The sequence below is a fragment of the Trueperella sp. HMSC08H06 genome (assembly GCF_001808465.1).
Lineage (GTDB): Bacteria > Actinomycetota > Actinomycetes > Actinomycetales > Actinomycetaceae > Trueperella > Trueperella bernardiae.
In genome coordinates this window covers 1-57,671 of the sequence record NZ_KV793355.1, presented here as the reverse complement: position 1 = coordinate 57,671, position 57,671 = coordinate 1, and the positions used below count along the sequence as shown (strand labels likewise).

The 57,671-nt window shown below is 66.9% G+C and carries 48 protein-coding genes, 2 tRNA genes and 1 other RNA gene; 33 read left to right on the top strand and 18 right to left on the bottom strand.

Annotated features, from left to right (window positions below; genetic code table 11):
* Positions 1-165 precede the first annotated feature (165 nt).
* From HMPREF3174_RS05415 to HMPREF3174_RS05405, 3 genes are read left to right on the top strand one after another with little or no spacing between them, the layout of a single operon-like run.
* A complete protein-coding gene (locus HMPREF3174_RS05415; protein ID WP_062614181.1) occupies positions 166-1,110 on the top strand; it encodes an ABC transporter permease in 945 nt (314 codons plus the stop codon).
* Entirely contained in the window at positions 1,110-2,234 is a 1,125-nt protein-coding gene (locus HMPREF3174_RS05410) for an iron chelate uptake ABC transporter family permease subunit (RefSeq protein WP_236698699.1), read from the top strand. The genes HMPREF3174_RS05415 and HMPREF3174_RS05410 overlap by 1 nt, the downstream gene beginning before the upstream one ends.
* On the top strand, positions 2,231-2,989 hold the full coding sequence (locus HMPREF3174_RS05405) for an iron ABC transporter ATP-binding protein (RefSeq protein WP_062614180.1): 759 nt from the start codon (positions 2,231-2,233) through the stop codon (positions 2,987-2,989). Before HMPREF3174_RS05410 ends, HMPREF3174_RS05405 begins: the two co-directional genes overlap by 4 nt.
* Before the next feature lie 155 nt (positions 2,990-3,144).
* On the opposite strand, the gene pgm is transcribed toward HMPREF3174_RS05405, so the two are convergent.
* On the bottom strand, positions 3,145-4,824 hold the full coding sequence (gene pgm, locus HMPREF3174_RS05400; RefSeq protein ID WP_062614179.1) for a phosphoglucomutase (alpha-D-glucose-1,6-bisphosphate-dependent): 1,680 nt from the start codon (positions 4,822-4,824) through the stop codon (positions 3,145-3,147).
* Positions 4,825-5,172: 348 nt separating this feature from the next.
* On the opposite strand from pgm, the gene HMPREF3174_RS05395 reads away from it, so the two are divergent.
* Positions 5,173-7,131 (top strand): Rib/alpha-like domain-containing protein, encoded by a 1,959-nt coding sequence (locus HMPREF3174_RS05395; RefSeq protein WP_148132177.1) that lies wholly within the window; start codon positions 5,173-5,175, stop codon positions 7,129-7,131.
* Between the two features lie 231 nt (positions 7,132-7,362).
* Here HMPREF3174_RS05395 and HMPREF3174_RS05390 read toward each other — a convergent pair whose 3' ends face one another.
* The 8 genes from HMPREF3174_RS05390 to HMPREF3174_RS05355 form a co-directional block, all read right to left on the bottom strand.
* A complete protein-coding gene (locus HMPREF3174_RS05390) occupies positions 7,363-10,020 on the bottom strand; it encodes a lysylphosphatidylglycerol synthase transmembrane domain-containing protein (RefSeq protein WP_070448164.1) in 2,658 nt (885 codons plus the stop codon).
* Between the two features lie 156 nt (positions 10,021-10,176).
* Positions 10,177-12,519 (bottom strand): heavy metal translocating P-type ATPase, encoded by a 2,343-nt coding sequence (locus HMPREF3174_RS05385; RefSeq protein ID WP_068538870.1) that lies wholly within the window; start codon positions 12,517-12,519, stop codon positions 10,177-10,179.
* Positions 12,516-12,743 (bottom strand): heavy-metal-associated domain-containing protein, encoded by a 228-nt coding sequence (locus tag HMPREF3174_RS05380; RefSeq protein WP_062614175.1) that lies wholly within the window; start codon positions 12,741-12,743, stop codon positions 12,516-12,518. Before HMPREF3174_RS05380 ends, HMPREF3174_RS05385 begins: the two co-directional genes overlap by 4 nt.
* A gap of 409 nt (positions 12,744-13,152) precedes the next feature.
* On the bottom strand, positions 13,153-14,652 hold the full coding sequence (locus HMPREF3174_RS05375) for a hypothetical protein (RefSeq protein WP_070448163.1): 1,500 nt from the start codon (positions 14,650-14,652) through the stop codon (positions 13,153-13,155).
* Between the two features lie 154 nt (positions 14,653-14,806).
* Positions 14,807-15,472: a DedA family protein gene (locus tag HMPREF3174_RS05370; protein WP_062614173.1), complete on the bottom strand. Its 666-nt coding sequence runs from the start codon at positions 15,470-15,472 to the stop codon at positions 14,807-14,809.
* Between the two features lie 5 nt (positions 15,473-15,477).
* Positions 15,478-16,878, bottom strand: a complete 1,401-nt coding sequence (gene purB, locus HMPREF3174_RS05365; protein ID WP_070448162.1) for an adenylosuccinate lyase — start codon at positions 16,876-16,878, stop codon at positions 15,478-15,480.
* 140 nt (positions 16,879-17,018) lie between these two features.
* A complete protein-coding gene (locus HMPREF3174_RS05360) occupies positions 17,019-17,855 on the bottom strand; it encodes a fructosamine kinase family protein (protein WP_062614171.1) in 837 nt (278 codons plus the stop codon).
* A 1-nt stretch (position 17,856) separates the two neighbouring features.
* Positions 17,857-18,255, bottom strand: coding sequence for a phage holin family protein (locus HMPREF3174_RS05355; RefSeq protein ID WP_062614170.1), 399 nt, complete (start codon positions 18,253-18,255; stop codon positions 17,857-17,859).
* A 74-nt stretch (positions 18,256-18,329) separates the two neighbouring features.
* Between HMPREF3174_RS05355 and HMPREF3174_RS05350 the strand changes: the two genes are divergently transcribed.
* On the top strand, positions 18,330-19,385 hold the full coding sequence (locus tag HMPREF3174_RS05350; RefSeq protein WP_070446304.1) for a histidinol-phosphate transaminase: 1,056 nt from the start codon (positions 18,330-18,332) through the stop codon (positions 19,383-19,385).
* A gap of 125 nt (positions 19,386-19,510) precedes the next feature.
* Here the strand turns inward: HMPREF3174_RS05350 and HMPREF3174_RS05345 are convergent, their stop codons facing one another.
* Positions 19,511-20,344: a YwiC-like family protein gene (locus HMPREF3174_RS05345; RefSeq protein ID WP_062614168.1), complete on the bottom strand. Its 834-nt coding sequence runs from the start codon at positions 20,342-20,344 to the stop codon at positions 19,511-19,513.
* A gap of 3 nt (positions 20,345-20,347) precedes the next feature.
* Entirely contained in the window at positions 20,348-20,950 is a 603-nt protein-coding gene (locus tag HMPREF3174_RS05340) for a hypothetical protein (protein ID WP_062614167.1), read from the bottom strand.
* Positions 20,951-21,053: 103 nt separating this feature from the next.
* Between HMPREF3174_RS05340 and HMPREF3174_RS05335 the strand changes: the two genes are divergently transcribed.
* From HMPREF3174_RS05335 to aroD, 7 genes are read left to right on the top strand one after another with little or no spacing between them, the layout of a single operon-like run.
* Positions 21,054-22,049: an AAA family ATPase gene (locus HMPREF3174_RS05335; protein ID WP_244899262.1), complete on the top strand. Its 996-nt coding sequence runs from the start codon at positions 21,054-21,056 to the stop codon at positions 22,047-22,049.
* 8 nt (positions 22,050-22,057) lie between these two features.
* On the top strand, positions 22,058-22,936 hold the full coding sequence (locus HMPREF3174_RS05330; RefSeq protein WP_160326888.1) for a DUF58 domain-containing protein: 879 nt from the start codon (positions 22,058-22,060) through the stop codon (positions 22,934-22,936).
* Positions 22,929-23,384, top strand: coding sequence for a hypothetical protein (locus HMPREF3174_RS05325; RefSeq protein ID WP_062614165.1), 456 nt, complete (start codon positions 22,929-22,931; stop codon positions 23,382-23,384). Before HMPREF3174_RS05330 ends, HMPREF3174_RS05325 begins: the two co-directional genes overlap by 8 nt.
* The gene (locus HMPREF3174_RS05320; RefSeq protein WP_083297691.1) at positions 23,378-24,352 is read left to right on the top strand and encodes a vWA domain-containing protein; all 975 of its coding nucleotides are present in this window, start codon (positions 23,378-23,380) and stop codon (positions 24,350-24,352) included. Before HMPREF3174_RS05325 ends, HMPREF3174_RS05320 begins: the two co-directional genes overlap by 7 nt.
* On the top strand, positions 24,349-25,359 hold the full coding sequence (locus tag HMPREF3174_RS05315; RefSeq protein ID WP_062614163.1) for a vWA domain-containing protein: 1,011 nt from the start codon (positions 24,349-24,351) through the stop codon (positions 25,357-25,359). The genes HMPREF3174_RS05320 and HMPREF3174_RS05315 overlap by 4 nt, the downstream gene beginning before the upstream one ends.
* A gap of 11 nt (positions 25,360-25,370) precedes the next feature.
* A complete protein-coding gene (locus HMPREF3174_RS05310; RefSeq protein WP_143602056.1) occupies positions 25,371-26,243 on the top strand; it encodes a tetratricopeptide repeat protein in 873 nt (290 codons plus the stop codon).
* Positions 26,240-27,004, top strand: coding sequence for a type I 3-dehydroquinate dehydratase (gene aroD / locus HMPREF3174_RS05305; protein WP_070448160.1), 765 nt, complete (start codon positions 26,240-26,242; stop codon positions 27,002-27,004). The genes HMPREF3174_RS05310 and aroD overlap by 4 nt, the downstream gene beginning before the upstream one ends.
* A 28-nt stretch (positions 27,005-27,032) precedes the next feature.
* Here aroD and HMPREF3174_RS05300 read toward each other — a convergent pair whose 3' ends face one another.
* Positions 27,033-27,461 (bottom strand): membrane lipoprotein lipid attachment site-containing protein, encoded by a 429-nt coding sequence (locus HMPREF3174_RS05300; protein WP_062614160.1) that lies wholly within the window; start codon positions 27,459-27,461, stop codon positions 27,033-27,035.
* Positions 27,462-27,773: 312 nt separating this feature from the next.
* On the opposite strand from HMPREF3174_RS05300, the gene HMPREF3174_RS05295 reads away from it, so the two are divergent.
* From HMPREF3174_RS05295 to HMPREF3174_RS05285, 3 genes are all read left to right on the top strand, one after another.
* The gene (locus tag HMPREF3174_RS05295) at positions 27,774-28,745 is read left to right on the top strand and encodes an aldo/keto reductase (protein ID WP_210382931.1); all 972 of its coding nucleotides are present in this window, start codon (positions 27,774-27,776) and stop codon (positions 28,743-28,745) included.
* A 186-nt stretch (positions 28,746-28,931) separates the two neighbouring features.
* Entirely contained in the window at positions 28,932-29,936 is a 1,005-nt protein-coding gene (gene hemH / locus HMPREF3174_RS05290; RefSeq protein WP_068538861.1) for a ferrochelatase, read from the top strand.
* 44 nt (positions 29,937-29,980) lie between these two features.
* Positions 29,981-30,769 (top strand): CDP-alcohol phosphatidyltransferase family protein, encoded by a 789-nt coding sequence (locus HMPREF3174_RS05285; RefSeq protein ID WP_068538860.1) that lies wholly within the window; start codon positions 29,981-29,983, stop codon positions 30,767-30,769.
* A 53-nt stretch (positions 30,770-30,822) separates the two neighbouring features.
* On the opposite strand, the gene HMPREF3174_RS05280 is transcribed toward HMPREF3174_RS05285, so the two are convergent.
* Together HMPREF3174_RS05280 and HMPREF3174_RS05275 are read right to left on the bottom strand one after the other, a co-directional pair.
* Entirely contained in the window at positions 30,823-31,875 is a 1,053-nt protein-coding gene (locus tag HMPREF3174_RS05280; protein WP_062614156.1) for a hypothetical protein, read from the bottom strand.
* A gap of 130 nt (positions 31,876-32,005) precedes the next feature.
* Complete coding sequence (locus HMPREF3174_RS05275; RefSeq protein WP_070446294.1) at positions 32,006-33,400, bottom strand: MATE family efflux transporter; 1,395 nt, start codon at positions 33,398-33,400, stop codon at positions 32,006-32,008.
* 281 nt (positions 33,401-33,681) lie between these two features.
* On the opposite strand from HMPREF3174_RS05275, the gene ppk2 reads away from it, so the two are divergent.
* Positions 33,682-34,614, top strand: a complete 933-nt coding sequence (gene ppk2, locus HMPREF3174_RS05270) for a polyphosphate kinase 2 (RefSeq protein ID WP_070448158.1) — start codon at positions 33,682-33,684, stop codon at positions 34,612-34,614.
* Positions 34,615-34,678: 64 nt separating this feature from the next.
* Here the strand turns inward: ppk2 and ffs are convergent.
* Positions 34,679-34,775: signal recognition particle sRNA small type (ffs, locus tag HMPREF3174_RS05265), an RNA gene on the bottom strand.
* Between the two features lie 132 nt (positions 34,776-34,907).
* Here ffs and HMPREF3174_RS05260 point away from each other — a divergent pair.
* The 8 genes from HMPREF3174_RS05260 (at position 34,908) to HMPREF3174_RS05225 (ending at position 44,476) form a co-directional block, all read left to right on the top strand.
* Positions 34,908-34,992: transfer RNA gene (locus HMPREF3174_RS05260), tRNA-Ser, on the top strand.
* A 521-nt stretch (positions 34,993-35,513) separates the two neighbouring features.
* Complete coding sequence (locus tag HMPREF3174_RS09625) at positions 35,514-38,618, top strand: DNA polymerase III subunit gamma and tau (RefSeq protein ID WP_070448157.1); 3,105 nt, start codon at positions 35,514-35,516, stop codon at positions 38,616-38,618.
* 2 nt (positions 38,619-38,620) lie between these two features.
* Positions 38,621-39,238 (top strand): recombination mediator RecR, encoded by a 618-nt coding sequence (recR, locus tag HMPREF3174_RS05250; RefSeq protein ID WP_179853720.1) that lies wholly within the window; start codon positions 38,621-38,623, stop codon positions 39,236-39,238.
* Positions 39,239-39,296: 58 nt separating this feature from the next.
* On the top strand, positions 39,297-40,571 hold the full coding sequence (locus HMPREF3174_RS05245; protein ID WP_062614152.1) for an aspartate kinase: 1,275 nt from the start codon (positions 39,297-39,299) through the stop codon (positions 40,569-40,571).
* The gene (locus tag HMPREF3174_RS05240) at positions 40,568-41,623 is read left to right on the top strand and encodes an aspartate-semialdehyde dehydrogenase (protein WP_062614151.1); all 1,056 of its coding nucleotides are present in this window, start codon (positions 40,568-40,570) and stop codon (positions 41,621-41,623) included. Before HMPREF3174_RS05245 ends, HMPREF3174_RS05240 begins: the two co-directional genes overlap by 4 nt.
* A 536-nt stretch (positions 41,624-42,159) precedes the next feature.
* Entirely contained in the window at positions 42,160-42,792 is a 633-nt protein-coding gene (locus HMPREF3174_RS05235; protein ID WP_070448156.1) for an endonuclease domain-containing protein, read from the top strand.
* Positions 42,793-42,899: 107 nt separating this feature from the next.
* Positions 42,900-43,355 carry a hypothetical protein gene (locus HMPREF3174_RS05230; protein ID WP_062614149.1) on the top strand — a complete coding sequence of 152 codons (456 nt, stop codon included), beginning with the start codon at positions 42,900-42,902 and terminating at the stop codon, positions 43,353-43,355.
* 29 nt (positions 43,356-43,384) lie between these two features.
* Complete coding sequence (locus tag HMPREF3174_RS05225; protein ID WP_062614148.1) at positions 43,385-44,476, top strand: Gfo/Idh/MocA family protein; 1,092 nt, start codon at positions 43,385-43,387, stop codon at positions 44,474-44,476.
* A 72-nt stretch (positions 44,477-44,548) separates the two neighbouring features.
* Here HMPREF3174_RS05225 and HMPREF3174_RS05220 read toward each other — a convergent pair whose 3' ends face one another.
* Together HMPREF3174_RS05220 and HMPREF3174_RS05215 are read right to left on the bottom strand one after the other, a co-directional pair.
* Positions 44,549-45,820, bottom strand: a complete 1,272-nt coding sequence (locus HMPREF3174_RS05220; RefSeq protein WP_062614147.1) for a DUF4032 domain-containing protein — start codon at positions 45,818-45,820, stop codon at positions 44,549-44,551.
* Positions 45,821-45,929: 109 nt separating this feature from the next.
* Positions 45,930-47,111, bottom strand: a complete 1,182-nt coding sequence (locus HMPREF3174_RS05215) for an ABC transporter ATP-binding protein (protein WP_083200622.1) — start codon at positions 47,109-47,111, stop codon at positions 45,930-45,932.
* A 395-nt stretch (positions 47,112-47,506) separates the two neighbouring features.
* Between HMPREF3174_RS05215 and HMPREF3174_RS05210 the strand changes: the two genes are divergently transcribed.
* From HMPREF3174_RS05210 to HMPREF3174_RS05200, 3 genes are all read left to right on the top strand, one after another.
* Entirely contained in the window at positions 47,507-49,354 is a 1,848-nt protein-coding gene (locus HMPREF3174_RS05210) for a serine/threonine protein kinase (protein ID WP_083297688.1), read from the top strand.
* A gap of 64 nt (positions 49,355-49,418) precedes the next feature.
* Positions 49,419-50,246 carry a DsbA family protein gene (locus tag HMPREF3174_RS05205; protein WP_168160564.1) on the top strand — a complete coding sequence of 276 codons (828 nt, stop codon included), beginning with the start codon at positions 49,419-49,421 and terminating at the stop codon, positions 50,244-50,246.
* A 151-nt stretch (positions 50,247-50,397) separates the two neighbouring features.
* A tRNA-Thr gene (locus HMPREF3174_RS05200) sits at positions 50,398-50,470 on the top strand.
* A 141-nt stretch (positions 50,471-50,611) separates the two neighbouring features.
* On the opposite strand, the gene HMPREF3174_RS05195 is transcribed toward HMPREF3174_RS05200, so the two are convergent.
* Positions 50,612-51,280, bottom strand: coding sequence for a uracil-DNA glycosylase (locus tag HMPREF3174_RS05195; protein WP_062614144.1), 669 nt, complete (start codon positions 51,278-51,280; stop codon positions 50,612-50,614).
* Between the two features lie 151 nt (positions 51,281-51,431).
* Here HMPREF3174_RS05195 and HMPREF3174_RS05190 point away from each other — a divergent pair, with 151 nt between their 5' ends.
* From HMPREF3174_RS05190 to groL, 6 genes are all read left to right on the top strand, one after another.
* Positions 51,432-52,094 carry an ABC transporter ATP-binding protein gene (locus HMPREF3174_RS05190; protein WP_210382930.1) on the top strand — a complete coding sequence of 221 codons (663 nt, stop codon included), beginning with the start codon at positions 51,432-51,434 and terminating at the stop codon, positions 52,092-52,094.
* A gap of 10 nt (positions 52,095-52,104) precedes the next feature.
* A complete protein-coding gene (locus tag HMPREF3174_RS05185) occupies positions 52,105-53,121 on the top strand; it encodes a COG1361 S-layer family protein (RefSeq protein ID WP_068539094.1) in 1,017 nt (338 codons plus the stop codon).
* Positions 53,122-54,495, top strand: coding sequence for an ABC transporter permease (locus HMPREF3174_RS05180; RefSeq protein ID WP_062614141.1), 1,374 nt, complete (start codon positions 53,122-53,124; stop codon positions 54,493-54,495).
* Between the two features lie 135 nt (positions 54,496-54,630).
* Positions 54,631-55,026, top strand: coding sequence for a DUF3263 domain-containing protein (locus tag HMPREF3174_RS05175; protein ID WP_068539096.1), 396 nt, complete (start codon positions 54,631-54,633; stop codon positions 55,024-55,026).
* A 106-nt stretch (positions 55,027-55,132) separates the two neighbouring features.
* Complete coding sequence (locus tag HMPREF3174_RS05170; protein WP_068539098.1) at positions 55,133-55,723, top strand: LytR C-terminal domain-containing protein; 591 nt, start codon at positions 55,133-55,135, stop codon at positions 55,721-55,723.
* 272 nt (positions 55,724-55,995) lie between these two features.
* Entirely contained in the window at positions 55,996-57,621 is a 1,626-nt protein-coding gene (gene groL, locus HMPREF3174_RS05165) for a chaperonin GroEL (RefSeq protein ID WP_062614186.1), read from the top strand.
* Positions 57,622-57,671 lie beyond the last annotated feature (50 nt).

The window sequence follows — 57,671 nt, the reverse complement described above, 5'->3', positions numbered from 1 at the left end:
GCGGACGCCCCCGGGCAGGGCGCTAAGTCTCATCAGCAGGACGCCCGTTACCGGCGCCCACTCCAACCCCTCAAGCTGGAGGAATCCCGCGGCTGCCGCCACTCCGAATGCGGGGAATCTGCCACCTGTCGTCGCTCCGCGCGCCGGGGCCACTTCCTACGTTCGATGGGGGCGCTGGCCGGCCTCGTCGTCGTGCTCGGAGTCGTCTCCACGCTAATAGGCGGGGCGAACATGTCGATCGGCGCGATCCTCACCGGTTCCGCCTCCGCCGACGACCTGCAAATCCTCTTCGGCTCCCGCCTCCCGCGCACGCTCGCCGTCATCCTCGCCGGCGCCGCGATGGCCGTGGCCGGCCTCGTCATGCAGCTGCTAGTGCGCAACCGGTTCGTCGAGCCATCCACCACCGGCGTCACCGAATCCGCCGGCCTCGGCATCCTCGTCGCCACCCTCTTCCTCCCCACCCTCTCGCTCCCCGGCAAGATGCTCATCGCGTGCGCATTCGCGCTCGCCGGCACCGCCCTGCTGACCCTCATCCTGCGCAGCCTCAACCACCGCGACATCATCATCGTCCCCCTCGTCGGCCTCATTCTCTCCGGCGTCATCGGCTCGGCCTCCATGTTCCTCGCCTGGGAATTCCAACTCCAAGGCACCCTCAACGCCTGGATGACCGGCGACTTTTCCGGCATCATCCGCGGCCGCTACGAACTCCTCTGGATCGTCGCCGCCGTCGCCGCCCTCGCCTACCTCTTCGCTGACCGCTTCACCATCGCCGGCCTCGGTGAAGACCTCGCCCGCAACCTCGGCCTCAACTTCGCCGCCGTCCAAACCGTGGGCCTCACCATCGTCGCCATTGTCACCGGCATCACCACCGTGGTCGCCGGGCCGCTGCCCTTCCTCGGACTTGTGGTGCCCAACCTCGTCTCCATCCTCCACGGCGACGACATCCGCCGCTCCCTTCCCCTCGTCGCCCTCATGGGCTCCACATTCGTACTCATCGCCGACATCATCGGCCGCGTCCTCATCGCCCCCGCCGAAGTCCCCGTCGGCGTCGTCATGGGCATCCTCGGCGCCGGAATCTTCCTCACTATCCTGATCCGGAGGGTAAAATAGTGACCATCCGTATTCACGACGCGCGGGCCGCCGCGCCCGCCTCCGCCTCGGCTCCTGCGCCCGCTGCTACCGCCTGGGAAGTCGGGCAGGCGCCCGTCGTCCGAGCCCACGGGGCTGAGCCCGCGACCGGCGTCGTGAACCTACCCACTATCGAAAGCATCCTGCACGCCCGCCGCACCCAAACCCGCAGGCGGCTCGCACTCATCGCGCTACTTGCGCTCGCCGCCTGCGCCCTCTTCCTCCTCTACGACGCCCTCGACGCCTGGGCCATCATCGGCAAACTGCGAGCGACGCGGCTGGGGGCGCTCGTCGTCGTCGCCGTCTCGCTCACCACCGCGACCGCCGTCTTCCAAGCCGTCACCCGCAACCGGATCCTTTCCCCCTCGGTCATGGGCTTTGACTCCATGTTCCAACTCATGGCCACCGCCTCCATCTTCTTCTTCGGCTCGGCGCGCGTAAGCGCCGTGCCCAACGCGGTCATGTTCCTCATCAACACGGTCCTCATGACAGGCCTCGCCGTGTCCATGTTCTTGACGGTCCTGCGCGGGCGGCGCTCGAACGTCTATCTACTCGTACTCGTCGGGATCGTCGTGGGAACCTTCCTGCGTTCCATCACCTCACTGCTCTCTACTGTGATGGATCCCGGCGAGTACCTCACTGTCGCCGACGTCGGCACCGCGTCCTTCGCCGTCGTCAACACCGAATCCCTGGGGATCTCCGTGATCGTGGCCGTTGCGGCGATCGCCTACATCGTGGCGCGCAGTCGCGTGTGGGACATCCTCTCGCTCGGGCCGGAGGTCGCCATCGCGCTGGGGCTCGACTACCGGCGGGAGGCGAAACTGGCGCTGACGGCGTCGTCACTGCTGGTAGCCTGCGCGACCGCGCTGGTGGGGCCGCTCATGTTCTTCGGGCTGCTCGTGGTGAACATTGCCCACTATGTTGGCACGTCCACCCGGCTGCGGGAGCTGATCGGGGTGTCCGCGGGGGTCGGCGTGGTGGTGCTCGTAGGCGGGCAGGCTCTTTTGGAACACGTGCTACACCAGGCCACGATCCTGCCCGTAGTGCTTGAACTGGTGGGTGGGCTGTTGCTGCTCGCGATGATTGTGAAGGGAACGCGCCGATGATCGAACTGACCAATGTGACCATGGCCTACGACGCCGACCCCGTCGTCCGCGACGTCACCCTCACCCTGCCCGACTCCGGCGTGACTGCGCTGATCGGCCCGAACGGGGCGGGCAAGTCCACGCTTCTGTCCGGGATCGGGCGGCTACACCCGCTCATCGGCGGCTCGGTGCGGATCGACGGGCGCGAACTGGGTGAATGGGACACCGACGCGCTGGCCCGCACGATTGCGATCTTGCGGCAGGAGAACCACCTGGCCATCCGGCTCACCGTGGCCGAACTCGTCATGCTCGGACGGCACCCCCACTCCAAGGGCCGGCGCACCCGCGAAGACTACGCGCACGTGGCCGACGCCCTCCAATGCGTGAACATGCGCGACCTTGCCGACCGCTTCATCGACGAACTCTCCGGCGGGCAGCGCCAACGCGCCTTCATCGCCATGGCCCTCGCGCAGGATACCAAATACTTGTTGTTGGATGAGCCGCTCTCCGCCCTGGACATGCGCCACGGCCGTGACATGATGCGGCACCTGAAGGGCGTGTGCGCCGAGCGCGGGATCTCCGTGGTCATCGTTATCCACGACGTCAACACCGCCGCCGCCTACGCCGACCGCATGGTCGCCATGAAAGACGGGTATCTGGCCTGCAGCGGCACGCCCCCTGAAGTCATGCGCGAAGACGTACTGGGCGAGATCTTCGACGTCGAGGTCAACGTGGCCGAGCTGGGCGGGCGCCTGGTTGCGATGCCGGTGGCGTAGCCGCGGGCGCGGGCGGCCGCCCCTATCCTGGTTTCTCGTCACGCAAAGTGTTTTTTCGTCACTCAAATTGTCGATTTAGGTGACGAAAAAACACTTTGCGTGTGCCGAACCGGCGGGGTGCCCCGCGCTGGCGTAGGGCCAGCGCCCGCGTGTCCCTACGCCAGCGCGGCGCTCACCACGTCCTTCGCCTCGGCCTGCACCTGGGCCAGGTGCTCGGCGCCCAGGAAGGATTCGGCGTAGATCTTATACACGTCCTCCGTGCCTGACGGCCGGGCCGCAAACCACGCGTTCTTCGTGGTCACCTTCAGCCCGCCGATCGGGGCGCCGTTGCCCGGCGCCTCGACCAGCCGTGCGGTGATCTCCTCGCCCGCCAGGGTGGTCGCGGCCACGTCTGCCGGCGAAAGCGCCTTCAGTTTAGCCTTCTCCTCCTTGGTGGCCGCCGCGTCGATCCGCGCGTAGGCGGACTCGCCGTAGGCCTCGGTCAGCTCGCGGTGCAGCACCGACGGCGACTTCCCCGTCACCGCCAAGATCTCCGAGGCGAGCAGGTCAAGGATGATGCCGTCCTTGTCCGTGGTCCACACGATCCCGTTCTTGCGCAGGAACGACGCCCCCGCGGACTCCTCACCACCAAAGCCCAGCGACCCGCTGACCAGCCCCGGCACGAACCACTTGAACCCGACTGGCACTTCCACCATTGGCTTGCCCATCCCGGCAACCACGCGGTCAATCAATGACGACGACACCAGCGTCTTCCCCACACCCACCGTGGGCCCCCACTCGGGCCGGTTCTCAAACAGGTACTTGATGGCAACGGCCAGGTAGTGGTTGGGGTTCATGAGCCCCGCGTCCGGGGTGACGATCCCGTGGCGGTCGGAGTCGGCGTCGTTACCCGTGGCGATGTCGAACGGGACCGCGCCGTCCGCGCCCGGCTTCATCCGCCCAAGCAGCGAGGCCATCGCGTAGGGCGAGGAGCAGTCCATGCGGATCTTGCCGTCCCAATCCAGTGTCATGAACGGCCACGCCGGGTCGACCACCGGGTTCACCACGGTCAGATCCAGCCCGTAGCGCTCGCCGATCGCGCCCCAGTACTCGGCCGACGCCCCGCCCATCGGGTCGGCGCCAATGCGCACGCCCGCCGTGCGGATCGCCTCAAGGTTGATGATCGACTGCAGGTCGTCCACGTAGGCCGACAGGTAGTCGTGCCCGCGCGTCGTCTCCGCGTTCCGGGCCTGTTCGTACGGCACGCGCTTGACGTTCTTCCAGCCCTGCCGCAGGATCTCGTTCGCGCGCGCGGCGATTACCTCGGTGGCGTCGGTGTCAGCCGGGCCGCCGTGCGGCGGGTTGTACTTGAAGCCGCCATCGCGCGGCGGGTTGTGCGACGGCGTGATCACGATACCGTCTGCCAGCCCTGGCCCCTCGGTGCGCACGCCCGCCGCCGTGTCCGCACCATTCGCCGTGAGAATCGCCAGCGACACCGCCGGGGTGGGCGTCCAGGACCCGCGGGCGTCAAGCCGCACCTCGACGTCGTTGGCAGCCAGCACCTCAAGCGCCGTGCGCTCGGCCGGCTCGGACAGCGCGTGCGTGTCGCGGCCGATGTACAGCGGACCGTCGATCCCCTTCGACGCGCGGTACTCCACAATCGCCTGCGTGGTGGCCACGATGTGGGCTTCGTTGAAAGCGCCATCGAAGGCGGAGCCGCGATGGCCCGAGGTCCCGAACACGACCTGCTGAGCCGGGTTGTCCGGGTCCGGCTCGATGTCGTAGTAGGCGGAGATCAGGGCATCGACGTCGATGAGGTCTTCCTTTTGGGCAAGCATGCCAGCACGTTCGTTCATGCTCCTATCGTCTCACTTTTCCGCCCCACCTTCTATGGTCAAACACGACTCAACGCTGCCGCCCGGCCGGGTTTGCGCGTGGGGCATTTGAATTTCCTGGACGATTTCGGGGCGTTCTTCGTATATGAGTAGATCGCCCCGGATTCGTCCAAAACTCTTCAATCGGTCCGACGCCCCGACGACCCCCGGCCCGCGGGCGTTCGAACTCGCCAACAACCACTTTGTATCAGAGGATTGTCTGACATGCCGTGTGCTGATACGCTCGATAATGCACAATAATCGCTTCCATATGCGTGGGATCGTGCAACCCATGCGCCGGAGCGTCGGCATTTTTCAAAGGGGAAAGAAATGACAGGAATTCGGCGCCTTATCGGCGTTGGCCTGGTAACCTGCCTTTCGGTGGCAGGCTTGCTAGCTGTGCCGCCCGCGCCCGCGGCGCTTGCGGACAGGGGTCCGGTCGGGGAGATGGTCACCATTGCTAAATGGTATGATAATATCCCAGAGGGTATTAAGTATCGGATCCCGGCGCTGACCCAGACGCCCAACGGCGACCTCCTCGCCGTCTACGACATGCGCCCCAATCAGGACGCCCTGGCGAGTAACATCGGCGTCGTGAAGCGCACAGCCTCCCAGACCGCGCCGGCGATCGCGGACTCGATCGTGGAGGGCGCGGCGGTTCCGAGCTACGAAATCCCGGACAATGGGATCGGCTACGAGCTGGATGGCAAGCTGGTCGAGCCCGGCGTGTACCGGGCCCAGCCGGGCGAGCGCATCGACCTGAAGCTGCATGGCCTGGCCGAGCACGGCTACACGCTACCCGCGGACACCCCGGTCGCTTGGACACACACCTTCCTTAAGGTCACCGCCGGCCCGATCGTGGTGCACGCGGGTGAGGTGATCACGGCCACACCGGTTGACGTGGTCGGCAATGGCGGCGCGCTGAGCTTCGAGCTCGGTGATGGGGCACCGGCGTGGCTGGAGCTCTCCGACTACGGCGTGCTGACCGGCACCGCGCCCGCCGATGCGCCCGAGGGCACCGTGACATTCCCGGTCCTCGTCACCGAGCAGGTGGACGCGGAACACGCGGCCATCCCAGCGAGCATCCCGGGCACGTACACCGCGCAGGCGATGGTCACGCTGACCGTCGTGCCGGCGGGAGTCAACCCGGATGACCTTCCGCAGCTGAGCGTGGTGCTGGCGGGCAACCCGTACGACTCCACGGTGGGTGAGCCGGCCACTAGCCTCGCGCCCGACGCGGTAGATGCTACCGGCATGCCGGTAGCGTGGCCTGAGGGCACCACGTTTGCGTTGGCGGACGGCGCACCGGAGGGCGCGACCATCGACTCCGTCGGCGCGGTGACCTTCACGCCGGGCGAGGCCGACACAGGTGAGGACGTGGACATCACGGTCAACATCACCTACCCGCCGCTCACGGCCCACGCGGATTCCGAGGCGTCGTTTGTGCTGACCTTCCGGGTGGCTGAGGGCGAGTCGGGACCGGACCAGCCGGGCGTAACCTGCCAGCCTGAGAACTTCACCGGGCGGGCACCGTACGCGACCAACCGCTTTGGTGAAGCCACCGGTGATCGTCTGGCCGATCTGTGGTCGCTCGACGCCGAGGGCAAGATCCACTTCTACGAGAATGTCGGATCCGCGTTCGTCCACAAATATGTCGCGCACTGCCCGGGTGCGGAGGTCACGGCGATGACGGCGATCATGGATGCCAACGGGGATCGGCGCGCCGACCTCCTCATCCGCCACGCTGACGGCGACCTGTACTTCTACTACTCGCTCGGGCGCGGCCAGCTGGTCCAGGGGATTAAGGCTGGGCACGGCTGGAACGGGATGGACAACATCACCTACATGGGCAGGCTGGGGACGAAGGAGTACGTCGTCGCGCGGCAGGTCGCAACCGGCGACCTCTACCGCTACGACCTCACCCGCAACGGCCTGGCGAACGGCACGAAGATCGGCCACGGCTGGCAGGAGATGACCAACATCGTGGGCATCGGCCAGTTCGTCGGCGATTCGTACCCGGACGTCGTCGCCACGAGGTCGGACGGCAAGCTGTTCGTGTACGCCGGCACCAATAGGGGCGTGCTGGTGGGCAAGGGGCAGATCGGACACGGTTGGTCGAACTTCGGGATGCTCTCCTCTCCCGGGGACGTCGACGGTGGTGGCACCTTCGACCTCATTGGCATCCGCAATGACGGTACGCTGTTCCTTTACAAGAACCTGCTGGGTGGGCGCTTCGGTGGTGCTACCCAGATCGGCCACGGCTGGGGTTCGATGAAGGCAGCTAGCTAGGCGCTTGCGATCAGGGGGGGGCGAGCGTCACGCCCGGCCCCCCCTGTGCAGGTGGGATTTGAATTTCCTGGACGAATTCGGGGTGATCTTCGTATATGAGGAGAGCGGCCCGGATTCGTCCAGAATTTTACAATCGTCCCGCGGGATGCCGGCTCAACGACGCTCGGCTGACTCCGAGCCCAACGACGCCGTGGCTCGACTTTCCCGCCGGCCGGCGCCCAGCCAGCCCGGCTAGACGATGTTGCGCTTCTGCGCGATCTGCAGCGCCACCCAGCCGATCGGCACGCGGCCCCAGAAGGTGAAGAGTCGGTAGAGCACGGCGGTGGAGAACGCGATCGAGGAGGGCACGCCGGCGATCACGAGGCCACCGGTGAGGGCCGCCTCCACGGGGCCAATGCCGCCGGGGGAGGGCACCACGGAGCCCACCGAGTTGGAGATCAGGTAGGTGACGGCGAGGGTGATGATCGGCAGCTCGTAGCCGAACGACTTGAGCGCAAACCCGAAGCAGGCGATGAACGCCACCGACATGAGCACCGACCCCAGCGCGCCCAGCAGGAGCCGGGTGGGGTGGGTGAAGAGCCACACGAGGCGGGGCCACACCTGGCTGATCGTGGGCCGGATCTTCGCCATGACCCAGCGGCGCAGCTGCGGCACGCCGCCCACAATCCCGCCGACTACCACCACGATCGCGATCGCTATCTGGATCGTGCCGGACGGCAGGGAGAGGTTGCCGAAGTCACCGGTAAACAGGGACAGCATCACGAGCAGCGCGATCGTCACCACGAACTGGCCCACCTGCACCACGGACACGGTGGCGATCGCGGCGGGAGTTGCCACGTTCTTCTTTTGCAGGAAGCGCAGGTTGATGGCGGCGGGCCCGATGCCGGCGGGTGCCACGAGCGTGATGACCGACGCCGCCACCTGCACCAGCAGCGCCTCACGGTAGGGCACGGCTTCCTTCGAGAACGCCACGAGCGTGAGCGCCACGCCCGCATACGTGCCGAGCCCGAAGAGGAACGCCACCACCATCCACCACGGGTTGGCGCCGAGGATGGCGGTGCGCAGGTCGTCGAAGTTGAGCGAGCCAAACAGGATGATGAGCGCGATGACGCCGATTGCCACCGTGGCGATCGTCTTGAGGGAGAACCGCTTATACTCCACGGTTTGCAGGTTGGAGGCCTCGGGCACTTCGGCGGCGAGGGCGTCGCGCAGCGCCTGCAGTTCCTTCTTTTCCAGGGCGTCGCGCGTGGCCTGCGGGAGGATGGGGGTCTGGAGGAAGGGCGCGATGGAGGCGACGGTCGTCGTGGTCAGGTTCCGGTTCGCCGACGCCACGGCCCGCTCCACGCCGACGACGCCGGCCAGCATCGCCACCGTCTGCGCGAGGTCGACCTGCCGGGCCGTGTCCGTGGAAAGTACGGCGGCGTGCTGCCAGTTCGCCACGTGGAGGCCGGCCGGGGTGATCTTGACGTACTTGGCGTGCATGTTGCCGTGCGACATGCCGTGGCGGTGGGCGCGGGTGAGTTCGTCCCACAGGTGGTCGAGGTCGTCGTCGGAAAGCGCGCCGGGATCGGCGTCGATCAGTAGCGGGTCCTCGGTGGCGAGCTCGGCCACGAGGATCGAGGAGTCGAGGCGGGCGATCGTGGCGCAGGCCGGCTCGGCCACCCCAATCTGCTCGGCCCGCATCTGCACCAGCAGCATCTGTTCGGCGGTGGCCTCGAGCGTGCGGCGGGTTTGGCGGATGACGGTGCGCAGGGAGATTCGCGCCCACACGTCGTCCAGGAAGGACAGGATCTGGCGGTCGTTGTCGAGCACCTTGAGGTGGAAGGCCCGCCCGTGAATGTCGGTTGCAATGTAGTTGCGCGACACCGCCGACGGCCGAGTGGCCGGGTAGCGCGCCATGGTCTCGTCGCGGAGGGCGTAGGAGTCGACGTCGGTGAGCTCACGTTCGTCGCTGGGGCGAGTGAGGTTGTCGATCTCGTCGATGAGGTTGGCGGTGTCGGTATCGGGCACGTTGTCGGCGGGGTCGAGGATCTTGCGGATCTGCTCGAGCGCCGCAAGGTTCGTGTGCCCGATGGGGGAGGAGGTGGTGACGTCGGTGGCGTGCAGCATCTCGTCGCCAGTCAGGGAGTCGATGCGGACGGCGGTCACGACGTCGATCCCCGCCCTGCGTATCAACGCTACGAAGCGCGCGCCGGTGGTGCGGTCCGGCGCGCCGCCAACAATGTAGCGGGTGAGTAGGCCGGACAGCCCGCCGATGAGGACGGTGAAGAGCGCGCCGGAAAGATTCTGGTTGCCGCGCAGGATCGACAGGACGAGCGCGATGCCGAGTAGCCACCAGCCCACGCGCGTGATCCAGGATCCCTTCGACGATCCGGACACGGTGAGGAGCGTGGCGAGAAGCGCCACGTAGGGCAGGGCCGCGATGAGCGACTGGTCCTGGATCGAGTCTGAGACCTGGTCAAACAGGTCCGAGTTCGGCCACCACTTCGTGCCCAGCCACACCACGAGCGCCGACATCCCCACGGCCGCCGCCGACCCGACGAAAGCCGTGGCGAGGGCGCGCCAGCGTTTGCGAATCACCATCTCGCCCAGGATGAGGATCGGAAGGAAGAAGGACATGAGGCCCTCGAGGGCGTTGATCGGCAGGGCCAGGATCGTCTCGAGGATGCCGGAGGTGGCCTGCCGCACGTCCTGAGTGACCGCGATCGTGGTGGACTTGGCGTAGACCGACACCAGGATGACGAACGCGATCCCCACCACGCACAGCGCGGCGCCGAATAGGTCGGCGGGGTTGCGCACCCAGCGCTGCTGGGAGTCGATCAGGACCACCTCCCGCTCGGGGGTTTGATCCCTCGCGGCGCGGCTATCTGAATCATGGCGGGGTTTCACATGCCCGATCCTACTCACCCGCGGGGCGTTGACTCCACTTTGCCGGCCCGCGGGCGGGGTCACGGGGGCGCGGCCGTCAAAAATCAGGACTCTGAGAGTTTTCGTTGCCGAAATCGGGCGTTTTGCTCTCAGAGTCCTGACGTTTGACGGAGATTGCTAGGCATTGCGCAGGCGCAGCGAGTTCCCGACCACAATCACCGACGAGCTCGCCATCGCGAACGCCGCGATCCCCGGCACGATCACACCGAATACGGCCAGCGGGATCGCGATGAGGTTGTAGGCGAAGGCCCAGGCCAGGTTCTCCTTGATGATCTGCAGGGTGCGGGCCGAGACCCGCAGCGAGTTCGGGATAGCGCGGATGTCGGAGTTGACGATCGTGATGTCGGCGGCGGCCTTGGCCACGTCGGTGCCGGAGCCCATTGCGATCGACAGGTCGGCGCCGGCGAGGGCCGCGGCGTCGTTGACCCCGTCGCCCACCATCGCCACCTTCTTCCCCGCGGCCTGCAGCTCTTTGAGCACCTCGAGCTTCTGCTCGGGCAAGACGTCGGCGCGCACATCCTCGATGCCGAGCTCGGCGGCCACGGTGGTGGCTGCCGGGGCGTTATCGCCGGTGACGAGCACTGGGGTGAGGCCCCGATCGCGCAGGGCGGCGAGAGTGTCGGCGGCCTCGGGGCGGACCGTGTCGCGCACGGCGATCAGCCCCAGTGCGGTGTTGCCCCTGGTCACGACGACGACGCTCGCGCCCTCGCGCGCGAGGTCCTCGGCACGCTCGGCCAGATCCGAGGGGACGTTGGCCGCAAGCCAGGTGAGGCGGCCGGCGGCGACCCTCTCGCCGCCGGCCGTACCCGCCACGCCCATCCCCGCATGGTTGGCAAAGTCAGAAACAGGGGCGGGTGTAATGCCGCGCTCGCGAGCCGACCGCACAATTGCCTGGGCGATCGGGTGCTCGGAGTGGGACTCCAGCCCGGCGGCAAACGCCAGGACGGCGTCTGCCGCCCGCGTGCCAGCCGTGCCGCTATCGGCGCCCGAGGCTGCCGACTCGGCGTCTGCAGCGTCGGCGCCGGTGCCAATACGCCCAAACCCGGCTCCAGCCGCGGCCTCAACCTCGCTGACCGACATGACGCCGCTGGTCAGGGTCCCGGTTTTGTCGAGCATGATGGTGTCCACGGCGTGGGCGCCCTCGAGCACCTCGGGGCCGCGGATGAGCGCGCCCAGGCGGGAGAGCCGACCCGAGCCGACCAGCAGGGCCGTAGGAGTTGCGAGCCCCAGCGCGCACGGGCACGCCACCACCAGCACGGTGATCGCGGAGGCCAGTGCCATCTCGGCGTTATCGGTAAACATCCGCACGCCGAACGTCGCCAGCGCGATGAGGATCACCACGGGCACGAACACGGCCGATATCTGGTCGGCGATGCGCTGCACGGGCGCCTTGCCCGTCTGGGCCTCGGCGAGGAGACGGCCCATCTGGGCCAGGGTCGTGTCCTTGCCCACGCGCGTGGCGCGCACCTCGATCGACCCGTGCGTGTTGAGCGTGGCGCCGGTGACCTCGTCGCCCTCGCCCACGTCCACCGGCAACGATTCGCCGGTCACGAGCGAAGCGTCAATTGACGACGAACCGGCCACGATCACCCCGTCCGTGGCCACGGTCTGTCCGGGCCGCACCCGGAAAACATCTCCCACGCGAAGCTGCGCCACGGGGACAACCTGCTCCACGGTGTCGTCGGAACCGGCCCTCCGAACAAGGAGCGCCTCGGACGCGCCGAGCTCGAGGAGGGAGCGCAGGGCGTCACCGGCACTGCGGCGCGAGCGGGCCTCCAGCCAGCGGCCGATGAGCAGGAACGTGACGATCATCGCGCTGGTCTCGAAGTAGAGGTGCGGCTCGGCGGCATGCCCCAGGCCGTGGACGCCGGTCATGTGCATCGTGTAGCCGATGCGCCCGGCGCCGCCCAGGGTCAGCGCCCACAGGGACCAGCCCATCGACGCCAGCACACCCAGCGAGACCAGCGTGTCCATGGTGGAGGACCCGTACCGGGCCGCGCGGAACGCCGCCCGATGGAACGGCCACCCGCACCAGAACGCCACCACCAGCGACACCGCGCCGATCACCCACTGCCAGCCCGGGAACTGCAAGGCCGGGACCATCGACAGGCCTACCACCGGCACCGACAACACAGCAGAAACGACGAAGCGCCGCCACAGGTCCGCCACCCGCGCCTGGGCGGACGCCTCCGCGGCAGCCTCGGCGGCCTGGATCATGTCCGCGTCGGGGGCGTCGCCCGTGCGGCTGATCACCGAGGCGTCGTAGCCGGCCTTGACCACGGTGCCCACGAGCTCCTCGTTGGACAGCTCCGCGGCCGAGTCATCCAGCTCGATGTGAGCGCGCTCGGTGGCGAGGTTAACTACCGCCGTCACCCCGGGGACCTTGTTCAGCTTCTTTTCAACGCGCGCCACGCAGGAAGCGCAGGTCATCCCGCGGACGGCGAGGTCAACTTCGATCATGAGCGGACGATCTCGACGACGCTGTAGTTACCCGCCTCATCGACAGCGCCGCGCAGGGCCTCATCCGACACCTCGGCCGACGTGGTCACGCGGACCTCGGACGTGCCCTTCGGATCCAGGGTGACATCCACGGCATCCACGCCGGGCAGCTCCATGAGCTCCTCGGTCACGTGGGCGACGCAGTGATTGCAGGTCATTCCGTTGACCTTGACAGTGGTGGACATGGCAAGCCTTTCGCTCGGTTTTCGTTGGTATCTGGGCCAACGACGCCGCCTGCCGATTTATTCCTGCCCCGCCCGGTTCACCGGATTATCGGCGCTTTGGACAGAGCCTCGGGTGTCATGGCCGACAGAAGTCGTGAACATACCGGCTGACTATTGCGATCGGGCCCTGGTCGGTCTCAGGTTCACGAGTTGTGTCGGGGGTAGCCGGTGCCGGGCGGAAACTGGGGTGTTGGCACGTATTATCGGCGTCCGGCTCAGTGGGTTAGCGGCCCGGCCCACGTTATCGGCGCGCGCCTCGCCGGCTCACCCCATCGGGCATGCGCAACGCTAATTTTCCATGTGCAACGGTAAAAAGCGGTTAATTGTTGTTGCATGCTGCGGATTAGCGTTGCACATCCGGGAGGGTGGGTCAGGCCTGCTGGAGGTCGCCGATCCACTGGATCCCGGCCGTGAGGTCCGCCGAATAGGGCGAACCCTCGCGGGGCGCGGGCGCGCCGCCGGCCTGGGCGCCGCCGGCAAGCTCGGCCTCCCCGGCATCCCCGGCGGGGTCATTCGCGAGCCGGGTGAGGAGCCAGTCGGGCATGGTGTCGCCGGTGCGGGGGAAGGCGTCGGCCTCGTTGCGCCATTCTTCCACCGGCACGAGGTCGGCCCACACGGGTTCCTGCACAGCGTTGACGTTGAGTTTGCCCTGCCCGGCCTTCGTGAGGTTGATGACCGCCACGAAGAAGGGCGCCTCCCCGGCGATTGCCAGGTTTTGCTTGAGGCGGCGCAGGTGGTGGATGACCGCGGTGGGAAGCACGCGCAGCTGGGCGTTCGTGTCCCCCTCGAGCTTCGCGTACCCTTCGTAGATCGCGGATTGGCCCACCAGCTGGACGCGCACGGTCTCCTCGATCCAGTCCGGCGGGGCGGTCTGGGATAGGAGGGAGAGGCACTCGCGCAGGAGGGCGTTCGTGTCGGAGAAGTCGATCGCGGCTGAGCGCGCGGCGATAGCGGGCCGGTCGGAGACGTCCCAGATCACGGGGCGGGCCTCCTGGCGCTTCTGGTTGGTGAGGTTCGCGGGGTCGACCAGGGCGGTGTACACGCCCGTCGACCAGCGCTGGAACTTGGCCCGCTCCAGGTAGTGGGCGTCGTTGATGAGGGCTGCCACCTGGAAGAGGAGCCTGTCGCCGTCGCGAACCGAGCGCACCACCCGCACGGGGATGCCGGACACCTCGCCCGTCACCAGGTCCGCGTAGATGTCCGCGCCCTCGCCCACTGCAATCCGCTTCGCCCACATGCCCGACTCCAGCTGAGTGAAACCGTCCTCCGCCTGCGGGTTCGTGGGGCTGACCATCGTCACCGCCGCCGGGCGCCCGTCCTCCAGCTCAACGTCGCACGGCACCCCGCCCCACGCGCGCTTGATGACCGGGCCGATGAACGGGGAGGGCACCGTGGCCGTGAACGTGCCGGTCTCGACATTCTCCCAGCCGTAAGCCAGTCCGTGGTAGACGCCGCGTAGCTCCGGCTCCGGGTTGCCCGGGTGGAAGCGCCACAGGCGGCTACCCGCCGTGAGCCGCGCCGGCTCGATGAGCAGCAGGTCGGTCTCCACCCCGCCGCCGCGCGCCACACCCGAGCCGTCGTACGGCGGGTATTCCACGACGCCGCCCCGGAACGCCTCCGCACTCAGAGGGCCCACCGCGTGACGGTCGAACACGAACGGGTCCACCGGCACGTGCAGGATGTCGAGCGGTTCGTCCTCCGCATACGGCGCGCCGGGGAAACGCAGGCAGAGCAGGTCCATGAGGTCGCCGACGTCTGTGACGGAAGCCGCGGCGGCGGCGTCGACAGCGAAGCCAGAAAAGAGGTCGTAGCCCGTGTCGAGGAAGGACTGGGCCTGCTGTGCGGAGACGGCAAGTTGGAAGGTGAGCATGAGGGTCTTTCGTCGGGGGCGTTGCCCTACTACTCTACTGGCTCGCGGCCGGCGCGGGAATCGGGCGCGGCTAGCCGGATCGTGGCGGGCGGGTCTGCCGGCTGGGCTGCGGGGAGGTCGGCCCGCGCCGCCGGCCGCCAGCGGGCAGGTCGGGTTACGCCGCCCGGTTTGCGCGCAGGCGCTTCACTACCCACCACCCCAGGAGCACGACGACGAGCGCCGCCACCACGTACGACAGGAGCCCCACGTACTGCTCCACCAGGTGCCAGTTCTCACCCAGGATGTACCCTGCGCCGACGAGGGCCGTGTTCCAGATGGCCGCGCCCGCCGTCGTGAGCAGGGTGAACCACAGGAAGTTCATCTTGATGACGCCGGCCGGCAGGGAGATGAGCGAGCGGAAGATCGGCAGCATGCGGCCGAAGAAGACCGTGGACTGGTCGTGCTTGTGGAACCACGCCTCAGTCTTGTCCACGTCCGACATCTTCACCAGCGGCAGCCAGTTGAAGATTGCGCGGGTGCGCTCGCGGCCGATGAGGCGCGCGATCCCGTACAGTGCCCACGCGCCCACGAGCGAGCCCACCGTGGCCCAGACGATCGCCTCGACCAGGCCGAACGACGTGCCCTGCGACGCCGTGAAGCCCGCGAGCGGCAGAACGATCTCCGAGGGTAGTGGCGGGAACAGGTTCTCAAGCGCGATGAGGAACGCGACGCCGAGCCCGCCCAGGGACTCCATGATCGTCACGGCCCAGGCGGCGATGCCGGTCAGCTGGTCGGCGCCAGCGGTGGCGGTGGCGGCGGTTGCGAGGGTCAGTAGGCTCATGTTCCCTAGCGTACGAGCTTCGGCGCCAGGCCCACGTAGGTGGCCGGGGTGAGATTGGCCAAGCGGGCCGCGACGTCGTCGGGCAGCCCGAGCGAGCCGATGAAGGCGCGCATCTCCTCAGCCCCCACCTGGTGGCCGCGCGTGAGCTCCTTGAGGCGCTCGTACGGGTCCTGCATGCCCGTGGCGCCGGCGATCGCGGCGGCGCGCATCGCCTGCTGGATCGGCTCGCCGAGGACTTCCCAGTGGGCTTCGAGGTCGGCGTTGAGGGCGGCGCGGTTAGCCTCCACGCCGGCGACGCCGCGGCGCAAGTTCGTGATCGCCAGCAGCGAATGACCGAAGGCGACCCCCACGTTGCGCAGGGTGGAGGAGTCGGTGAGGTCGCGCTGGAGGCGCGAGGTGACGAGGGTGGCGCCGAGCGTGTCGAGCAAAGCGCAGGAGATTTCCAGGTTTGCCTCCGCGTTCTCGAAGCGGATCGGGTTGACCTTGTGCGGCATCGTGGACGAGCCCGTGGAGCCCTGCGCCGCGAGGTTCTGGGCGAGGTAGCCGAGCGAGATGTACGTCCAGAAGTCGGTGGCGAGGTTGTGGGCGATGCGGTTGAAGCGGGCGACGTCGGCAAAAAGCTCGCTCATCCAGTCATGGGACTCGATCTGGGTGGTGAGCGGGTTGAAGGTCAGCCCCAGGCCCTCCACGAACTGGCGGGCGAGCGCCGGCCAATCCGCGCCCGGCACCGACACCGAGTGCGCGCCATACGTGCCCGTGGCGCCGTTGAACTTGCCCAGGAACTCGGCGGCCTCGATCCGGCGGACCTGGCGCGCGAGGCGGTGGGCCAGCACCGCGACCTCCTTGCCCAACGTGGTGGGCGAGGCCGGCTGGCCGTGCGTGTGCGAGAGCATCGGGGTGGCGGCGTCCGTGGCGGCCATCTGCTCGAGGTCGGCCACGAGGGCGCGGGCGGCCGGCAGCCACACCTGGGTGAGCGCGTCCTTGATGATGAGCGCGTAGGAGAGGTTGTTGATGTCCTCGGAGGTGGCGAAAATGTGGACGATCTCGTGCATCTGCGGCAGGGTCGTGTCGCCGAGGGCGGCCGGGGCGGCGTCCATCTTCTCCTTGAGAAAGTACTCCACTGCCTTCACGTCGTGGCGGGTCTCGGCCTCGATCACTGCGAGGCGGGCGATGTCGGCGTCGTCCATGTCCGTAGGGATCGCACGCAGGTAGGCGATGTCGGCGTCGGTCAGCACGGGCGCGCCCGGGAGGACCCTGTTGGTGGACAGGAAGATCAGCCACTCGACCTCCACATGTGCGCGGGCCCGGTTGAGGGCCTGCTCGGAGAGGTGGTCGATGAGCGGGGCGACCTCCGGCCGGTAGCGACCATCGAGGGGGCCCAGGGCATACACGTCAGAGAACTTCATGCTCCCATGGTGGCATATTCGGCGTTTGCGCCGCCCGGCATCCACGATGAGGACTCGGCGCGCAGGTTCTGGCTCACTCTCTGAGACGGCGAGCGTGTGCGGGCGCGCTGGCGGCGGGCCGGAAGCGGGCCGACGGCAAGTCAGAGGTAGGGGCCCGCCGCCGCGACCGTCTCCCGCCCATAGCCCCCGCCGAACAGCGCGGCGTGGATGATGAGCATGTGCAGCCGATGCAGTCCCACCCGCTCCTGCCAGCCCTCCGCCAGCGGCGAGGTCTCGTTGTACCCGGCGTAGATGTCCTCCACGAACGGCGCCCCGAACACGGTCAGCTGCGCCAGGTCCGATTCGGCGTGCCCGCCCTGGCACGCGGGGTCGATGAGTACGCCCACGACGCCGTCGCCACCGGTTGCGCCCGTGCCCTCCATGGGCGAGTCGGGCTGGGACCACAGGAGGTTGCCGGACCAGAGGTCACCGTGGAGGAGTGCCGCATCCGTGCGGACGAGGGCGGGTTGGGGTGAGTCGAAGAGGCCATCGCGGAGGCGTTCGGCCAGGCGCTCCATGAGGGCCGCGTCGGCCGGGGTGAAGGAGCCGTTAGCGAGGGCGTCGCCGACGTAGGGCAGGAGGCGGTCGGCGGCGTAGAACTCCCCGAAGCGCCGGGCCGGCGAGCCCGCCGCGACCAGCGGCAACGGCGCCATCCCCATCGCGCCCACGGAATCGGAAAAGCCGTCGGGTGCCTGGCCGAACACGCGCGGGCCCTCTGAATAGGCGTGGGTGCGGGCAAGCCGGGCGCCGAACTCCCGTGCGGCGCCCGCCGACGCCGGGGCAGGCCGCAGAGTGTACGTGGACAGCGAGCCGGCGTCACTGGAGGAGACCCGCGCGACTGGAGCGCCGGCGTCGTGGGCGGCCTTGGCAAGCGCGGTGAGGCCGCAACGCTCGTGGGCGATGGCTCGCCGCGGCCCGCGCTTGGTGTGAACGGACACGCTAGTCGCGGCCGGTGGCCAGGCTCAGCGCCCAGTTCACCAGGCCCACCACCATGCCGCCGAGCACTGCCCAACCGAAGCCGTCAATCACCAGGGCCAGGGCGAAGTGGCCGGTAATCCAGGCGGTCAGCATGAGCATGAGCGCGTTGACCACCACAAAGAACAGGCCGAGCGTCAGCACGTAGAACGGGAAGGACAGCACCTTGACAATCGGGCGCACCACCATATTCACCAGCGCGAGCACCGCGCCGGCCAGCAGGAAGTACACCGCCGCCTGGCCCGCCGGGCCGAGACCGGCGAAAGCCGCCTCGCCCGCGCCCTCGAGCCGGATGCCCGGGAAAATCAGGGTGGCAACCCACAGAGCAATGGCGTTAAAAGCCGCACCAATGAAGAAATTCATGCCCCCATCCTACGGGCAAAGCCGAGCGGTGATCCGCCAATGCGCGGCCCGCGAAATAGGGGCAAGATAGAGGCATGAGTTTCTTCCGCCCCGAGATCGATCAGTTGCCCGCTTACGTCGCCGGTCGAAACCCGGCCGTCCCGGACGTCATCAAGGTGGCCTCCAACGAGATGCCCTTCCCCACCCTGCCCGGCGTGGCGGCGGCGCTGGGGCTGAGGCTCGGGGACTTGGGGCGGTACCCGGACATGGGCGCGGCCGCCCTCAAGCAGGCGATCGCCGCCTTCCACGAAATATCGTTGGACAACGTGGCCGTGGGCAACGGCTCCGTGGCGCTGATCGAGAAGTTCCTCCAGGCCGTGTGCTCACCAGGGGCTGAGGTGGTGCTGCCGTGGCGCAGCTTCGAGGCCTACCCGATCGCGATCCAGGCCGCCGGCGGCACGGCTGTGCGCGTGGCACTGCGTGGCGGGGCGATCGACCTTCCCGCCATGCTCGACGCCATCACCCCGCGCACCCGCGCCATCATGGTCTGCACGCCGAACAACCCGACGTCGGCGGCCCTCACCCACGACCAGCTCCACCGCTTCCTTCGCTCCGTCCCCGCCGACATCCCCGTACTCATCGATGAAGCCTATGTGGACTTCGTGGAGATGGACGATCCCGTGCGCGGGGTGGAGCTGGCCCGCGAGTTCCCGAACGCGGTGTCGCTGCGGACGTTTTCCAAGGCCTACGGGCTGGCTGGGTTGCGGGTGGGGTACGCGCTCGGGATGGCGGACGTGGTGGCCGGGCTGGACAAGGTGGCCACCCCGTTCGGCGTGAACGAGCTGGCGCAGGCCGCGGCGGTGGCCGCGCTCCAGGAGCACGGCGAGGTGGTGCGGCGCGTGGGGATGATCAAGGCCGAGCGCGCCAAGCTCGTCGCGGCGCTGCGGGCGCTCGATTGGGACGGCGCCGCCCCGCAGGGCAACTTCCTCTGGTTCGACCTCGGCGAGGACTCCGAGCGCTTCGCCGCCCTGTGCGAGCGCGCGGGCATCGTGGTGCGGGCTTTTCCCGACGACGGCGTGCGCGTCACTGTGGCCAGCCCCGAGGCATCACTTCGGCTGGTGCGGGCATATCGGACATTCCGCGCTGCGTAACCGGCTTGGGCCCGCCGGTCGACAGCGGCGCCGGCCTTGCTAACAGGTGAGTTTGGGGCAGGAATGAGCGTTTTTCGCGATGAGATTTCAGATTCACCAGTTAGCCACGCCGGGAGCAGCCAAGATCAGATGAAGGCCAGGAACAGGGCCGCCGAGATCGCCACTTCGCCTAGGCCAATCGGCAGCGGCGGCAGCCAGCCGTGGTGGTAGCCCCAGGCGGGGACGGCCGCCGCGCGTGCCACGATGACCACCCACAGCGAGGGCAGCACCCACGGCTCCCCGACCAGCGCGGCCAGCACCACCACCCCGACCAGCCCCACCGCGTGGAAGGCGATGGATGCGAGGAACCAGGGGCGGTTGCCGCGCTCGCGGATGTTGGTCTTGACGTAGAAGATTGTGCCGAGGAAGTACCACCCGACGATGGCGGTGACGATCCAGATCCAGCCCCAGCCGGTCACGGACCCGTTGCCGGAGGCGCCGGGGAGGGTGGCCAGCCCGTGGGTGGCGAGGTCGTAGGCGACGGGCAGGGTGAGGGTAGCGGCGGTGACGGTCGCGGCATCGTTGAGGAAGGAGCGTTCCTTGCGCCGGGAGTAGCACCAGGCTGAGATCACGACGAGCGGTGCGAAGGCCAGCGTCCAGCGCACTAGGAATGGGGCGGTCACCAGGAGGGCGACGCCGAGGGGTGCCGCGATCGCGGAGTAGGTCAGCGCCGGCGCGACAAAGCGGGAGCGCCTGGAGCGTCGGCCATCCCGCCCAGCCCGGCCAATGCGCGCCGGCCCCGCTCGCAGCCACTGCCCGATGGCGTAGAAGGCGAAGTATCCCACCCACCACGTGCCAAGAAGTAGGAGGTGCTGCCAGACGAATCCGCCGAGCACGATCCCCAGCAGCACGGGCACGGTGACCATCGCCCACGCCCCGTGATAGCGCGGAATCCAGCCGGGAGGAAGCTTGCGTCCCACGGGTTAGAAGATCCGGTCGTTGGCGCGCTTGAGCTCGTAGCCGTGGCCGGACATGACCGACCAGCAGGTCACCCCGTCTTGTTCGAGCGTGCAGGCGAAGCCGTTGAGGGCGACTGCGGTGCCGTAGTCGTACACGTCGGCGACGGACACGGAGTGCTGGCAGTCGGCGTCGACCGCCCCCTCGGCCCCGACCACGTACGTGGCGGTGAGGCCCTCGCACTGTTTGGGGGAGGGGTAGTCGTAGGTGTAGATGGAGCACTCGACGTTGTCAGAGTTGATGCGGCAGTGAATGTTCTTGGCCGGCGTGGTGAAGGAGGCCGCCTCGATGGCGCCCTCAGGCGCGGGCCGCTCCGGCGTGGGCTCAGGCTCTGGTTCGGCGGTCTCAGATGGGGAGGGACTGGAGCTCGGCGCGGGTGAGGAGGTCGGGGAGGGCGGGGGCGTCGTCGTTGGGCTGGTGCCGATCTCGCGGCCGTTGGAGATGAGCTGTTGGAAGACGAGGGCGAGGACCACCAGGAACAGGAGGGAGGCGGAGCCGATGAGGAAGTATAGCGGGCCGCGGTTGGTGGCGGGCTGTGGTGGGCCGGCGTCGGGTAGCTGGTGGCTCATGATTCCTCCTTGAGTATCACGCCCATACTAAGGGATGTCGGAGGTGCTGTGTAGGCTGGAACTGTGCGCGCAGGAGCGGACCTGTGCGCTGATGGGAGGGCTCATGGCACTGGCAACGGGGCAGATTAACGACGCCGATCTGGCGCGTACTGAGGATCTGATCGGGCGCGTCCGGGGTATTTTTCGTGGGAGCGTGGTGGGTCAGCAGGATCTGGCGAGGGCGCTGGTCACGGCGTTGATGGCGCGCGGACACGTGCTGCTCGAGTCGGTGCCGGGATTGGCGAAGACCACGGCGGCGCTGACGCTGGCGGACTCGATTTCGGGCACGTTTTCCCGGATCCAGTGCACGCCTGACCTCATGCCGAATGACATCGTGGGTACGCAGATTTACTCGTATGAGACGGGCAGTTTTTCCACGCAGCTGGGGCCGGTGCACGCAAACATGGTGTTGCTCGATGAGATTAATAGGAGCTCGGCGAAAACTCAGTCGGCGATGTTGGAGGCGATGCAGGAGCGCCAGACGTCGATCGGGGGCACGATCTACAAGCTGCCCGATCCGTTCCTGGTGATGGCCACCCAGAATCCGATCGAAGAGGAAGGCACGTACGTGTTGCCGGAGGCGCAGATGGACCGCTTCCTGCTCAAGGAGGTGCTCACGTACCCGGAGCCGGAGGAGGAGGTGGAGATCCTCACGAAGTCGGCGGAGGGCAGCTTCGGGCGTGGTGACGTGGAGCCGATTACTGCTGACGACGTGCTGTTTTTGCAGGCCACGGCTCGGCAAGTGTACGTGGATGAATCGATCAAGCGTTATATCGTGGCGCTCATTAATACCACGCGCGGGCGGGGGCCGCGGCCGTTGCCGGAGTTGGAGCGGCACTTGCGGGTGGGCTCGTCGCCGCGCGGTGGGTTGGCGCTCATGCAGGTGGGGCAGGCGCTGGCGTTGCAGGCGGGGCGCAACTACGTGACGCCGGAGGACATCACGGCGATGCGCTACCAGGTGCTGCGCCACCGGCTTGTGCGCACGTATGACGCGTTGGCGGGCGGGGTGAGCCCGGAGTCGTTGATCGACGCGGTGTTTGAGACGGTGCCCACGCCATGAGTCGGAGGGTGAGGTCTACGGGAACGCGGTCGGCGCTGGTGCGCGCCAAGGTCTCGTTGCCGGTGATCCGCCGCGCGTCGGGGGTGTTCGAGGGCCAGCACAGCTCGATGCTGACCGGCCAGGGGCACGATTTTGACGACCTCACGGACTACGTTCACGGGGATGATGTGGCGGATATTGATTGGAAGACGTCGGCGCGGGCCGGCCGCCCGATCATCCGCCGCTTCGAGCGGGAGACCGACATGTTCACCCAGCTGGTGGTGGACACGGGCGCGGAGATGAGGGCGGCGGCGCCGTCGGGGGAATCAAAGGAGCAGGTGGCGATGTTCGCCGCGGACGTGCTCGGTTACCTGGCGATTCAGCGCGGGGACCGGCTGTCGGTGGTGTACGGGGATAGTGCGGGGGTGTCGCGGATCCCGGCGCGCAATGGCAACTCGCACCTGGACTTTGCGCTCGATGCGGTGCAGGAGCGGATGGAGGCCGGCGCGGGGGAGTCGGCGGTGTCGGACATGCTGGAGGAGCGGCTGCGCGTGCCGCAGCCGCGGGCGTTGTTGGTGCTGGTCACGGACGAATACTGGCCGGGCCTTGCCGACGGGCACACGCTCCGCCGCATCCGCACCCGGCACGAGGTAGTGGTGTTGCGGGTGGCGGACATGTCGGTGGCTGCGCAGGGCGTGGAGCACATGGTCGACCACGCCACGGGCTCCCTCATCCCGGAGTTCTTGCGTGACGACGCCGCGCTGCGGGCCGACCTTGAGGAGGAACGACGCCGTGCTCACGCCTTCGCCGCGGAGTTGCTGCGCGCGAACGGGGTGCGGCACGTGACCGTGGGGTCTACCGAGGAGGTCCCGAGGGCGATTATTGAGTTGTTGAGGCGCCATGCTTGACCAAGTGATCGATCCGTTTGGCACGCCCGCCGTGTGGTGGGTGATTTTTGGAGGGGTGCTGGTGGGGTGTGCCGGCGTCGTGGTGGCGGCGCTTAGGTATTGGAGGCGCGAGCCGGCCGCGCAGGCGGCGGCGCCGGAGCCGGTTCGGACGCGGCGGGTTTCGGGTGCGGTGGCGCGGATTGATGCGGTGGTGGCGCGGCACGCGGCGGACACGCCGGAGGACGTGCGGGCGCTGCACCTGGAGTTGGCGGCGGAGCTACGGGCGATCATGGGGGAGCTCGTGGGCAAGGACCTGTCGGCGTGGCAGGTGGCGCAGTTGCGCGAGGTGGCGGCCTTTAGCGCGGCGGCGGACGCGATCGAGGAGTGGGAAGAGCCCTCGTTTTCGGCCGAGCCGCACGCGAGCGCCCAGGCGGCCCGTGATCGGGCGGTAAGGGCGGTGTCATGGTAAATCCGCTCCTGGGAATTGGGTTGGGCTTCGTGCTGGTGATCGCGGCGGGGCTTGGCTGGTTGCGCCGGCGCCGGGCGGCGGAGGGCGTGCGCGTGGCACATACGCGCGCGGCGCTCCAGCACCCGCGGCTGCGCAAGAGGTTGGCGATGTTGCGCGTGGGAGTCGGGGCCGTGGTGGTGCTGGCCGTCGTCGTTGGCGGAGGAAGCGCATACCTGGCGGCGCGCCCGGCGGGGGCGGACTCGTTGCGGCGGGAGCTCGCCAGCCGCGACATCATGCTGTGCCTCGACGTGTCCGGCTCGGTGCTGACCTACGACGCGGAGGTGCTGCGGTCGTTCGCCAAGCTCGTGGAGAGCTTCGAGGGTGAGCGCGTGGGGCTGAGCATTTTCAACTCGGCCTCGCGGCTGGTCTTCCCGCTGACCAGCGAATACAACGTGGTGACGGGCCAGATCGATGCAGCCGTGGATGTGATGAGCACGCAGGACCCGGCCGGGCTCAACCGCCTGATCGCCGGCACGGAGGCGGGCGTGGAGGTCCACGGGTCGTCGCTCATTGGGGACGGGCTGGTCTCCTGCCTGTTTTCTTTCGATTTCGACGACGCCGACCGCGCCCGCACCGTCATCTTCGCCACCGACAACGAGCTGGCAGGCGACTCGGTGTTCACGCTCGCGGAGGGGATTGAGCGGGCGAAGGAGGGCGGTGTGGTGGTGCACGGGATCTACATTTCCGGGCCGTGGAGTGACGACAACGCCGAGATGCGCGATCTGCTGGGTGCGGCCGGGATGTATTACTACCCGTTCAATGACGTGAGTGCGGCGGCGCAGATCGTGGAGGCCGTGGAAGCGCAGGACGTGCAAAACGTCGTCGTGGAGGGCGACGCGGTGATGGTGGACCAGCCCGGGCGATGGCCGGCGATCATCGCCGGGGCGCTGGTGGTGTTGTTGGCGGTGGCGTGGAGGTTCAAGCTATGAAGCTCCTGTATCTGATCGATCCGGTCCCGCTCGCCGTGGTGGCGGGTGTGGGACTGGTGCTTGTAATCGGCGGGCTGGTGACCGGGCGGGAGCGGTGGCTGGCGTGGCTACGTCGGTTCGGGATGCTCGCGATGGCGGTGGCGATGGGCCTGGGGCCGGCGGTGAGCGTGGAGACGCGCACGCTCACCTCGAACCTGGCGGTGTTGTTCGTGGTGGACGCCACTGGCTCGATGGCGGCGCAGGATTACGGTGACGGCCGGCGGCTTGACGGGGTGAAGGCGGACGCGGCGGCGCTCATGAACGCGCTGCCCGAGGCGCACTTCGGGATCGTCGAGTACAGTTCGCGGGCCACCCAGCAGCTGCCGATGACCACGGACAAGCAGGCGGCGCGCACGTGGTTCGACGTGTATGACCGGGAGATGACTGACTTTTCCGGGGGATCGTCGATCAATCGCCCGGTGGAGGAGGTCACCGCCGTGCTCGAGCAGCTCCAGGGTGAGAGGTATGTGCCCGTGGTCGTCTTGATGACCGACGGCGAGGCCACCGATGCCATGAGCTCCCGGCGCGGGGAGGCCCCGAATTATGGGGCATGGGCGCCGCTGGTCAAGGGCGGGTACGTGTTCGGGTACGGCACCGAGGCCGGCGGAAAGATGCTCCGGCGGGACCCCGCGGGCGAGAGCGGGGACTACATTATGGCGCCCTCGGGCGGGGTGGCGATCTCGCGGGCCAACCCGGCCGTGCTGGAGACGATCGCCGGCCAGATCGGCGTGCCGTACGTGCACCGCAGCGGGCCCGGCGGGATTGAGGAGCTGGCGGCTCAGCTGAGCGCCGAGGCAAGCTTGGGCGAGGGCGTGGAGGAGAACGTGTACAGTCCCGTGATCTGGGCGTTTGCCGTGGCTCTCGCGGTGTTGGCTGCGTGGGAGATCTTCGACCTCATGCCGCGCGTGCGGGCCGTGGCTATGATGTCCACGCGGCGCACCACCATTGACACCGGGGGTCGGCGATGAGGCGGGCGATCGTGTGGAGGACACCGGGCGCGGGTAAGCGCGTGGCTCCGGGGTCGGGTGCGGATGTTGGCGCAGGCACGGGCGCGGCGTCGGGAATTGGTGAGGCGCGGACGGTGAGCGGGGCGGCGGCGCGCCGATCGGCGTGGAAGCGGGCCGTGGCGGCGCTGGCCGGGCTGGTCGCGCTGGCGCTCGCGGTAGTGACGATCGTGGCCGGCGTCGCGGCGTTTTCCCTGGCGGCGGGGAAGAGCAGGTACGACGCGGGCGAGTTCGCGGCGTCGGCGCAGGCTTACGACGTGGCGACCCACGCGATGCCGGACTCGCTGGGCCGGTGGAAGGCCTTTTTCGGCGCGGGCACGGCCCGGCTCAAGGGCGGGGAGGCGGCCGCGGCGATCAGTGATCTGGAGAGGGCGCTGGAGCTGGTGCCGCCGGGAACCTCGCGGGACGAAGGCGGTGTGGCGGAGGCGAACCCGGATGTGGTCGCCGAGGATACCGGGCCGACCGACGAGTGCAAGGTGCGCATCAACCTCGCCGTCGCCACGATGAGTGTGGCCGGCGGCGAGTCGGACCCGCAATTCACCGCCGCGGGCTACGCCGACGCCGTGAGGATCATCGCCCCGTGTGAGGACGAGCAGTCGGAAAAGGTCCGCACGCAGGCCGAAGAGAGCCAGGCGGAAGCCGAGGAGGAGGCCGCGCGCCAGGAAGCCGAGCGTCACGAAGAGGGAGATCAGGAACCCGATGCGGGCGAGGCCGGCGACCAGAACTCGGAGCCGATGAGCGAACAGGACCGCGAGTTGCTCGAGCGGATTTCTGAGGCCGAACAACAGCGCCGCGAGTGGAGCGAGTATGATAAGCAGTTCGGGAGCAAGAACGGAGAGAACTGGTGATCTTCAACCAGGAAGGCCGCCCGGCGATCATCGTGCCGGTGGTGGGAACCACCCCGCAGGTGATCCTCGAGGAGGCGAGGGAGTGCGAGAAGGCGGGGGCCGACGTCGTCGAGCTCCGCGCCGACTACCTGCTGGCTGCACACCCGGGCACGGATATCGACGCGATTGCGCGCGACCTCCTGCGTGACCTGTATGCTGGACTGTCCGTGCCGGTGCTCATCACGTTCCGCACTCTGGGCCAGGGCGGGGAGGTGGAGCTCACCCCGTTCCGGTACCGGGTGCTGCTGGCCACGATCCTCGACATCCTCATGCAGGAGGCGATTCCCGCCGACCGCGTGGGGTTGGACCTCGAGTTCGCCTCGGAGGCCACGGCGGAGCTGGCCGCGCGGGCGGCGGAGCTGGGGTACACGGCGGTCGTGTCGCACCACGAATGGCAGGACACCCCGGACGCGGAGGTCATGTACCTCATGCTCGAAGACATGCTGGCCGTGCAAAACGCGATACCGAAGCTGGCCGTCATGGCCCACAGCGAGGAGGACACGGCGCGGCTGCTCGAGGTCACGAAGCAGGTAGCGGAAGAGTCAGGCCGGCCGCTCATCACGATCGCGATGGGGGAGGCCGGGATCCGATCTCGGTTCGAAGGGCACGCCTACGGGTCCGTGGCCACATTCGCCACCGCCGGCGCGTCGACTGCGCCTGGACAGCCCACAATCGAGCGCCTCCGAGCGGTGCTCGGAGGCGCTGATTCAGGCGATATGTAATTCTTGCCCGCGTGCCGGGCGCTGGGCGTTAGTTGGACTCTTCGTCGGCGGGAGCGGCGGCCTCAACCTGCTCGACCGTGCCGTCGAGCTTGCCCTCGAGCTCCTTGAGCGCGGCCTCGTCGCCGGCGATGTACCAGTTGTCGCCCACCAGCGCGGTGAAAGACTCGCCCGCGGCCTGCGCCTTGTGGATGTAAGCCGAGCGGGAGCCCTGGTTGGTGAACACGGCGAAGAAGTCGGCCTCGGAGCAGGTGCCCTGGTTCCACTCGCCGTCGGTCCAGTTGTCGCAGGTGTAGCCGGCGTCCACGGCGGCGTCGCGCAGCTCGGCCACTGAGTTGTACGTGCCTGACAGGGTGCGGGTCACCTCGGGGGTGGGCTTGGTGGTCTCGTTGGAGCTTGTCGAGTCCGAACAGCCGGCGAGGGCGAGTGCAATGGTGATGGTCGCAAGGATCTTCTTCATGGTCTTCCGTTCTGCTGAGTATAAGCCGTGCGCAACTATACTCCTTCCCGCTATGCGGATCCGAACCCGAACCGCTCGTAGGTGTTCGCCGACACTAAAAGAAATCGTGATAACTGGCAGCCCCGGCAGAACTCGTGAATATACCGGCTAGCGATTGGTATACGGGCCTGGTGGGCCTCGGGTTCACGAGTTGTGTCGGGCTCCGGGGTGCCGGCGGATCAGCAGCCCCGGCCGGCCGGGGCCGGGGGAGTCCTTCCACCCTCGGCGCAATCGGAGCGGGCAGGGTCCGAGGCGGCGATTAAACTCGGGTACATGAGTAAACAAATGCCATATAACCGGCTTGGATCTGCAGGTCTTCAGGTTTCCCAGTTCAGCTTCGGCTCCTGGGTCACGTTCGGCGGGAAGGTGGACACCGGGCTTGCCAAGGAGCAGCTGCAGGCCGCCGCCGACGCCGGGGTCAACTTCTTCGACAACGCTGAGGTCTACGCCGGCGGCAAGTCGGAGCAGATCATGGGCGAGGCCATCCGCGAGCTGGGGTGGAAGCGCCACGAGTACGTCATTTCCACCAAGTTCTACTGGGGCATCAACGGCGAGATGCCGAACATGCACTATACCCTCAATCGCAAGTACCTCATGCAGGCCATTGACGGCTCGCTCGAGCGGCTCGGCCTCGACTTCGTGGACCTGGCCTACTGCCACCGGCCGGACCCGAACACGCCGATCGAGGAGACGGTGTATGCGATGAGCGACATCGTGGAGTCGGGCAAGGCCCTGTACTGGGGCACCTCGGAGTGGAGCGCGGATGAGATCCGCGCGGCGTGGGAAATCGCCGACAAGCGCAACCTGCGCAAGCCCGTCATGGAGCAGCCGCAGTACAACCTCCTCCACCGCGACCGGGTGGAAAACGAGTACGCCCGCCTGTACGAGGACCTCGGCCTGGGGCTGACCACGTGGTCGCCGCTGGCGGGTGGCATCCTCACGGGCAAGTACGTGGACGGGATCCCGGAAGGTTCGCGCGCCACGCTCGAGGGCCACGACTACCTGCGCGCTGGCGCCGAAAAGTCGCGCGACCAGGTGCGCGAGCTCGCCAAGATCGCCGCCGACCTCGGCGTGAGCACCGGCCAGCTAGCCCTCGGCTGGGTGGCCGCCAACCCGCACGTGTCCACGGTGATCTTGGGCGCGTCCTCAGTTAAGCAGCTGGAGGAGAACCTCGGGGCGCTCAAGGCCCTCGAGTCTCTGAATGACGACGCCGGCCTCAAGGCCTCCATCGACGAGCTGTTCTAACGCCGCCCGGCGCCGGTTACCCCGGCCAAGCGAAATTTGCGGGACGACTTGAGCCCCACCTGCATATATGTGCAGACCTGGCCCAGATCGTCCCGCAAATTATCCGTCGAGGCTGAGACAAGGCACCCGGCCGGTTGGTTGCCGTGCACATGAGATCTGCTCGGCGCATAGGCTAGGTTAGATGCCATGCCCGGTCTTTTGCTCGTCAACCTTGGTACGCCCGATTCGCCGTCGCGCGCGGACGTGGCCACCTTCCTTGACGACTTCCTGTCCGACCCCGACGTGATCGATTTCCCGCGCGCCCTCTGGCTACCTATTCTGCGCGGGATCATCCTGCGTACGCGCCCCGCAAAGTCGGGCGCGCTGTACGAGACGATTTGGACGGAGGAAGGCTCGCCGCTCGTCGTGATCACGCGCCAGCAGCGCGACCTGCTCGCGGAGGCGTTGCCGTGGGAGGTGCGCTACGCGATGACGTACACGAAGCCGTCGATCGCGCAGGAGCTGGACGCGTTCGCCCGGGAGGGCATGCGGGATGTGACCGTGTTGCCGCTGTACCCGCAGTGGGCGCCGTCGAACACGGGGTCGATCGTGCAGCAGGTGCGGGCGTGGCAGGCCGCCTCGCCCGAGACCCGGGTGCGGATGATCGGCCCGTGGCCGGCCCAGGGGCACTTTGTGGACTGGCATGCGGAGAAGATCGCGGCTGCCGTCGCCGCCCTTCCCACCCCGGAGCGTGCTCGCATCCTGCTGTCCTACCACGGCGTGCCCGAGCGCCGCGTCCACCGCCCCCACGAGTACGCCACGCAGTGCGAGGCCACCACGTTCGCGATCGAGGAGGGGTTGCGCAGGCGCGGGGTGAGCAACGCCGTCGTGACCACGTACCAGTCCAAGTTCGGGCCCGGCAAATGGCTCGAGCCCGCCACAATCGACACGATGGGCGCGCTGCCCGGCCAGGGTGTCACCAGTGTTGTGCTGGCCACCCCCGGGTTCCTCGCCGACTGCATCGAGACCCTCGATGAGCTCGACGTCCTCAACCGCGAGGCGTTCGAAAGCGCAGGCGGGACGCACTTCGTGCGCGTGCCGCCGATGAATGACGACCCGGTGTTTGCCGACGTCGTCGCCCACCTTCTCGAGGGCGCGGGCCCGCGTCCAACCGCGGTACGAGATCGGGTTATCGAGGGTGAGGCAAGTTAGGCAATAATTGTGCACAAACACGCCGTTGCACAAAAGGACCGTCCATGCCTACTGACCATTCTGCGCCTCGCCGCGCCCGTTCGATCGCGCCCGAGGCGATAGCCCCACTTCCGGACCGGGTGCGTGCCTGGCTGGTGCATATTTTTACGATGTCGGGGATGGCGTTCGCTGCGCTCGCCACGCTCGCGCTCATCGACCGGCAGATCGCGTGGATGTGGCTGTGGCTTGGGGTGGCGCTGATCGTGGATGGCGTGGATGGGTTCTTCGCCCGGCGGTATCGCGTGCGCGAGGTGTTGCCGTGGTTCGACGGCGGGATCCTCGACATCGCGATCGACTACATCACCTGGACCTTCATCCCCGCGATCTTCATGTACACCCAGCTGGACCTGGGGCCGAAGCCGCTGGCGGGGGTGTTGACGGTGCTGATTTTGACGTCGTCGACACTGTGTTACGCGAACGAGAACTGGAAGTCGGTCGACTATTACTTCTACGGCTTCCCGGCGGCGTGGAACATCGTGGCCGTCATCCTATACGTGCTCCAGCTGGGGCAGGCGGCGAACATCTTCTGGGTGACCCTGTTTATTGTGCTGACGATCGTGCCGTTCTACTGGACGCACCCGTTCAGAGTGAAGCGTTTCATGGTGCTGAATTTGGCGTCGATCTTCGTGTGGATCGCGGCCACGGGCTGGCTGGTGGTGGTGTTCCCACATCAGCCGATGTGGCTGCTGGTGACGTTCTGGGTCTCGGGCGGGTGGTTCATCGGCACGGGCGTGATCCGTACGGTGACGGGGCCGGATCGGCCGCGGCGCCCGGGGCGCGCGGCCTCCGCATAGCCCGCCGGAGCGCCGCCTGAGCCGCATAGCTCGGGGGCGGCGTCGGGCGGCGGCTAGAGACGGGAGTGGCGCAGGCCGGCGGCGACCGCGCGGTCGCGAAGGTAGTTGAAGCCCTCATACAGGAGGGCGCCGGCGATCATCGCCCCCACGACGCCGTGCACCCACCACGAATACCCGCGTCCATGCGACCAGAAGTAGATGTAGGGCGCGATGAACGTGATGAGCGTGACGGCAAACCCGGTCACCCGCACCCAGGTCTTGTGCGCGGTGAAGAACGCGACCAGCCCCCACGTGTAGGGGATCGCCGTCACCACATCCATCGTCCACAGCAGCAGCACGCTGCCGTGGAAGTGCGGTACGAACGTGGCTGGCAGCGCGCGTAGCGTCGAGTAGATGAAGACCACCAGGTAGGCCCAAAACGTGGGGCTGTGCAACGCGCGGTACAGCCGCGACGACGGCACCACCCGTGCTCCGACCTCGCGCAGCGCCCGGTAGTTGTGCGAGCTGATCGTCGACGATTCCTCGCCCACGAACGCCATTCGCACAAACTCTTGCTGGTCGGGGGTGCCCGCGGCCCACGCCCGCAACCACGCCGACGGACTCATCCCGACCACCACGTGAGGCCGATCCACCCCTCCGAGGTAGCGCTCGGCGAGCTCGGGGGAGAGGGACCCGGCCCTGACAAATTTGAGGGCCGAAGGGAGGAAGGAATCGCTCAGTGGCTGGAGGAGGTGGGTCTCCGCGTGGGAGGGGTCGGCGCCGAAGAACACCTGAAGGGCGGCCAGCCGCTCGGCCGGGACCAAGGCAAACATGAGGTGTTGGCGGGTGGTGATGAGGCGGCGGAGGTCGGTGGCTAGGGTGTCGCGAAGGTCGGTGGGGAGGGTGGCGGGCGTGGTCGGAGAATCGGCAAGCAGAGAGGAGAGCGGACCGAGCACCAGGCTCGTGGCGGTGCGGCGCGCGGTGAGATTGCCCAGGCGGTCGATGCCGGAGACGCGCTTGACCGCCGCCGGATCGATCCCGATCTCCCGCAGCATCGGGTAAGCGAGCGCGGAGTGGCGGGTGAGGAGGCGCGCGGCGTCGTCAGTGCTGGTCAGGGCATGTGGCATGCTCGCTCCTCGGGTTGGCCAATCTCAGCCATTATAAGGAACGGGGACGTGCGCGTCCTCATGCCCAGGGTGTGTGGCTTATTAGGGGCGGCGGTCAGCGGGGCGGGCGGCGTCGTGAACGCCCGGGGCGTCAGCAGGGTGCGACCTCACATTCGGCCTCCGCCACCTGGACATGGAAATAAGGCGATTCTACCGAAGCGGTCAGTTCGCGCTTCTTCTTCCGAATGGCAAGCGTGAGGATAAGGAACGCGCCGATCCACGCGAGTGGATGGCACACGACGATCCCGACGAAACCGTAGACCGGGGCGATGAACAGCGCCGTGGCCACGCGGGCGCCCATCTCGATTAAACCGGCCAGCGTGGGGACCAGCGCGTTGCCCAGCGACTGCAGCGAGTAGCGGTTGACGAACAGGATCGTGAGGAACGGGTAGAACGGTACGGTCACCCACAGGTAGATGGAGCCGAGGCGGAGGATTTCGTCGGTGAGGCCGGAGCCGAAGAAGGCGCTGATCACCTCGTGCTGGAAGACGAGGATGAGCGTGCCGATGATGGCGGCGTAGGCAAGCGACATGTAAATCGTCTGGCTGATGCCCACCCACATGCGCTCCATCTTGCCCGCGCCGTAGTTCTGCGCCACGAAGACGCCAGCCGCGATCCCGAAGGAGACGAAGGGGAACATGGCCAGCTGCTCGATTCGCTGGGCGACCGTGTAGGCGGCGATCGCGGCGGCGCCGTGCCCGTTGAGCGCGATCTGGATGACGATGAGGCCGAGGGCAATGACGGAGGTCTGGAAGCCCATGGGGATGCCGAGGCGCAACTGCTCGAGGGCCTCGACCTTGAGGATGCGGAAGTCGGCCCCGCTGATGCGCAGGATCGGGATGCGGGTCTGAATGTAGATCGCGCACGCCACCACCGACAGGCCCTGGGCGATCACCGTGGCCAGCGCCGCGCCCTCCACGCCCATGCCAACGTAGAGGATGAAGACGAGGTCGAGCACGATGTTGAGCGTGGCGGCCATGACGAGGAACAACAGTGGGGTGGTCGAATCGCCGATCGCGCGGATTGCGTTGGCCAGCAGGTTGTAAAACACCGTGAAGGCCAGGCCCGCGAACAGGACCTGGAGGTAGTAGGTGGCGTCGGGGAGGATGTCGGCGGGGGTGTTCATGAGGCGCAAGATGTCACCGGAAAAGGCCACCGCCGGAACCGTGATGACAAGCGCCATGATCGCCGACAAAACGATCGACGTGGCGAAATTCCGGCGCAGAGCCGGCAGGCGCTGGGCACCAAAGTGGCGCGACATCGGGATCGTCATGCCCACCGTGGCCGACTGGGCAAAGCCCATCACTAGGAAGAACAGGGTGCCGACCGAGCCGACCGCCGCCACCGCATCCGCGCCGAGCGTGCGTCCCACGATGAACGTGTCCGAAATGTTGTACAGCTGCTGGAAGAGGTTCCCCGCAAGCAGGGGAAGCATAAAAAGCAAAATCAGCTTGCCCTCATGACCATGCGTCAGTTCTTTAGCCATACTCGTCTTTCCCGACGGCGCAATTACAATCCTCAAAAACCGTCAAAAATCGTACCATTCTTTGCCGTTGGGAAATAAGGGTTTGTCCATGTGAGATGCGAGGCAGGGGGTGGGGCGGGCGGCACGGTGAGCCCGCCGGGGCGTGCGAGGTGACTGCCCCTGCGCGAGGTGAGGGCGTGGGTGCAAAGCGGGACGATCGCGACGTGGGGTGTGGGCGCAAGGCGCGGGCGGCGTCGTGAAAAACGCCAGTGGCAAACAGTGACGAAGAGTACACTTGGGGCATGTCTGATACCGATTCCCTCTCAACAAAGCTCCCCAAGCTCGGCTCGCGCGCGTACGACAAGGAGCTCCGCCGCCTGCAGGCAGAGCTCGTGGAGATGCAGCAGTGGGTTATTGCCACTGGTGAGCGCATCGTCATCCTTTTTGAGGGGCGTGACGCGGCGGGGAAGGGGTCGGCGATTAAGCGCGTCACCCAGTACTTGAACCCGCGTCATGCGCGAGTGGTCGCGTTGCCTAAGCCCACCGAGCGCGAGTCTACGCAGTGGTACTTCCAGCGCTACGTGGCGCACCTGCCCGCGGCGGGCGAGATCGTCATCTTCGACCGGTCCTGGTACAATCGCGCGGGCGTCGAGCGCGTGATGGGCTTCGCCTCGCCCGAGGAATACCACCGCTTCTTGCGGCAGGCGCCCGAGTTTGAGCGCATGCTTGTCGACGACGGGATCCGCATCCTCAAGTACTGGTTCTCCGTGTCGGCGGAGGAGCAGGAGGCGCGGTTCAGGTCGCGGTCATCGGACCCGATGAGACGCTGGAAGCTGTCGCCGATCGACGTCGAATCCATCAACCGCTGGGAAGAATACTCGCAGGCGAAGGACGCCATGTTCGCCGCCACGGACACGCCGTGGGCGCGCTGGCGTACGGTCGAGTCGGAGGATAAGAAGCGTTCGCGCATCAACGTCATTTCCGACATCCTGCACGAGATCCCCTGGGAACGCATTGAACCGGAGAAGGTGGAGGTGCCGAAGCGGCCGGCGATCGCCGAGCAGGACGCCCACCAGCGCCTCGACCGCACGAAGTACATTTATGTCGACGACGTCGCCGTGAATCTGGAAAAGGACCGCGTGAAGGCCGCAAAGGATGAGCGCAAGTCGGCCAAGAAGGCTCGCAAGGCGGCCAAGAAGGTGCGCGAGGAAGACAAGGCTGCAGGCGGGGAGTAGGCGCGCGGCGGGATAGGTGCGGGCGAAGGTTGGCTGGACCCCGGAGTCGTCGGGATGTGGGAAGAGTAAGGACTCCCCACGCACCCGCCAGAGCCCAAGTACCCTTGCTGCATTCCTGCCCTGGGGGAGTTCCTCAAGATGACGCCACGTGGGGAGCCGCCACCGATCCTACCATGAGTTTCGGGGTGGCAACGTCGGGAGGGTGAGACTAACGGCACCCGCGCCTGGCGGCCCGCAATTTCCCAAAGGGCGCCAGTTTTCGTAAACTGGGTAGGCAGATTGGCAGAATCTGAGGAGGATTCGCCTAGTGGCCTATGGCGCTCGCTTGGAAAGCGGGTTGGGTTAACGCCCTCGGGGGTTCGAATCCCCCATCCTCCGCAAAAGTCCCGTCCCGCAGTAGCGGGACGGGACTTTTTGTTGGATTATCGCGGGTTTTCGTTGGTGTAGTCGGGTTTGGTCAGACACCACCAAAACCACCCCAAAACCCCAAGCGACCCCACAAGACCCCACCGTAAGGGGGGTGCGAAAGGGGTACAAACAAAAACTGAGAAGGGGCACAGGAGGCCCATGACGTCGTCGACGCGTTCGTCGAGACGCGCTTCCCCAGTCGTCCATGCCGGCGTGAGTCCTGGGCTCGCGGCCCTTTACCAGAACGATGGTCTGGGCAGTCGCGCCGGAGAGAGTGTCATCTTTACTGGTGGAGGCGTTGAGCGTGGGGAAATCGATGAAGGTTTTTGGTGCTGCTACGGGGCTGCCTCAATTGTGTGGTTGTGGTACCTAGGGCTATCTTGCCGCAAGAGGACGGGCGCATGCCATAAAACTTGCGACCGCCCGGCGAGGTTATCCCCAGGTGGCGGCCGGCGAAAGATTTGTCGGAGGGTGTGCGTAGACTAGGAGGCGTGAGTATAGCCCTGTATCGCCGCTACCGGCCCGAGTCCTTTCAAGAAGTGATCGGTCAAGATCACGTCACCCGGCCACTGATGGCCGCTCTTGAGGCGGGCCGCACCACGCATGCCTATTTGTTTTCCGGGCCGCGCGGTTGTGGCAAGACGACGTCGGCGAGGATCCTCGCCCGCTGCCTCAACTGTGTGGAGTACCCCACCGCGAAGCCGTGTGGGAAGTGTGAGTCGTGCCGGGAGTTGGCGCGCGATGGGTCGGGGTCGCTCGACGTCGTGGAGCTGGACGCGGCGTCGCACGGCGGTGTAGACGACGCGCGGGAGCTGCGCGAGCAGGCCGGGTTCGCGCCGGTGCGGGATCGCTTCAAGATCTTCATTATCGACGAGGCGCACATGGTCACCAACCAGGGCTTCAACGCGTTGTTGAAGCTGGTGGAGGAGCCGCCGCCGCACGTGAAGTTCATTTTTGCGACCACCGAGCCGGAAAAGGTGATCGGCACGATCCGCTCGCGCACGCACCACTACCCGTTCCGGCTGGTCCCGCCGCTGGAGCTCGAACAGTACCTGGCGCTGGTTTGCGCGCGTGAGGGCGTGAGCGCGGGGAAGGACCTGCTGTCGTTGGTGGTCCGCGCGGGAACGGGCTCGGTGCGTGACACGCTCTCGGTCCTCGACCAGATTATCGGCGGCTCCGAGGGCACGCGCCTTGACTACGACCGCGCCGTCGCCCTCCTCGGCTACACCTCGGCGGCGTTGCTCGACGACGCCGTTGACGCCATCTCCACGCGGGATGGTTCGGCGCTGTTTGGGGTTGTGGACAAGGTGGTTAAGTCTGGTCACGACCCGCGGCGTTTCGTTGAGGACATGCTCCAGCGGCTGCGGGATCTGGTGATCATCGCGCTCGCGGGAGATGAGGCGAAGGACGTGTTCGTCTCGGTGCCGGAGGATCAGTATGGGCGGATGGTTGAGCAGGCGGCGGCGCTTGGGGCGGAGCGCGCCTCGCAGTGTGCGGACCTGACGAACGCTGCGCTGAGCGATATGGCCGGTGCCACCGCGCCGCGACTCCAGCTGGAGTTGCTGTGCGCTCGGCTGGTGATTGCGCGGGTGGGCGTGCCGGCGCAGGTGGTCGAGAGCGGGCCCGAGGCGCCCAGCCCCGAGGTGGCCAGCAGCCTGGCGAAGTTCCGGGCGAAGCCGGCCGGGTCTGGGCGCGTGACCGGTGGCGCACAGCTGGCCGGGCGCGGGCCGGGGCAGCCGGAGGGACATCAGGTCGGTCAGCAGGCGGGCCAGGCCGGAAATGCGGGCCCAGGCGGGCAGATCTCGGGTGCGCAGGGTGTGGCTGGATCTGTTGAGCAGCAGCGGCGCTTGGACCAGATGGATCCACGCAGACGGCCCATGCCTGTGATGACGAGTGCAGGGTTCGACGGCGATGGCAAGGCGCCCGCGCAATCTGTTCTGGAAAGACAGAGCTCGCAGGAGGGGGAGTCGGCCGGGCGCGCGTCCGAAGGCCGCGCGCCCCAGCAGGGGCATGCCGATATGCCAGCCCCCGAGCGGCAGGCCGGGGAACAGCAAGAAGTGCGGCAGGCGTCGGCGCAACCGGCACCCGAACGCGCTGTTTCCGAGCACTCGGCTCCAGCACGGCAATCGGCTCCGGAACAACAGGCGACTCACCCTCCGCAGCCAACTCAGGCCCAGGGTGCGCCCGAGCAGGCGCCGGCACAGCCGGCCGAACCCGCCGGGCAGTCCGGCGGCGACCCGCTTGCGCAGATCAGCGCGCAGTGGCCCGCGATCATGGCCGACCAGAGCCTGTCCCGCATCGCCCACGCCCAACTCGGTGCGGCAAATGGCCCGGTCAGGGTCGAGGGCGGGGTACTCTACGTCGGCTTCGAACAGCCCGGCGTTGCCGGGGCGTTCACGGCGCGTGGCGCTCGCGAGGTCGAGCGGATCATAGCGAACATGTTCGGACTCGCCCTCCGAGTCGAAGGATTGGCGGGAGGCGAACCGTCGGCCCCAAAAGCTGACGCCGCGCAGGCCGCGGCACCCCAACCGCCGGCCGTCGACTTTGAGCGAGCCGAACCATCACGCCCAGCGGTGAGCCGAGATCCTGAGCATGCACCAGCCGCCCCGCCTCAAGATGCCGAGGGTTTGCGGGGTGCGCAGTCAGGTGACTTGCGCGCATCTGCAGCGGAGTCGGAGCCGGAGTCAGCCGATGTGCGTGAACCGGTGGCCGGCTCAGGCTCGCACCAGCAGGCAAGGCCGGTAACGAAGCGGGCGGGCGAGCCCGCAGAAACTGGCGAACCTCGCAGGCCCTCCAAATCTCACTCGGCCGCGGAGCCCGACTGGGCCCCGCCCTACGGCGACGAGCCCGACTTCGACGAATCTAACGTCGACGATTCTGATCTCGGCGAACCGGACCCCGCCCACGACCCGAGCTTTACCGCAGAGCCGGCCACCGACGGCATGCCCGGCACCCCTGCCTTTGGCGCGACCGGCGGCCCTGCTTTCGGGGCGACACCTGCTACAGAATCCGGCGCGGCGCCCGGCCCCGGTCTTGACCAAGCTCCCGGCCACGATCACGGCGAGTCGCCCGAGCGCTCCGCCGCTGACATCCTCGGCTCCGCAGCCGAGAGCTTCCCGATGCCGCCTCCGGCCGAGCTACCAGAGAGCTTGGCCTCCGGCCACGCCAACACCACGGGCCACGACCCGACCGGGTTCGCACAGTTCCACGTGCCGCCCGTCGAAGATCCCTATACGCATACGACATTGGGCAAGTGGGCGCAACCGTCGTCGTTGGACCGTCGCCCGGACGGCCCGGACCCGGACGACCTCCCGGACGAGGGCGCCGACGCCTCCACCCAGACGTACCCGGCCCAGGCCGCCCCCACCCCCACCCGCGCCGGCCTTACCGGCACCGACTTCCAGGCCCTCGCCGCCGCACACGCCCACCCCACTCGTGCCGACTACCCGGACGAGCCCGCCGTCGTCGACGATTCCCACCCCGAATGGGAAGGTGCCTCCGCCGACGACCCGGACATCTCACAGTCGACCATGGTGGGTCTGCAGGTCCTGCTCGAGCGCTTCGAGGCTAAAGTGATCGAAGAACGGGAGGAGTAGGTATGGCCGGAGTGTATGACGGCGCGGTCCAAGCGCTCATTGACGAACTGGGGCGCCTGCCCGGGATCGGCCCCAAGGGCGCGCAGCGAATCGCGTTCTACCTGCTGGAGGCGGATGACTCGGAAGTCGACGCCCTGGTTGGCGCCCTCGAATCCGTCAAATCCAAGGTCCGTTTCTGTGAAATCTGCGGCAACGTCACCGAGGACAAGCTCTGCCGCATTTGCGCCGACCCCCGCCGGCTCGACTCCGTCATCTGCGTGGTCGAAGAAGCCAAGGACATCGTCGCCATCGAGCGCTCGCGCGAATACCGCGGCCGCTACCACGTACTCGGCGGCGCGATCGACCCGATCGGCGGCATCGGCCCCGAAGACCTGCGCATCCGTGAGCTGTACGCAAGGCTGGGCTCCGGCGTCGTGCAAGAGGTCATCCTCGCCATGGACCCAAACGTCGAAGGAGAGGCCACGGCCACGTACCTTTCCCTCAACCTGTCGCACATGAACGTCATCGTCTCGCGGCTCGCCTCCGGCCTGCCCGTGGGCGGCGACCTCGAATACGCCGACGAAGTCACGATCTCCCGCGCCATGGAAGGGCGTCAGAGGATTCACACGCCCAGCACGTGAGAGCCCCAGCCGAACCCGGGGCGCCTCCCGTAGCATGAGGGCACCGAAAGGAGTAGACGTGGCTCTTATAGTGCAAAAGTTCGGCGGCTCGTCAGTTGCTGATGCCGATGGCATCAAGCGCGTCGCCCGGCGCATCGTGGACACCCACAAGGCGGGTAACCGGGTTGTGGTCGTGGTCTCCGCCATGGGCGACACCACCGACGACCTCATCGACCTCGCCGCCGCCGTCACCACCGAACCCACCGCACGCGAAATGGACGTGCTGCTCTCCGCCGGTGAGCGCATCTCCATGGCGCTCCTCGCGATGGCTGTCACCGACCTCGGCGTCCCCGCCCACGCCTTCACTGGCCAGCAGGCCGGCCTTCACACCGACACGGTCTACGGCGCGGCGTCGATCGTCGGCGTCGTGCCCGAACGCATCGGCCGTGTCCTAAAAAACAACGAAATCGCGATCATCGCCGGCTTCCAGGGCGTGAACCGGCACAACGACGTCACCACCCTCGGCCGCGGCGGCTCCGACACCACCGCGGTTGCCTTCGCGGCGGCGCTCCGGGCGGACGTGTGCGAGATCTACTCCGATGTCGACGGCGTCCTCACCGCCGACCCCCGCATCTGCAAATCCGCCCGCCACATCGCTGCCCTCACTTACGAAGAAACCCTCGAAATGGCGGCACACGGCACCAAGATCCTCCATCTGCGTGCCGTCGAATACGCCCGCCGGTTCGACGTGCCCCTGCATGTTCGCTCATCGTTTTCCAACAAGGAAGGAACGTGGATCGTGAACGAGTCCACCCGCAGCCGCTGGGACGGCGACAACGAAGCCCCCATCATCTCCGGCATCAGCCACGACACGTCGCAGGCGAAGATCACGGTCACGCGCGTGCCCGACGAACCCGGCGCCGCCGCGCGCATCTTCCAAGTGGTTGCCGACGCCGGCTCCTCTATCGACATGATCGTCCAAAACGTGCCCGTCAACCAGCCAGGCCAGGCCACGATCTCGTTCACGTTGCCGGTACCCGAAATCAAGCGCGCCGTGTTCGCGCTCGAGCGGGCCCGCGAGGAGCTCGGCTTCGCTGAGATCATTAAGGACGACGGCGTCGGCATCCTGTCACTCATCGGCACGGGCATGCGCTCCCACCCGGGTGTCACCGCGAAGTTCTTCGCTGCGCTCGCCGAAGCCGGCATCAACATTGACATGATTTCCACATCCGAGATCCGGATTTCCACGGTCCTCGCCGCCGCCGACGTGCCCGAGGCCGTCAGGGTTGTCCACAAGGCATTCGACCTGGATGCCGAAGATGAAGCAATTGTTTATGGAGGTACGGGACGATGAGCATCACCCTCGCAGTTGTAGGCGCCACCGGCCAGGTTGGCCACGTCATGCGCACCATCCTCGAGGAGAGGGAGGTGGACGTCGACGCCGTCCGCTTCTTCTCTTCCGCACGCTCGGCTGGCACTGTGCTCCAGTTCCGGGGGCAGGATGTGGTGGTGGAGGACGTTGCCACCGCCGATTATTCCGGGATTGATGTTGCTGTGTTTTCCGCCGGTGGTGCGGTCTCCCTCGAGTACGCGCCGAAGTTCGTAGCGGCGGGCGCGGTCGTCGTGGATAATTCCTCGGCGTGGCGCAAGGATCCGGACGTTCCGCTGGTGGTGACCGAGGTCAATCCGGAGGCGATCGTGAACCGGCCGAAGGGGATCATCGCGAACCCGAACTGCACCACGATGGCGATCATGCCCGTGGTGAAGGTGCTGGCCGATGAGGCCGGGCTGACGAACATGGTGGTCAACTCGTACCAGGCCGTGTCGGGTTCGGGGCTCGCGGGCGTGAACGCGCTGGCGAACCAGGCCCGGGCCGGCGTGGAGGAGGGCGAGGCACTCAAGGGGCTGGCCACGGACGGCTATGCGATTGCTCACCCCGCGGACACCACGCCGTATGTTGCGCCGATCGCGTTCAACGTGGTGCCGATGGCCGGGGCGATCGTGGATGACGGCACGTTCGAGACCGATGAGGAGCAGAAGCTACGCAACGAGTCGCGCAAGATCCTCGGTCTGCCGGAGCTGAAGGTGGCGGGCACGTGCGTGCGCGTGCCGGTGTTCACGGGTCACTCGATGGCGGTGTCGGCGCAGTTTGAGCGCGAGATCTCCGTGGAGCGTGCGATCGAGCTGCTGAAGGATGCGCCGGGCGTGCAGTACGTCGAGGTGCCCACCCCGCTCGAGTGCGCCGGCGAGGATGCGTGCTACGTGGGCCGTGTGCGGCAGAACTTCGCTGCGGATGACCCGGCGAAGGGGCTGTCCTTCTTCGTGGTGGGCGACAACCTGCGCAAGGGCGCGGCACTCAACACGATCCAGATCGCGGAGCTGGTGATCCAGGAGCTGCGCGGGTAGAACGTGGCCGGGTTGTGGGCCCCGGGGTTTCCCGGGGCCCACTGCTGTGCCACGGGTGTCAAATATCAGGACCCTGTAGCTTTTCATTGCGCAATCCCGGGGTTTTGCGCTCAGAGTCCTGAGATTTGACGGGAATCTTGAGATCTTGACGCTGTGCGCTATGCCGGATGTCCGGTTTGTCGGGTGTTTGGGGTGAGGCGGCCAAGGATCTTTTCCACAGACAACGTTCGTGGAGTGGGAACCCCATTTTCGGGGAGCATCGGAAAACAGCTGCGCGGAGTTCTTGTCATGCTGGTGCCATGTTCCATGGTGTTGTGTCTCGTGCAGAGCTCGAATTGCAAGGCTTAGACGGCAACGGCATAGCTGAGCTCGTTTCTGCGGGTGAGCTCCGACATCTGAGTCACGGTTGGTATGCATGGAGAGGAGCGGAAGAATCCGTTGCGATAGCCGCGTCGAGTCACACTCGGCTTGGATGCCTTTCGGCTGCAAAGTTGCACGGACTTTGGATTCCGCCGGAGCCAGGGCCGACTCTTCACGTGGTCGCGAATCACTGGGAGTCGGCCAGCAAGATCAAACAAGCCGTGTCAGGTCTTGGCAATAGCCGAACTGTTGCGCAGGTGCACCGTGCTGCAGGCGACAAGCGGCAGTTGGTTGTCGCCGCTGAGGATGCCGTTGAGCAGGTTGCACGGTTCCATGATTCGGAGACTGCCCTGGTGGTGATGGAATCAGCGCTGAATCTAGGCATGATGACGATGTCTGGGATCCAGATGATGTTGGAGAGAATTCCGGAAAGCAGAGCACGGAAACTCGGTTGTGCCGCATTTGGGTCACAGTCCGGTAGCGAGACTCGCGTTGCTCACTTCATGCGCAAGCGGGGTGTGAAGGTTGTTCAACAGTTCTCCCCGATCGCGGGGCGATTCGCCGACATGTTGATCGGGGAATCGTGGATCCTTGAGTGCGATTCCGTGGCGCACCACATGGGGCGCGTTGAATTTGAGAACGATCGCCACCGCGATCTCTTGTTCCGTTCACTGGGCTATGAGGTCACGCGGCTGAGTTACCAGCAGATCTGGTACGACTGGGAAAACACTCAAAAGCATCTGATTGCGATTCTCAAGCAGCGCCGCTACCTGCGCCGCCCGTCTCCGTCAAGTATCAGGACCCTGTAGCTTTTCATTGCGGAATCCCGGGGGTTTGCGCTCAGAGTCCTGAGATTTGACGGGCGGGCGGTGGTATACGATGGGACACGAGCCCAATCCCGACGTCAAGGACGACCATGAACCAGCGCCTCGACCCCGCGCGCAAACAGACCCCCGGCCTGCGCTATCGCAAGATGGTAGCGGTCATCGCCTCGATCACGATCGTGTTCGTGCCGCTCATGGTGGTGGCGGGGTTGCGCTCGCAGGGGATCCCGCAGGCGGCGATGTTCCTGGCGGCGATCCTGCTACTTGGCGTGCTGGCCAGGCAGGCGATCGGCCTCAGGCTCAACTATGCAGTTGACGCCCCGGACTTTTTCGAGTTGCGCGAGTGGCCGGCCGCACCAAAGCGCATCGCCTACGCGGACTTGGCCGAGGTCCGCTTCCTCAACGAGCCGCGCAACTACCTCCACCTGCTCGACACGAGGGGCACGCTCATCAAGGTCGACGTGCGCTACTACAGCCTGCCCACCCTCATTGCCCGCGCTGAGAAGTTCGAGCGGCGCCAGAACCAACGCGGCCGCAAGCGTGCTTGAGCCTACCTCCACGAATGAAAGGACATCCCATGGTTAACTACGGAATCGTCGGAACCGGCTACTTCGGCGCGGAGCTCGGCCGCGCGTTACATCGCCTGGAGGGCGCGAACGTGCTCGGCGTGTACGACCCGGTGAACGCCGCCCGCCCTGCCGCCGAGTTTGGCGCGGAGGTCTTTGACTCGATGGAGGCCCTGGTGCGCGACCCGCGGGTCGACGCCGTGATCGTTGCCTCCCCGAATTCCATGCACGTGGAGCCAACCCTGGCAGCTGCCCGCGCGGGTAAGGCGATCTTCGCTGAGAAGCCGATCGCGTTGAGCTACGCCGATTGCGCCGCAATGGTAGACGCGGCCCGCGAAGCTGGCGTCTTCTTCATGGCCGGCCACGTCATGAATTTCATGAATGGGGTGCGCCTAGCCAAGCGCCTGATCGCGTCGGGCGAGCTGGGCCGGGTCTTGCACATCCGCTCTACGCGCACGGGCTGGGAGTCCGTGCAGCCGGTTGCGACATGGAAGAAGGTCCGCGAGCTGTCGGGCGGCCACCTGTATCATCACGTCCACGAGCTCGACTGCGTGCAGTCGATCCTTGGCCCGGCGCGCTTTGCCACGATGATCGGCGGGAACGTGGCACACAGCGAGGACGACGTCGACGACATGCTCCTCATCCAGCTCCAGTTCGACGGCGCCTTCGCCACCCTCGAGTATGGCTCGGCCTTCCGCTGGCCGGAGCATTACTTGCTGATTCAGGCGGAGAAGGGTGCGATCAAGATTGACCTCCAGGATGTGGGGGTGACGGTCCGGGTCGACGACGACGAGCGCCGCTACCTTCTGCATCGCACCGAGGAGGAGGATCGCCAGCGCGCGGAGATTTACGCGGGCTTGACCGGTACGGATGGTGGGGTGCAGTTTGGTCACCCGGACATGGAGTTGCCGTTGTGGCTGTCGGGGATTGTGGAGGAGGAGATGACCTACTTCCATGGGCTCATGCAGGGTGAGCCGGTGGCAGAGGAGTTTGCGAAGCTGTCCGATGGCACGGCGGCGATGGAGTCGATCGCAACAGCGGACGCCTGCACGCTGTCCCTCAAGGAGAACCGCACTGTGGCGATCTCGGAGATCACGGGTTAAGTCTGACGTTGGCCGGTTGGGCCCGCGGCGGAGCCGCGGGCTAGCCGCGAGCCCCGCCCGCTAGCCCGGCCCCTAGTCCCCGAAGATCGTCCCGACATCGAATTCCTCGGTGGCGGGCCCGTCGGCGTCGCGCCCGATGAATTGCGATTCGTCGCGGCGGTGGGTGAGGACTTCGTGGACGTAGGAGTTGACGGCCTCGCGCATGGGCACGTCGCGGTTTTGGCGTTCGGACATGAACCAGCGGTGTTCGAGAATTTCGTGGAAGAGCTGGGCGGGCTGCAGCTTGGTGCGTAGCTCGGGTGGGACAGCTTGGACGGTGGGCTCGTAGACGTTGGTCATCCATTCGTGGGCGACGATCTCGAGCGGGTAGTCGGATTTGCCGGTGTAGGTGCGGTAAGACTCCATGTCGTTAACCAGGCGGCGCGCCTGCTTTTCTTCCACGTCGAGCCCGGTGAGGCGCATGAGTTTGCGCGAGTAGTGGCCGAGGTCCACCACTTTGGGTTGGATGGAGATGGAGGTGCCGTCGATGTCGGTGGACATGGCGAGCTCACCCACTTCGAAGCCGAGGTCGTTGAGGCGGCGGATGCGGGCGTCCACGCGCCAGCGCTCGGAGCGGTCGAAGGATTCTTCGCTGGTGAGTTCGTCCCACAGTTCGAGGTAGCGTTCTTCGAAGCGGTTGCCGACGGCGATGGCGTCGAATTCGGGGTCGAGGATGGAGCCGGCTTGGAGGTCCATGAGTTCGCCAATGATGTTGACGCGGGCGACGTCGATGTCGTAGTTTCGCTTCTTCTCGGAGAGGTTGTCTTCGAGTTCGCCGGTTTCGGCGTCCACGAGGTAGGCGGAGAATTCCCCGGCGTCGCGCCGGAAGAGTGCGTTAGAGAGCGACACATCTCCCCAGTAGAAGCCGAGGAGGTGGAGGCGGACCATGAGCACGGCGAGCGCGTCGATGAGGCGGCTGACGGTGTCGATTCGCATGGAGGCCTGGCCGAACAGGGAACGGTAGGGCAGGGAGAAGGGCAGGTGTTGGGTGACGAGGGCGGCGTTGAGGGGTTCGCCCGCGGCGTCGAAGCGGCCGGTGATGACGGCGATGGGTTCCACGCAGGGAGCGTCGATCCGGTTGAGGTCGCGAAGCGTCTCGTATTCGTGGTGGGCTACGGTTTCGCCGATTTCCTTCACGGCCACGACCTTGCCCTCTAGGTAGGCGAATCGCACGATGTGCCGGGAGATACCGCGGGGGAGGGCGGCGATGATGGAGGTGGGCCACTGTTCGAGGGGCACGTTCCACGGCAGGTCAAGGAGCGCCGGTTCCACCTGCGCTGACGTGATCTGCAGCGACTTGATCACTTTGTTCCCCCACTTCCTCGGCGTGCCGAATCAATGCTACCGCACGCGCGAATGACGCCGGAGCCCGGTCGAAACCCGAGCCCCGGCGTCGTTCACTCAGCTACTGCGATTAGTCCTCGATGTGGACTTCGGCGGCGTCGTTGTCCACGTTCCTCATCGAGGGCTTGTGCATCGAGCTGTCGATGCGCTCGCCCGTGGAGGTCGAGAAGTAGTGGGTGTGCTCGGCCTTGGGCTTGAGGTAGACGACGTCGCCCGCCTTGGGAACGACGTACGGCTCGATGCGCACGACCATGGTCTCGGACTGGTCGCCGGAGCCGAAGTTGGTGTTTTCGCGCTCCGCGCCGACGATCGTGCCGTAGACGTAGGCGTCCGAGCCGAGGGATTCGACGAAGGTGACCTTCACCGGGATGCCACCCTCGCCAGCGCCGGCGACTTCGAGCGCCTCGGGGCGCAGGCCGACCGTGAGGGAGCCGTCCGGGCGGGCGGCGGCGAGCACGTCGGCCGGGAGGGCGAAGCGGGCGTCGCCGAAGACGGCGTCGTTCCCGTCGATGCGCCAGGTGCCGAGGTTCATGGCGGGGGAGCCGATGAAGCCGGCGACGAAGGCGTTGGCCGGGCGGGAGAACATTTCGGCGGGGGAGGCGACCTGCTGGAGGAGGCCGTCCTTGAGGACCGCGATGCGGTCGCCCATGGTGAGGGCCTCGGTCTGGTCGTGGGTCACGTACACGGTGGTGACGCCGAGCGAGCGCTGGAGCGAGGCGATCTGGGTGCGGGTCTGGACGCGGAGCTTGGCGTCGAGGTTCGACAGCGGCTCGTCCATGAGGAAGACCTGCGGCTTGCGGACGATGGCGCGGCCCATGGCGACGCGCTGGCGCTGGCCGCCGGAGAGGGCCTTCGGCTTGCGGTCGAGGTATTGGGTGAGGTCGAGGATCTTGGCGGCTTCCTCCACGCGCTGGCGGATGACGTCCTTATCTTCGCCAGCGATCTTGAGCGCGAAGCCCATGTTGTCGGCCACGGTCATGTGCGGGTAGAGGGCGTAGTTCTGGAACACCATCGCGATGTCGCGGTCCTTGGGGGAGACGTCGGTGACGTCGCGGTCACCAATGAAGATGCGGCCGGAGTTGACGTCTTCGAGGCCAGCGAGCATGCGTAGCGAGGTGGACTTTCCGCATCCGGAGGGGCCGACGAGGACGAGGAATTCGCCGTCCTTGATCTCAAGGTTGAGTGCATCGACGGCCGGGGTGGTTGCTCCAGGGTAGACGCGGGTAGCGTTATCAAATGTAACAGTCGCCATGGTTCATGGTTCCCTTCACCGGCAGGTACGTGCCGGACGATCCGTAGTGAAAGGTGTCAGTGTCAACTCTGACACGATGCCGACGTCCGTGTTGGCATCCCTTAGATTGTGCCACAGGTGGCCCGCGGTAGGATACGACTGTGACGTATTTGTAAGACAATTGTGGGGTGGATCCCTGGCAAGCGGCGTGTTTGCGCGGTTTTGCCCGGGCGGGCGTCGGGATTGTCGGAGGCGCTTGCAAGAATGAGCGACGACGGTCGCGCGGCTCGCGTCGATCGCGGCGACGTGCGTGGCGGCGTGCACGACGCGCGGCTGGGGCGGGCAGCGTCGTGACGGCGTGGCTGGTGTCGTGGCTGGGGCGGACGGCGTCGTGGCAAGACAGAAAGGAGGGTGGCATGAGGCAACGGGCGATGATCGGCGGCTACCGGATCGTGAAGAGGATCGGTTCGGGTGGGATGTCGTTCGTGTATCAGGCGGTGGACGCTGACGGGCGGGATGTCGCCCTCAAGCTGCTGCATCCGGAGTTGGCGGCGGACCCGCGCTCGCGGGAGCGGCTGCGGCGCGAGGTGGCGATGCTGCAGCGCGTGCGGGGGAAGTACGTGGCGCAGATCCTGGATGCGGAGACGGACGAGGAGGAGATTTTCCTTGTCACGGAGCTGATCGACGGGCCCACGTTGGATCAGGACGTGCGCGATTCGGGGCGCTACGAGGGGGCGGACCTGGTGGAGCTGGGTCAGGAGCTCGCGGCTGCGCTGGAGTCGATCCACGACCAGGGGGTGCTACATCGGGACCTTAAGCCGTCGAACGTGATGATGGGCGAGGAAGGGCCCGTGCTCATTGATTTTGGGATCGCGCAACTGGGAGATGACCTGCGCATGACCCAGACCGGTGCTCTCACCCACACACCCGGTTTTTGTGACCCCGTGGTGGTGCGCGGGGGAGACCCTGATGCGGACGCCGACTGGTGGGCACTCGCCGCGGTCCTCGCGTTCGCGGCCACGGGGCAGGCGCCGTTTGGCGTGGGGAACTCGCCGGCGGTGATGCACCGGGTGGTCGTGGGGGAGGCGGATTTGCCGGGGCTCGCGCCGGAGGTGGAGCGGGCGTTCCGGGCGGCACTGGCCCCGCGCCGGGAGGAGCGCATTACGTTTGCCCAGCTCATGGATGTGTTGGGCGGGGCGAGCTTCGGTGACGTGGCGCGCACTGCCTTGCACCCGTGGCCCGGCGAGTTTGGCGGGGCTGGCCAGGGCTGGACCGGTGAGGGCGGCGAGGGCTGGACCGGTGAGGGCGGCGAGGCCGGAGTGAGCGCGGCCCCGTCGTACGAGCCGCCCGTGGCGCCGGCGTTCGCCCCGATGTCGGCGGGCGATGAGACCGCGGGCGATACGGTGGCCTACGGCCCGGCGGGGCCGGGCGGTGCTGGTGCGGGCCGCGCGGGTGGCGGGGATGCGACCCGCCCGATCGTAGGCGCCGGATCCTCCTCTTACCCCGGTGGGTATTCGGCGGCACAGCCGCCGGTCGATGCCACGGCCCCGCTGCCGGTGGCTGATCCGACTCCGGGAACGGGGGCGGGTGAGGAGCCCGACCCCTCACCCGCCCGAACCTCGGTGTTCGAGAGAATGTTGGAACCAGAGCCAGCGCCACCCGTCCAGCTGCCAGGCGCGGTGGGCTACGGCTATGGCTACGGGTACCCGGCGGACCAGCTCCCCGCCTGGGCGGTGCCGCCGCGCAAGGCGCGGTTGCAGGTGTGGGTGGCGTCGATCGTCGTCGGGCTGTTTGCGCTGGTGTGGCCGGTGACGTCGGCGGCGGTGATGGCGGCGCTCATCGTGGCACTGTCGTGGCTCGGGGGCGCGCAGAGCGACCTGCGTGAGCGGCGGATGCGCAACGGCGGGCCGTACCAGAACGACGTCATGGGCGCGGTGTTTTGCTCGCCGCTCACGCTTATCGGCGCGGTGGCCAGGTCGGTGGTGTCGGTGGGTGTGGGCGCCGGCGTCGGGTGGCTGACCTGGTTGTTCCTCGACTTCCTCGGCGCGTTGCCACCCGCGAGCGGCCAGGCGGTGGGGGTGTACGTGGGCGTCGTCGTTGCGTGGTTCATCGCGCCGAACGAAAACGGGCGCGAAGGCGTGAGGTACCTCATGGAGGGCATCGCGCCAACCGCGGGATACCGACTTTTCTGGATTGCGACTACGCTATTAGTTGCGCTCGCTGCGGGCGTAGTTGTCAGCCAGGCCCATCTCCAGATAGTTTAGAGTTCAATGAGTGATGATGCGTCGCAACGCATGGTTGACCGCGGAAATGTTCGAAAGAGGAACAATGGCAACGAAGAATAGCGCACAGAGCGTGACGAAGAAGGAACGGCGTGACATGGCCCGCGAGCGAGCGCGGATCCTACGGGAGCAGGAAGCTAAGCGGGCACGCCGCAATAAGGCGCTCATGATTGGTGGAATCGTGCTCGCGGTCGCGCTTGTGGTCTTCGCCATTTTGCAGATCGTCGGCAAGGGTGGCAAGGCAAACACGGGCGATTACGAGGGCACGGTCCGCCCCGCCACGCTCGCCAACGTCACGGACGACTACGGCATTGACGTCAATGCGGCCGGCGTGGCAGGCCAGGTGGTCGAGGATGCGGGCGTCTTCGCCGTCTATTCCGACTACACGTGCTCGGGCTGCATCAACCTCGAGCGCAACTATGCCGACACCTACCACAACCATGCCGACGCCGGCGAGCTCTCGGTGCGCCTCTACCCGGTGGCGACCCTGAACAACTCGGTGTCCGATAACGCCGCCGCGGCCATGTTCTACGTGGCCACATACGCCCCCGAGCAGGCGTGGGCCTACAACGACGCGCTGTTCGCACGCACCGCCGAAGCAGTCAAGGGCGGCGGAAGCGCGCCCACCCTCGCCGAGTTCGCCGACATCGCCAAGAGCGTGGGCGTGCCCGACGACGTGGCCAACGACCTGCCCGCGTCCGTCGCCTCCGACGACTGGAAGGCTGTGGCCGTTGCGGCCACCGACTCCTTCCGCGAGAAGGGCTACACCGCCACGCCCACCCTCGAGGTCAACGGCGTGGTGGACGATTCCTGGCTGGCGGAGGGCGACGTCGACTCGGTGATCCAGTCCGCGATCGAAGCCGGCGCGAAGTAAGCCTGGCGCCAGCGTGAAGTGAATCTGACGCCGGGAAGCCGGTGCGGGGCCGCGGGGAAGCATCCCCGCGGCCCCGCCGCATCCCCGCATGCTTGCTTTGTCAATGGTCGCGGGTATCTGGCACACTGGGATCGTCTGGCCCGTGCCAGGTGCCTCCTTAGCTCAGTTGGTAGAGCGCCGCTCTTGTAAAGCGAAGGTCGTCAGTTCGAGTCTGACAGGGGGCTCTCCCAAGGCTCCGGAACCCACCAGGGCCGGGGCCTTTGCTGTTCTGGTCGAGTCCATGGTCGTGAACCTGAGGCCCACCAGGCCAAAATAGCAACCGGCAGCCGGTATATTCACGACTCCTGTCGAACGCGCTCTGTCCCTTACTCCAGCCGCCAGTCGATCGGCTCCGCGCCCTGCTCCACGAGCAGGGCGTTCGCGCGCGAGAACGGCTTGGAGCCGAAGAAGCCCCGGGTGGCGGACAACGGCGAGGGGTGGGCGGAGGTGATCCTCGGCGTCGTGCGAAGAAGGGGCGTCAGCTCTTGGGCCTGCCGGCCCCACAGGATCGCTACGAGCGGCTGGTCGCGCTGGGCGAGCACGCGGATGGCGTGGTCGGTGATTGCCTCCCAGCCTTTGCCCCGGTGTGACGCCGGCGCACCCGGCCGCACGCTCAGCACCCTGTTGAGTAGCATGACGCCGTGCTCGCACCACGGGGTGAGGTCGCCGTGGGAGGCGGGAGCGATGCCGAGGTCGTCGCTCAGCTCTCGGTAGATGTTCGCCAGCGACCTCGGGAGCGGGCTGACCTGCCTGTCCACCGCGAAGCTCAACCCGATGGGGTGTCCGGGCGTGGGATAGGGGTCCTGGCCTACGATTAGAACCCGCACCTGGCTCAGCGGGTAGGAAAACGCGCGCAGTACGTTCTTCCCGGCGGGCAGGTAGCCGTGCCCGGCGTCGTTCTCGGCGCGCAGGAAGTCCCCCATCGCGTGGATGTTGGCTTCTACCGGCGCCATCGCCTCGGCCCATTCGGGATCCATGACGTCGCTCAAACTCATGCCTTTAACCTACACCGCCCACATCCTGATATCCGCCCTGCGGCGGACATCGGGGAGCTTGCACCTCGAATAGAATCGGCTTAATAATGCCGGCGAGGAAGCTAGGTTCGTGGTAGAAGAAATAGCAGTACGCACAAACGACCTGTCAAAGTTGTACAAGGTAGGCCGTTCGCACGTCGTCGCCCTCAACCAGGTCAACCTTGAGGTTAAGAAGGGTACGTTCGTGGCCGTGGTCGGCACGTCCGGCTCGGGCAAGTCCACGCTGCTCAACATGCTCGCGGGCCTGGAGCCGCCGTCGGCGGGGAGCGTGGAGGTGGCCGGGTGCCGGATCGACAAGATGAGCCAGGCCGAGCTGGCCGCGTTCCGCCGCGACCACGTGGGTTTCGTCTTCCAGTCGTTCAACCTCATGCAGGAAATGACGGCGCTGGACAACGTGGCCCTGCCGCTCACTTTCCGAGGGATGGGCAAGGCGGAGCGGCGCAAGCGGGCCGCCCGGGCGCTCACCACGCTGGGCCTGGGCACGCACCTGAATCACAAGCCGAGCCAGATGTCGGGCGGTGAGCAGCAGCGTGTCGGCATTGCGCGCGCGCTCGTGTCCAACCCGGAGATTGTCTTCGCGGACGAGCCCACCGGCAACCTCGATTCCCACACCGCCGCCGCCACGCTTGACCTGTTTCGCCGCCTCATCGCGCACTACCACCAGACGTGGATCATGGTCACCCACGATCGGCACCTGGCCAGCTACGCGGACGTCATCGTTTCGATTGGCGACGGCCGCATCCAAGACATCACGCACACCAACCATATGGACTGAGGAGACACCCGTGAAACGCTTCAGCACCCTTTTGGCCTTCCTAACGTTGCTTTTCGCAGGCCTCATCGTTCCCGCCGCCAGCGCGGATACGGCAGATGCCCCCGAGCCGGGCGACGCGCCGACGGCCGACGCCCCGGTCCAGACCGGCAAGTCCACCCCGCGTCTCATGGTGGAGGGCTTTACTACCACGCCGAAGCCCGTGGTGGCAGGCAGCGATTTCGACATCGTCTTCACCGTCCGCAACACCTCCGCTACGGCCCGGGTGCAGAACATCAAGTTCTCCCTGTCGGCCGAGGGCGGGTTGCTGCCGCGCTCGGGGTCGGCGTCGGTGTACCTGGCCAAGCTCGGCCCGCGCGAGTCGGTGGACGTCACCATGTACTACACGTCCCTGCCCACGCTTGAGGACAGGCCCTACCCGCTCACCCTCACGATCGAGTATGAGGACGCGGATTTCACGGCCCTGACCTCCACTGAGACCGTGGCGGTCGTGGTCAGCCAGCCGGCCCGTGTGGAGACGTCGGTGCCGCAGGTGACGCCCGAGATGCTCACCCTCGGCGGCGAGGGCTCGATCGTGTTCACCGTGAACAACCTGGGCAAGTCCGCGATCTCGAACGTCAAGGCTTCCATCAAGGAGGGACAGGCGATCACGGGGCAGGAGGCCTACGTGGGCAACATCGCCGCGGGTTCCACTGCGAACGTTGACATGATCGTCCGAGCCGAGGACGTCACTGAGGGGCCCATCACTCTCGTCCTCACTTACGAAAACTCCGAGGGGGAGACGGCCAGCATCGAGCGCGAGGTGCCCGTCACCGTCATCGAAATGATTCCCGAGGATGGCCCCATCGCTCCCGGGGACATCGACGAAGAGGAGTCCACGATCCCGTGGGGTCCGATCGCGATTGGTGCGTTGGTGTTGATCGGCGTCGTGATCGTGGCGGTGATGGCCGTGCGTCGTCATCGGAAGAAGAAGGACGTCGAGGACGAGGCGGACGCGCTGAGCCTCCTGGATAGCGACGGCCTGATCTAAATGCGCTTTACCGACATCCTCGCATCGGCGGTGGCGTCACTACGACGCCGGCCGTTGCGTACCGTCCTGACCTCGACGGGCGTGGTGATCGGCACGATGGCCGTGGTGGTGATGATTTCGCTCGGTGTCGGGCTGGCGCGGCAGAACGAGGTGAGCGCCAACAGTCCGTCGGTGCGGCAGGTGAGCGTGCAGTCGCCGCCGCGGGCCGAGCGGGGTAAGCCCGCGCCGAAGATGGACGACGCGCTTGCCCGGTCGCTGGCCGGTTTCGAGGGCGTGGAGGCCGTGTTTCCGGTGTATGCCGTGGACATGAAGATGAAGGCGGCGGGTATGGAGGAGTACCTCCAGATCCGCGCCATTCCGTCCGACGGTTTCGAGAAGCTGGGCTATGAGCTGGCCTGGGGCGCGGCGCCCGTGCACGGCGGCACCGTGCAGTTGCTTGCGGGTGGCAAGGCCAACCAGTCGTGGGACCCGCGCACTGGCGAGTCGAAGGAGATCGACCTCCAGGGCCGCACCTACTTCCTTACGGTGGAAACCGAGGGCGGCATGGCCTACGAGATGGCGGAGCCGCAACCGGCGCCGAGCGAGGGTTCGAGTGAGGGTTCGAGCGAGGGTTCTGGGGGCTCGGGTGAGGGCACGACGTCGGTCGCGCCGCCGCGTCCGATCCTCGCCACCGTTTCGGGGCAGCTGTACGAGGAGCCGCAGGTGTGGTCGATGATATCGTCGTCGTACTTCGCCGACCTCGACACGTTGGTGGCGGCCCTGAAGAAGTCGATCTCCACCGAGAAGCTACCCGGCCAGGAGAGCGCGAACGCCAAGCCGGGGCGCAACTTCATTTACAACGAGTTCATCGTCATGGCCAAGGACGCCGACGCCGCCCTCAGCCTTTCCGAGGAGTTGCGCGATTCGGGTTACGGGGCTTACTCGGAGGCCGAGTGGATTCTCGAGGCGAAGAAGACGGCGGCGCGCATCCAGGCGGCGCTCGGCGGAATCGGCGCGATCTCGATGCTTGTGGCCGCGATCGGCATCGCGAACACGATGCTCATGAGTGTGTATGAGCGCCAGCGCGACATCGGTGTGATGAAGGTAATCGGCGCCTCGATGCGGGACATCCGGAGGCTGTTCCTCGTGGAATCCTCCTCGATCGGCTTCCTTGGTGGCGTGATTGGGATCGTGCTCAGCTACGTGCTGTCGGCGGTCATCAACACGTTGGCCTCCTCGCCCGACCAACAAGGTGGCGGCATCTCCCAGATCCCGCCGCTGCTGGCGGTGGCGGCGGTTGCGGGCGCGACCTTCATCGCGATGGCGTCGGGCATGGTGCCCGCGCGCCGGGCCATGAGGCTCAGTCCGCTGGCGGCGATGACGGCACAGCGCTAGCGGCTGGGCCGGGACTGGCGCACCAATCCTTCCTGTTTGCGGCGTCTTTCTGACATCCGCGACGGCAATTTGCTATCGCGCGTGTCGGAAAGGCGTCACAAATTATTGTCGGAGGGGCGCGCTAGAGTGGTGGGCATGGACGACGAGCTGACAGAGGTGGAGCGTTCGATCCTCGACATCGAACGCGGTTGGTGGCGGATGGCCCCTACCCGGGAGCAGGCCATCCAGCGTCAGCTGGGGATGACGGCGTCGAAGTACTACCTGGTCCTGTCGCGGATGCTCGACGAGCCGCGGGTGTGGACTGCTGATCCCGCGCTTGTGGACCGGCTGCGGCGCTTGCGCGACTCGCGCCTGACCGAGCGCGGCCTTGACTTGCCGGAGGTGCCGGCCCCTCATGCGCCGCGCGGGGGAGGGCCCGAGGTGGGTGACGGGTCTGACTTGGGTGACGGTGAGTCCGGCGGTGAGGGCGAGGCGGGTGGCCAGAGCGGGCAGGACAGCCAGGGCGCACTCGAGCTCGACGGGCGCGATTAGGCCGCAGATAGGACTGGGGGCGCCGACGAGGCGCGGGCGGCTCGGCCGCGAGCCGAAACACAGCCCGGAATCTCGATTCGGTGCCGATTCCCTGTAAACTTGCCCCGTGGCCACTACATATCCTGAAGACGAATTCGACCGACTCGCCGCCGAGCGCAAGACGATCGGCGGCCACCGCCAGCCTCCGAGTGCTCGCCCGTGGATCATCGGGATCGTCGCGGTCTTGGTGCTTGCCCCCTTGCTGGGCATCGGCATTGGGAAGTTGGTTGCGGGGTCGGACTCGCCGCGGGTGGAGACGACGTCGTCGGCGCCTGCCCAGGAGACCACGGAGCCGGAGGCTACGGAGACCAGCGCCGCGCCCACCGAGGAGCCGAGCGCCACGGAGGAGCCCAGCGCCACCGAAGAGCCGGCGGCTGAGCCGAATCTGAGTCAGCGGGTGCTCGTGCTCAACGGCCGCGGGACCGCGGGCTTTGCCGGGCAGCAGTCGGCGATCCTGCAGGAGGCTGGGTTTACGAACCTCAACGTGGCCGATTACAAGGGTGGGGCTGAGCCGACCGAGTCCACCGTGTATTACAGCGGCGCCGAACATAAGGGCACCGCGACGAAGGTAGCTGAGACCCTTGGGTTTGCGAACGTCGTGGAGGATGCGGCGGTGACGGGGCAGTACCAGACGGAGGTTGTCGTCGTCGCGAGGTAGCACCTCGGGCGGCGCATGCGGAGCCTCACGCTCTCACGAGAAGTTGATATAGCCGCGCTCAACTTTTAGCCGGCGGTGAAACGGCCGGGCGCGGTCGTGGGGAGATTTGCACTCCCGGGCGTCGAGTGCCAAAATCGTTACTGGCACTCTTGAAGTGAGAGTGATAATTCTGCAGCCGATGAGGCTCGCCGATGGCCGGGAAGGAAACGGCCGCACGCGGGTCGTCCGTCGCGGGCGTCGGCTGGACAACCACTAACGTGGAGGAAGTTCGCATGGCAAAGATCATTCATTTCGATGAAGAGGCGCGCCGCGGGATGGAGCGGGGCCTGGACCTGCTCGCCAACACCGTCAAGGCAACGCTTGGCCCCAAGGGCCGCAACGTGGTTCTCGACAAGCAGTGGGGCGCCCCCTCGATCACCAACGACGGCGTGTCCATCGCCAAGGAGATCGACCTGGAGGATCCGCTCGAGCGCATCGGCGCTGAGCTGGTGAAGGAAGTCGCGAAGAAGACCGACGACGTCGCTGGCGACGGCACCACCACCGCCACCGTGCTCGCCCAGGCGCTCGTTAAGGAGGGCCTGCGCAACGTTGTGGCCGGCGCGAACCCGATCGCCCTGCGCCGCGGCATTGACCTGGCGGTTGACGCCGTCGTCAAGCAGCTGCTCAAGGACGCGAAGGAAGTTGAGACCCGCGAGGAGATCGCCGCTACCGCGGGTATTTCCGCGGGCGACGCCGAGATCGGCGAGCTCATCGCCGAGGCGCTGGACAAGGTCGGCAAGGAAGGCGTGGTCACCGTTGAGGAGTCCAACACCTTCGGCACCGAGCTGGAGCTCACCGAGGGCATGTCCTTCGACAAGGGCTACCTCTCCCCGTACTTCGTAACCGACGCGGACCGCCAGGAAGTCGTGCTCGAGGACGCCTACGTCCTGCTCGTCGAGTCGAAGATCTCGAACGTCAAGGACCTCCTGCCGCTGCTGGAGAAGGTCATGCAGACCGGCAAGCCGCTGGCCATCATCGCTGAGGACATCGAGGGCGAGGCCCTGGCCACCCTCGTGGTCAACAAGATCCGCGGCACCTTCAAGTCCGCCGCCGTCAAGGCCCCCGGCTTCGGCGACCGCCGCAAGGAGATGCTCCAGGACATGGCAGTCCTCACCGGCGGCCAGGTCATCTCCGAGACCGTTGGTCTCAAGCTGGACACCGCCGATATCTCGATGCTCGGCCAGGCGCGCAAGGTCGTCATGACCAAGGATGCCACCACCATCGTTGACGGCGCCGGCACCGAAGAGGACATCAAGGCTCGCGTGTCCACGATCAAGGTCCAGATCGAGAACTCCACCTCCGATTACGATCGCGAGAAGCTGCAGGAGCGCCTCGCCAAGCTCGCGGGCGGCGTGGCCGTCATCAAGTCGGGCGCGGCCACCGAGGTCGAGCTCAAGGAGCGCAAGCAGCGCATCGAGGACGCGATCCTCAACGCGAAGGCCGCCGTGGAAGAGGGCATTGTCGCTGGTGGTGGCGTTGCTCTGATCCAGGCGGGCGACGAGGTCCTGGCCGGACTCGGGCTCGAGGGCGACGAGGCCACCGGTGCGCAGATCGTCAAGATTGCCGTGGCCGCCCCGCTCAAGCAGATCGCTGAGAACGCTGGCCTCGAGGGCGGCGTCGTTGCGGAGAAGGTCCGCTCGCTCCCCGCGGGCCAGGGCCTCAACGCCGCCACCGGCACGTACGAGGACCTGCTCGCCGCCGGCATCGCCGACCCGGTCAAGGTGACCCGCTCTGCCCTGCAGAACGCCGCCTCGATCGCAGGCTTGTTCCTCACCACGGAGGCCGTGGTGGCGAACAAGCCGGAGCCGGCAGGCGCTGGTCATGATGACCCCGCCGCGGGCATGGGTGGCATGTACTAAGCCGCACGTAGCTGGATAGGGGGCGGCCCGCCGAGGAGACTCGGCGGGCC

What these genes read in the sequence shown, in the direction of transcription:
- HMPREF3174_RS05415 (WP_062614181.1), top strand. Translation starts at nt 166, where the DNA reads ATGGGGGCGCTGGCCGGCCTCGTCGTCGTGCTCGGAGTCGTCTCCACG.
- HMPREF3174_RS05405 (WP_062614180.1), top strand. Translation starts at nt 2,231, where the DNA reads ATGATCGAACTGACCAATGTGACCATGGCCTACGACGCCGACCCCGTC.
- pgm (WP_062614179.1), bottom strand. Translation starts at nt 4,824, where the DNA reads ATGAACGAACGTGCTGGCATGCTTGCCCAAAAGGAAGACCTCATCGAC.
- HMPREF3174_RS05395 (WP_148132177.1), top strand. Translation starts at nt 5,173, where the DNA reads ATGACAGGAATTCGGCGCCTTATCGGCGTTGGCCTGGTAACCTGCCTT.
- HMPREF3174_RS05385 (WP_068538870.1), bottom strand. Translation starts at nt 12,519, where the DNA reads ATGATCGAAGTTGACCTCGCCGTCCGCGGGATGACCTGCGCTTCCTGC.
- HMPREF3174_RS05380 (WP_062614175.1), bottom strand. Translation starts at nt 12,743, where the DNA reads ATGTCCACCACTGTCAAGGTCAACGGAATGACCTGCAATCACTGCGTC.
- HMPREF3174_RS05375 (WP_070448163.1), bottom strand. Translation starts at nt 14,652, where the DNA reads ATGCTCACCTTCCAACTTGCCGTCTCCGCACAGCAGGCCCAGTCCTTC.
- HMPREF3174_RS05370 (WP_062614173.1), bottom strand. Translation starts at nt 15,472, where the DNA reads ATGAGCCTACTGACCCTCGCAACCGCCGCCACCGCCACCGCTGGCGCC.
- purB (WP_070448162.1), bottom strand. Translation starts at nt 16,878, where the DNA reads ATGAAGTTCTCTGACGTGTATGCCCTGGGCCCCCTCGATGGTCGCTAC.
- HMPREF3174_RS05355 (WP_062614170.1), bottom strand. Translation starts at nt 18,255, where the DNA reads ATGAATTTCTTCATTGGTGCGGCTTTTAACGCCATTGCTCTGTGGGTT.
- HMPREF3174_RS05350 (WP_070446304.1), top strand. Translation starts at nt 18,330, where the DNA reads ATGAGTTTCTTCCGCCCCGAGATCGATCAGTTGCCCGCTTACGTCGCC.
- HMPREF3174_RS05340 (WP_062614167.1), bottom strand. Translation starts at nt 20,950, where the DNA reads ATGAGCCACCAGCTACCCGACGCCGGCCCACCACAGCCCGCCACCAAC.
- HMPREF3174_RS05335 (WP_244899262.1), top strand. Translation starts at nt 21,054, where the DNA reads ATGGCACTGGCAACGGGGCAGATTAACGACGCCGATCTGGCGCGTACT.
- HMPREF3174_RS05325 (WP_062614165.1), top strand. Translation starts at nt 22,929, where the DNA reads ATGCTTGACCAAGTGATCGATCCGTTTGGCACGCCCGCCGTGTGGTGG.
- HMPREF3174_RS05320 (WP_083297691.1), top strand. Translation starts at nt 23,378, where the DNA reads ATGGTAAATCCGCTCCTGGGAATTGGGTTGGGCTTCGTGCTGGTGATC.
- HMPREF3174_RS05315 (WP_062614163.1), top strand. Translation starts at nt 24,349, where the DNA reads ATGAAGCTCCTGTATCTGATCGATCCGGTCCCGCTCGCCGTGGTGGCG.
- HMPREF3174_RS05300 (WP_062614160.1), bottom strand. Translation starts at nt 27,461, where the DNA reads ATGAAGAAGATCCTTGCGACCATCACCATTGCACTCGCCCTCGCCGGC.
- HMPREF3174_RS05295 (WP_210382931.1), top strand. Translation starts at nt 27,774, where the DNA reads ATGAGTAAACAAATGCCATATAACCGGCTTGGATCTGCAGGTCTTCAG.
- hemH (WP_068538861.1), top strand. Translation starts at nt 28,932, where the DNA reads ATGCCCGGTCTTTTGCTCGTCAACCTTGGTACGCCCGATTCGCCGTCG.
- HMPREF3174_RS05285 (WP_068538860.1), top strand. Translation starts at nt 29,981, where the DNA reads ATGCCTACTGACCATTCTGCGCCTCGCCGCGCCCGTTCGATCGCGCCC.
- HMPREF3174_RS05280 (WP_062614156.1), bottom strand. Translation starts at nt 31,875, where the DNA reads ATGCCACATGCCCTGACCAGCACTGACGACGCCGCGCGCCTCCTCACC.
- HMPREF3174_RS05275 (WP_070446294.1), bottom strand. Translation starts at nt 33,400, where the DNA reads ATGGCTAAAGAACTGACGCATGGTCATGAGGGCAAGCTGATTTTGCTT.
- ppk2 (WP_070448158.1), top strand. Translation starts at nt 33,682, where the DNA reads ATGTCTGATACCGATTCCCTCTCAACAAAGCTCCCCAAGCTCGGCTCG.
- recR (WP_179853720.1), top strand. Translation starts at nt 38,621, where the DNA reads ATGGCCGGAGTGTATGACGGCGCGGTCCAAGCGCTCATTGACGAACTG.
- HMPREF3174_RS05240 (WP_062614151.1), top strand. Translation starts at nt 40,568, where the DNA reads ATGAGCATCACCCTCGCAGTTGTAGGCGCCACCGGCCAGGTTGGCCAC.
- HMPREF3174_RS05230 (WP_062614149.1), top strand. Translation starts at nt 42,900, where the DNA reads ATGAACCAGCGCCTCGACCCCGCGCGCAAACAGACCCCCGGCCTGCGC.
- HMPREF3174_RS05225 (WP_062614148.1), top strand. Translation starts at nt 43,385, where the DNA reads ATGGTTAACTACGGAATCGTCGGAACCGGCTACTTCGGCGCGGAGCTC.
- HMPREF3174_RS05215 (WP_083200622.1), bottom strand. Translation starts at nt 47,111, where the DNA reads ATGGCGACTGTTACATTTGATAACGCTACCCGCGTCTACCCTGGAGCA.
- HMPREF3174_RS05210 (WP_083297688.1), top strand. Translation starts at nt 47,507, where the DNA reads ATGAGGCAACGGGCGATGATCGGCGGCTACCGGATCGTGAAGAGGATC.
- HMPREF3174_RS05205 (WP_168160564.1), top strand. Translation starts at nt 49,419, where the DNA reads ATGGCAACGAAGAATAGCGCACAGAGCGTGACGAAGAAGGAACGGCGT.
- HMPREF3174_RS05195 (WP_062614144.1), bottom strand. Translation starts at nt 51,280, where the DNA reads ATGAGTTTGAGCGACGTCATGGATCCCGAATGGGCCGAGGCGATGGCG.
- HMPREF3174_RS05180 (WP_062614141.1), top strand. Translation starts at nt 53,122, where the DNA reads ATGCGCTTTACCGACATCCTCGCATCGGCGGTGGCGTCACTACGACGC.
- HMPREF3174_RS05175 (WP_068539096.1), top strand. Translation starts at nt 54,631, where the DNA reads ATGGACGACGAGCTGACAGAGGTGGAGCGTTCGATCCTCGACATCGAA.
- groL (WP_062614186.1), top strand. Translation starts at nt 55,996, where the DNA reads ATGGCAAAGATCATTCATTTCGATGAAGAGGCGCGCCGCGGGATGGAG.